The organism is Bifidobacterium moraviense, from assembly GCF_012932365.1.
GTDB classification, from domain to species: Bacteria; Actinomycetota; Actinomycetes; order Actinomycetales; family Bifidobacteriaceae; genus Bifidobacterium; species Bifidobacterium moraviense.
This window is the reverse complement of record NZ_JAAIIH010000011.1, coordinates 1-57671: the sequence shown is the minus strand read 5'-3', so window position 1 is coordinate 57671 and position 57671 is coordinate 1. Positions and strand designations below refer to the sequence as shown.

Below are 57671 nucleotides of genomic sequence, written 5' to 3'. Positions count from 1 at the left end.
CTGCTCGGCGCGCTCGCGCACCTCCTGCTCGCGCAGCACGGCCAGCGCCTCGTACTGGAACGTGCCGGACGTGGTGTCCGGCTGCGGCTTGTTCGCCGCGTTGGAGATCACCACGAGCAGCGCCATGAGCACCATGTTCGCGATGAGGCTGGAGCCGCCGGCCGCCATGTACGGCATGGTCAGGCCGGTCAGCGGGATCACCAGCGTGACGCCGCCCACCACGGTGAACACCTGGAACGCCATCGTGAACACCAGGCCGGACGCCAGCAGCTTGCCGAAGCCGTCCTTGATCTTCATGGCCGTCACCATGCCGGTGCCGATGATGATGAGGTAGAGCATCAGGATGGCGAGCACGCCCACCAGGCCCAGCTCCTCGCCCACGGAGGCGTAGATGAAGTCGGAGAAGCTCAGCGGCGTGATGTACGGGTGGCCCTGACCGAGTCCCGTGCCCGTGAGCCCGCCCGCGGCGAGGCCGAACACGCCCTTGACGATCTGCTCGGAGCCGCCCACCGCGTTGTACACGTCGGCGTCGAACGGATGCAGCCAGGCGTTGACGCGGTTGCCCACGTGGCTGAAGATCGAGGAGGCGAGCACCGCGCCCACCGCGAACGCCGCCACGCCGATCACGATCCAGCTGGGACGCCCGGTGGCCACGTACAGCATCGAGACGAACATCGCGAAGAACATGAGCGACGTGCCCAGATCGCGCTGCATCACCAGCACGCCCATGGACACCGCCCACACGATCATGATCGGCCCCAGATCCTTGATGCGCGGGAAACGGAAGCCGAACACCTTGCGCCCGCCCACGGCCAGCTGGTCGCGGTGGTCGAACAGGTACGCGGCGAAGAAGAACGCGAGGAACAGCTTGGCGAACTCGGCCGGCTGCATGGTGTACGAGCCGATCTTGATCCAGATGCGCGAGCCGCCCTCCTCGTGGCCCAGGCCGGGCAGCATGGGCGCGAGCAGCAGCACGAGGCCCGCCACCATGCTCACGTAGGAGAACCGCCGCAGGATGCGGTAGTCGCGCAGCGTGGCCACCAGCACGCAGCACAGCGCCAGCGCGGCCGCCAGCCAGAGCAGCTGGCGCGAGGCCACCGAGGTCTTCTGGTTCACGTCGATGCGCGCGATGATGAGCACGCCGATGCCGCTGAGCAGCACCACGCACGGGATGAGCGTCTGCGAGCCGTACGGCTGGAAGCGGGCGAGCAGCGCCCACAGCGCCATGAACAGCGCGCCCACCACGAGCAGACGCACCGTGAAGTCGGTGGGGACGGTGCCCAGCGTGCGCTCGAACATCTGGAAGAAGCCGAGCGCCACGATGGCGAAGGACAGCAGCAGCAACAGGAGCTGACGGATGCGGGTGCCGGTCATTGCGCGCCTCCCTGCGACGGCGACGCGGGCGACTGCGCGTTCGGCTGCGTCTGCGCGGCGGAGGACGCGCCGCCGGACGGGGTCGCGGAGTCGGCGGGTGCGGGCGTGCCGGACTCGGACGCCGACGCGGAATCGGATGCGGTGGGCGTGGGGCTCGCGGAGGCCTGCGCGTTCTCCGTGATCGCGCGGATCTCGTTGTCGATGTAGTTCGCGCGCTCGTGCGCGGCGTCCAGATCATCCACCACGATGCCCGCCTCGAGCCGGTCCTGCCAGCTCTGCGGCAGCGAGTCGAGGCTCACGTCGGTGCGCTCCACCTCGCGGCTCAGCTGCAGGCCGAAGATGTTCGTGGGCACGCCGCGGTAGATCGTCATGTAGCCGTCGGCCTCGCCCACGTAGTAGCGCGTGCGGATCCACGCGAACGTGCCGTAGACCGCGCCGCAGAGCATGGCCAGCGCCGCCAGCACCGCGATCAGCACCGCCACGCGCCCGCGCTTGCGGCGCCTGCGCGCGGTGCCCTCGTGGGCGCGCTGCTCGCGCACGATCGCCTTGGCCACGTCCGGGTCGTTCGGGTCCGCGCTCACGCGCCCGTCGCGCTTCTGCACCACCGGGATCTCGCCGGTGTCCGGCACCTGCAGCTCGCCGGTCTCCGCGCGCTCGGCGGAGGGCTGGGCCACGCGCTGGCCCTCGGACTTGCCGTCCGCGCCCTTGCTGGCCTGCTCGGCCGCGATGCGCTGCGACATGGTCTGCGTGAGCGCCGCCGCGCGCGAGGCGGGGGAGTCGTGGTCGTCCTTGAGCCGGGGCGCCGCCGCCACGGGCTCGTCCACGATGTCCGCGAGGGGCTCCAGCGTGGCGCTCGCCGCGCCGCCGATCAGCGGGGTCTGGTGCGGCAGGTCGAACGCGTCCGCGTCCAGCGCCAGCGTCGCGTCGCCCACCACGGCCGTCACGTTGTCCGTGCTGCCGGCCTTGAGCGCCATCTGCACGAGCTGCTGCGCGCAGGCGTTCTGGTCGGCCACGGAGGCCAGCGTCGTGGCGATCGTCGAGTCCGCGAGCACGCCGCACAGGCCGTCGGAGCACAGCAGCCAGCGGTCGGTCGGACGTGCCACGTGGACCGAGACGTCCGGGCGCGGGTCGATGTCGAAGTCGCCCAGCACGCGCATCACCACGTTGCGCTGCGGATGGTTCTTCGCCTCCGCGGGCGTGATGCGGCCCGTGTCGATGAGATGCTGCACGTAGCTGTGGTCCTTGGTCATGCGGATCAGGTGCCCGTCGCGCAGCAGGTACGCGCGCGAGTCGCCGATGTGCGCCAGCACCCAGTAGCCGGCCACCAGCGCCACCGCCGTGACCGTGGTGCCCATGCCGGACAGCTTGCGCTCGCGGCGCGCCTTGCCCACGATCGCGTCGTGCGCGGCCAGCACGGAGTTCTCCATCATCTCCGCCACGGTCTTCACCGCGGCCGGATCCTTGCTGCCGGACGTGGAGTCGTTGTGCTCGATGTGCGCGAGCGAGCGGATCGCGATGGTCGATGCCGTGTCGCCTCCCGCATGGCCTCCCATGCCGTCGCAGATGGCGAGCAGGTGCTCGCCGGCGAACGACGAGTCCTGATTGTTGCTACGGACGTACCCCACGTCGGAGACGGTGGTGGAGTAGAGGAACAGCGTTGCGGAATCGGGCATCGGCGGCTACCTCAATTCGAGGGTGGTGGCGCCGATGCGCACGGGGACGCGGGCGGGAAGGATGGTGGGCGCGGCGATGCGCTGACCGGCCACGACGGTGCCGTTCATGGAACCGAGGTCCTCGATGGCCCACTGGCCGGAGGTCGGGTCGGCGTAGACGCGCGCGTGGTGTCCGGAGACGAACTCGTCGTTGAGCACGACCGTGTTGGACGCGGCGCGGCCGATGGTGATGGCGTCCGACGTGAGCGGGACGGTGGCGCCGGCGAGCGGGCCGTCCACCACCACCAGCAGCGTGGGGGAGGAGGCGCGACGGGCCTGATTCTGCTGCGCCTGCAGCGGATGCGGCTGGGACTGGGCGTTCGGGCCCTGGTTCTGGGGCGTCTGACGGGACGACTGCGCGCCGGGCCCGGCGGACGGGTTCGGCTGCGGCGGCAGCGGCTGCTGCGTGTGCGGGCGCTGCGGTTCGGCCTGCGGCACGGGCGCGGAGGCGGCGCGCTTGGCGGCCTTCTCGCGCTTGCGGCGCGAGCGCGAGGGCTTGGGGCTGAACGAGGCGATGTCGCGGTGCAGGGAGCGCACGGCAAGCCATACGAACACCCACAGCAGTACGAGGAACCCGTACTTGAGGAGTGCGAATGTGAGTTCCGTCATGATGACGACCTATCCGTCGTGACGCCGGACGCGGCGCGGACTACTCCTGCTCCTGGGACGAGGCCCAGTAGCGGATGCGCGTGCGGCCGATGGTGATGGTGTTGCCGTCCAGCAGCGTGGCGGCGGGCACCTGATGGCCCTCGACGTACGTGCCGTTGGTGGAGCCGAGGTCGCGGGCGATGACGCCCTTGTCCGTGATGTCGATCTCCAGATGCTTGCGGGAGATGCCGGGGTCGTCGATGACGATGTCGCAGTTGGAGCCGCGGCCCAGCACGGTCTGGGAGGCGGTGAGCAGGTACTGGCGGCCGTTGATCTCCAGCACCGGGCAGTCCTTGGTCTCGCTCGGCGCGGTGACGGGCGCGGCGTTGCCCTGCACGGATTCGCTGGTGAGGTGGAAGTCGCCCTTGGCGAGGTCCAGATCCTCCTCGAAGATCACCACCACCGGGCCGATGAACGCGTAGTGCTGGCTTTCGGCGTACTTGGTGAGGTTGTCGGCCAGTTCGTTGGCCATCGCCTCGCTGCCCCACGATTCGATGCGGTCGAAGTCGGGCGTGCTCAGCTTGAACCGGTACTCGTTGGGGGCCACGGTGCGGTCGCGTCCCACGGGCATGGCCTGCGCGTCGATCTCGCGCTCCAATGCGCTGGACAGGTCCACCGGCTGCAGGTCCTTCGAGCCGAATTTGGAGAACACGCCGTTCACTGCGCCTTCGACCTTCTGCTCGAATCGATCGAGAAAGCTCATGGTACTCCCTTTCTTCATACTGTTTCCCATGGTACGCGGCTCATGGGCCTCGGGGCGTCGGTGATGTGAAACCCTTGCAAGTATTCGCTCGGGCGCGCGGGGTTTCGTGGGGCCGCGTGGGGTGTGCGTGGGGCGTTCGCCACGTTTTGCGGCGGCTGCGTGTGCGACGCTGGCGCGATCGGCGAACATTTGTGGCGAAATCGCGTGTCGGTGGGGAATCCGCCCTAATCCGTCTTCTCCGTCTCCGCTGCGCTCCGTGGTGGGCGGCGGGCGCGGACGCGCGGGGGCGTGCCGGTGGGCGCGGGCATATAGTGGGCGACGATCGGCGCGCGCGACGGATGCGTCATTGCGGGAGGTCGTGCGCGACGGATGTGAAACGAAGCAGACGATGCCGACGCCGGCGGACGAGATCGGCGGACGACGTCGCGCTGCCGAAGGAACGCGAGGAGCGAGGACGATATGACGAATGACGGCGACGACGTGACCGGAGCGACCGGCGCGCAGGGCGTGCCCGCGACGGGTGCTGTCGAGACGGACGAGGCGGCGGCGATCCGCGAGTTTCCGCGCAGGCGTGCGCGCACGCTGCGCTTCCAGAGCGGTGCGCCGCGATCGGCACGCACGATCGGCGACGGCACGCGGGCGTTGTTCCTGCGCTCCGATGGCCCGGAGGATCTGGTGACGAGCCTGTGGCTGAGCTGGTTCGACGCGTCCGGCGCGCACCGCGAGACCCTGCTTGCCGATCCGCGCGAGCTGCTGGCCGACGCCGACAACGAGCACGTGCCGGCCGAGGAGAAGGCGCGTCGCGAACGCGCACGCGAAGGCGGCGCGGGCATCGTGAGCTACAGCGTGGACGCGGCAGGCGACCGCGTGGTCTTCACGATCAACGGGCAGCTGTTCCTCACCGAGATCACGGCTGCCGAGTCGTCGGAGCCCACGCAGCCCACGGAACCCACGGCGCGCACGCGTCAGCTGTGCGTCAACGACTGGGGCATGGACGAGCTGGCGAACGGCGAGGCCGGCCCGGTGCTCAATCCGCGCATCAGCCCGGACGGCACGCACGTGCTGTACACCACCGGCGAGCATCTGGAGCTCGTGACCATCGCCGACTGGGACGAGGCGCCGGCCGTCATGCACACGGCCGCCGATGGCGCATCTGACGCCGAATCCGCCGACGACGCCGAAGTCACCGCCGTGGAGCGCGCAGTCGCCGTCAACGCGACCTGCCCCGACGCGCACGGCAGCATCGCCGGCGTATGCGACGCGAACGACGCCGCCGAGCGCGCGGGCGGCGAGGGCGCGCACGGCGATCGCACATGGAAGATCGGCCTCGCGGAATTCGTGGCCGGCGAGGAAATGGACCGCTACGACGGCTTCTGGTGGGCGCCCGACTCGCGCCACATCATCTACGAGACGTTCGATGCCAGCCCCGAACCGGTCTGGAACATCGTCGACCCGTCCGATCCGACCGCGCCCGCCCAGTCGCGCCGCTACGCGCAGGCGCTGACGCGCAACGCCGACGTGCGCCTGTACGTGGCCGAGCTGGACCTACGCGGCACCGGCGAGCTCAACGGCTTCGATGCGCGCGAGATCCGCTGGGATCGCAAGGCGTACGAGTACGTGGCGCGCGTGAACTGGCAGCAGGGCCGCGATCCGATCATCCTCGTGCAGGACCGCTGCCAGCGCAACGACCGCGTGCTCGCCGTCAGCGTCGACTTCGCAGCCGATCCTGCCGACGCGAACGCCGCCGGCGCCACGCGCATGCTGGAGGAGCATCACAACGACCAGTGGATCGACATCGTCGACGGCACGCCCGCGTTCACGCCGGACGGCCGCCTGATCTGCCCGCTCAACGACATGGACGCCGACACGAACCGCCTCACCGCGGACGGCGTGCCGTTCACGCCGGCCGGATGGAACGTGCGCACCGTGCTCGACGTCACCGATCACGACGTGCTCGCCGTGGTGCAGCGCACGCCCGAGGTCGCAGGCCCGCTGCCGCAGACCGACGACGATGCTCAGACCATCGCGTGGCAGCGCCCCGACGAGCATGACGCGCGCAGCTTCGACGTGGTGCGTCTGGGCTTCGACGGCAGCGTGACGCCCGCCTACACGGGCGAGCCCGGCGTGTGGTCCGCGTCGCGCGGCGCGAAGGGCGCGGTGCTCACCGGCATGACGATGGCGAGCCCGCGCACCACGATGCTGCACATCGCGCAGATCCCGGCCACCGACAACTCCGACGGCTCCGGCGCGACCCGCGAGGTGCGCGGCGAGATCGCCAGCACCGCCGCCGTGCCCGGATTCGCGCTCAACTCCGCGTTCGTGCGTCTGGGCGAGCGTCGCATGATCGCCGTGATCACGCGGCCGTCCGCCTCCAGCCCGTACGCGCATGCCGCCACGCTGCCCGTGCTGCTCAAGCCGTACGGCGGCCCCGGATTCCAGCAGGCCGTGGCCGCGCAGCGCAACCACTGGGAGTCGCAGTGGTGGGCCGATCAGGGCTTCATCGTCGTCACCGCGGACAATCGCGGCACCACCGGACGCGGCCCGAAGTGGGATCGCGAGATGTTCGGCCACATGAAGGACGTGTCCATCGACGATCAGGTGGACGCCGTGCACGCGCTGCCGGACGTCATGGCGCGCGAGCTGCCCGACGGTCCGCAGCCGGACATCGACAAGGTGTGCATGATCGGCTGGTCGTTCGGCGGCTTCCTCTCCGCGCTGGCCGTGCTCGACGCGCCCGACGTGGTCAAGGCCGCGTGCGCCGGCGCTCCGCCCACCGACTGGACGCTGTACGACACGCACTACACCGAGCGCTACCTCGGCCTCGACCCGGAGGTCTACCGCTTCAATGGCATCGTGCAGGATGCGCCCAAGCTCGCGCGCCCGCTGATGCTCATCCACGGGTTCGCCGACGACAACGTGACGATCGCGCACAGCCTGCGCCTGTCGCAGGCGCTCATGGCGGCGGGCCGCCCGCACACGTTCCTGCCGCTCGCGGGCATCACGCACATGACGAACGACGAGACCGTGGCGGAGAACCTGCTCACGCTGCAGCGCGACTTCCTGTACGACGCGCTCGGCCTGCGCTGAGCGTGCCGCGTGCCGCAACGTTGCGACGATCGACCATCGTGGTGGGGGCCGAGGTGTCCCAAGGTGGTCGATCGTCGCAACGTTGCGGGGGATGGCCGTGGGATGCGCGGGGAGTGCCGTCCCCGATGGTCGATCGTCGCAACGTTGTGATGGATGACCGTGGTGGAAGGCTTCGATGCGTCCTCAGGTGGTCGATCGTCGCAACGTTGCGATCCGCGGTCCCCGGTCCCGGCCCGGCCGCGGCCCGGTCCGCGCTGCCCCGCCCGCGCGCTAGGCTGAAGTCATGCAGATTCGGCTGATTGACGAGGACCGCTACGCGCAGGAGATGCGCGACACCGTGCTGCCTGCGCTCGCGCGCTGCCGCGACGAGGGCTGGTTCGATCCCGCCGCCGTGGAGGCCACCGAACGCCCCGAGGGTCTCGACCCCGCGCCCACGCCCGGCAAGCTGCACTACGTGTGCTACGACGCCGGCAAGTTCGACGCGATCCGCGAATCGGGCGCCACGGCCGCGTTCCGCGGGGCGATCGTCATCAGTCACGGCTTCACCGAGTTCGCCGCCAAGTACGCGGAGATGGTCTGGTACTTCCTGCTCGCCGGGTATTCGGTGTGCGTGCTGGAGCATCGCGGCCACGGGCATTCGGTGCGCGACGTGGACAACAAGTCGCTGGTGTGGATCGACGACTGGCGGCGGTACGTGGCCGATCTGGCCGCGTTCGCCGAGACCGTCGGCCAGCAGTACGCGGGCGGCATGCCCATCAACCTGTTCGCGCATTCGATGGGCGGCGGCATCGGCGCGGCCGTGCTGGAGCAGCATCCCACGCTGTTCGACAAGGCCGTGCTCACCGCGCCCATGATCGCCCCGGCCACCGGCATGCCCAACTGGGCCGCGCGCATCCTCTCCGAGGGTCTGTGCGCGCTGGGTCTCGGGCGGCACATCGTGTTCGGCCAGTCCGAGTTCACGCCGGAGATCAGCATGGCCGACCATCCGGGCGCGTCCGAGGCGCGCGTGCGCTGGTTCCAGCAGCTGCGCGTGGAGGACGAGCGCTGCCAGACGTACGCGGCCACGTTCGAGTGGGTGCGTCAGGCGCTGCGCCTCTCGCAGGCCGTGATCCAGCCCGCGGCGTGCGCGCAGGTGGAGACGCCGATCCTGCTGTTCCAGGCCGGGCACGACATGTGGGTGCTCAACGGTCCGCAGGACCACTTCGTGAACCTGGTGCGCAACGGTGGGGGAGAGGCGCAGATCGTGCGCGTGCCGAACTCGTTGCACGAGATCTTCTCGATGCCCAACGCCGTGCTGGGGCCGTACGTGCACCGCATCCTCGACTTCCTCGACGATCCGCTCACTGTGGCGCTGTAGGCGCCTCGCGGGAACGGCATCGCGCAACACCGTAAGTTCACCATGCGTTCACCCGGGGTACACATTGAGGTCTGGAGCGCCTCATCTCGGTATTCGACAATGAAGCTATGAGAAGCATAGGCAAGCGACTGACGAGGGCCGTGGCCGCGATCGCGGCGGGAGCGATGGCGCTCGGCGCGGCCGCCTGCTCGTTCGGCACCGACGACAATACCAACACCGCCAACCAGGACGCCAGCAAGGTGCAGACCTTCCAGCCCAACGGCAGGAAGGCCACCGCCACGCTCAACATCGCGTCTGGCTCGGAGAACCGCGAGGTGGCCGCCGCGGTGCAGAAGGCCGCCGACGAATCCGGCGTGGCCGTGACGCTCAACTACATGGGCTCGCTCGACGTGATGAGCGCGCTGGAGAACGGCGGCGAGAACTACGACGCCGTCTGGCCCGCCTCCTCGATGTGGATCTCCATGGGCGACGTGAAGCACCTCGTCAAGAACCAGACGAGCACGTCCACCACGCCCGTCGTGTTCGGCATCGCCAAGTCCAAGGCCGTGGAACTCGGCTGGGCCGACGCCTCCGGCAAGACCAGGGCCGTGGGCACCACCGACATCATCGACGCCGTCACCGCCGGCAAGCTCAGGTTCTCCATGACCTCCGCCACGCAGTCGAACTCCGGCGCCTCCGCCTACCTCGCGTTCGCCACCGCGCTCGCCGGCACGAACCAGCCGCTCACCGCCGCGAACCTCGACGACGACGCCCTGCGCGCCAAGCTCATCGCGCTCCTCAAGGGCGTGGACCGCAGCTCGGGCAGCTCCGACTGGCTCAAGGACATGGTGGTGGCCAACCCGGACCGCTTCGACGCGATGGTCAACTACGAGTCGCTGGTGATCCAGGCGGACAAGCAGCTCACGCAGAACGGGCACGACCCGCTGCTCGCCGTGTACCCCGCGGACGGCATCGCCGTGTCCGACTCGCCGCTCGGCTACGTGGACCGCGGACAGAAGCTCGACGCCGCGTTCGCCGACTTCGTCAAGGCGCTGCAGTCGGACGACGCCAAGCTCGAATTCGAGCGCGCGGGCCGTCGCACCGGGCTCGGCGGCACCCTCACCTACGCCTCCGACGCGCAGGTGCAGCAGGCGTTCAAGGCCGACTGGGGCATCACCACCGAGGCCAGCGCGCTCAGGACCATCCCGCTGCCCGCCGCGGACGTGATCCGCACGTCGCTGGACGTGTACCAGACCGCGCTGCGCAAGCCCAGCTACACCATCTGGGTGGTGGACTACTCCGGGTCGATGTCCGGCGACGGCAAGAACGGCGTGGTCGCCGGGCTCCAGGCCGCGCTCGACCCCGCGCAGGCCAGGCAGTCGCACATCGAGCCGAGCAGCAAGGACGTGAACGTGTTCATCCCGTTCGCCTCGCAGGCCTCGCAGCCGATCACCGCCAACGGCACGGACACCGCCGCGCTGCTCGCCGCCGCATCCGAGCGCGCCGCGGCCGGCGGCACCGACATCTACGACGGCCTCGACCGCGCGCTCGACAACCTCCCCGCCGACGTGACCGCCTACACCACCGCGATCGTGCTCATGACCGACGGCCAGTCCGTCACCAACCACCAGTCGCAGTTCGAGTCCACGTACCGCGAGCGCGGCAAGGACCTGCCGATCTTCTCGATCATGTTCGGCGAAGCCGACCCGGCCCAGCTGGACGCCATCGCGTCCCTGAGCAACGCCAAGGTGTTCGACGGGCGCACCGGCGGCCTCGCGTCCGTGTTCCGTCAGGTCAAGGGCTACAACTAAAGGCAATACGAGGCACGACTGGGGACTGCAACTGATGATCAGCGTGATATTGGGATTCGTGGCCGGACTGGCGCTGGGCGCGCTGGGCTTCTGGCTCGCCGGCGGCGGCGTGCCGGGCGCGGTGGTGGCCATGGTGGCCGCCGTGGGCGGATACATCGGCGTGAGCGCGCTGACCGCGCCGGAGCGCAGGCTCGGCACGGTGATCGCCTCCGCGCTGCCGAACGGGCAGAAGGCCGTGGCCGCGGTGGACGCCGCCAACGCGATGCTCATGCGCGTGCAGGCCTCCGCGCGGCGGCTGCGCGACGTGGGCGTGCGCCGCGAGGCCGACGACTTCATCGCCGCCACGCGCGACCTCGTCGCCTACGTCACCCAGAACCCCGGTGCCTACCCCACGCTGCAGCACTACGTGAACGTGTACGGCGACCAGACCGCGCGCCTGCTCGACTCGTACGCCGAGGTGGAGGCGTCCGGCGCGCGCGACCAGATCGCCGATGCGCGTCGCGAGACCGTGGAGGCGCTGCAGGTGCTCGAGCAGACCGCGGCCGGCGAGCTGAGCCGCGCCGTCAAGGCCAAGACGCTCGGCATCGCCGCCGACTCCGAGGCGATCCAGCGCCTGGCGCGCATGGACGGGTACGACGTGGCCGACGCGCCGGACGATCTGGCGGGGCCCTCGCCCTACGAGAAGCCGGTCGACCTGCCCGCGCCGCCGCCGGTCAGCGCGGCGAAGGCCTCGGGCGGGCCCGCGGCGAAGCCGGCCGAGACGCCGGCCGAGACGCCGGAGACGTTCCCCGCTCCCAGCCCCGAGGAAAGGGTGCAGCGATGAAGATCACCAAATCCAGGATCATCGGCCTCGTGGCGCTGATCGTCGTGGTGGGCGTGCTCGCCGGCACGATGATCTGGCGTCAGGCGCAGCCCAAGCCCGTCGAGACCACGCAGGTCAACGGCTACCTCGGCGGCGAGAAGATCGGCCTGTTCGACGACCCGCAGTTCGCCGCCGCCACCAAGGCCGCCGGGCTCGACGTGAACTACCGCAAGGCCGGCTCGCTCGACATGATGACCGCGGACATGACCGGCATGGACTACCTGTTCCCCTCCTCGCGCGCCGCCGTGGAATACGGCAAGGCCAAGGGCGTGAGTGCCGACGGCTCGGACATCGTCTTCAACTCGCCGATCGTGCTCTACACGCACAAGGCCGTGGTGGACGGGCTCGTCTCCGGCGGGCTCGTCACCAAGGACGGCGAGACCTACCACATGGACATGGCCAAGGCCGTGGACGCCATGACGGCCAACAAGACATGGGCCGACGTGGGATACGCGGCCGGCTACGGACAGTTCCGCATCGACTCCACCGACCCCGTCAAGTCGAACTCCGGCAACGAGTACGCGGCGCTCGTGGCCACCGTGCTCGGCGGCGGCAACCAGCCCGCCACCGTGGACACGATCACGCGCGACGCCGCCAAGATCCAGGCCATCTTCGCCAAATCCGGCTGGATGGAGACCAGCTCGGAGGACAGCTTCAACCAGTTCCTCACGCTCGGCGTGGGCTCCAAGCCCATGATGGTCGGCTACGAATCGCAGATCCTCGACCTCGCCGTCAACCAGCCCGCCGCCTACCAGCAGATCAAGGACGACGTGGTCATCGTGTACCCCACGCCCACCGTGTGGAGCACGCACACGCTCATCCCGCTCACGGACAACGGCCGCAGACTGCTCAGCGTGCTCAAGTCGCAGGACGTGCAGAAGCTCGCATGGGAGCGCCACGGCTTCCGCGCCGCCAACTTCGCCGGCACCGACTCCATCAGCCGCTTCGGCGTGCCCTCCGCCGCCGACCAGCTCACCGCCGTGAGCGAACTGCCCAACAACGACGCGATGCAGAAGCTCATCGCCGTGCTCGGCGGACAATCGTAAGATCGGACACGGGACAGATGGGACAGTAGGACAGTAAAGGACGAACCCACGCCAACAGCCGCCAACGCCGCCGCAATCCCACACACGCACACGCCACGTCGCCGCGCACGCCGCACGGCACGCGCCCCACGAAAGGAACCACACCATGGCACAGCAGATCACCCTCGCCGACCTCGCCGGCAACAGCGCCGTCAAGCCGGCCGCCCCCGCGCTCGCCGACCCGGACGCCGCATCGCTCGTCCCCACCGCCGCGCAGGCGCAGGCCGACGCCGCCCTCACCCCGGACCAGCAGATCGCCAAGCTGCCCCCGGAAGCGCAGGCGCAGGTGGCGCAGATGGCCGGCGCGATCGACTTCACCAAGCAGGGCATCGAATCGTCGTACGGCAAGGACGTGCAGCGCGCCACCAGCACCTTCGCGGACGAGATCCTGTCCGACACGCGCTCCAAGGACACCGGCGAGGCGGGCGAACTGCTCGCCACCATGCTCACCACCATCGACGAGGCCGAGCTCGGCGGATTCCGCAAGCTGCCGATCATCGGGCAGGTGGCCGTGTCGATCGACAAGCTGCGCCGCCGCTACCAGAAGGTGGACGCGCAGATCGACGAGATTGTCTCCAAGCTCGAGACCGCGCAGGCGCGCCTCGTGGCGGACATCGCCATGTACAACACGATGTACGACCAGAACGCGCAGCAGTACCGCGAACTCAAGATGACCGTGCTCGCCGGCAAGAAGGCGCTCGCCGACTTCAACGCCAACCAGCTGCCCGCGCTGGAGGCCGAGGCCGCCAAGTCCGGCGACCCGATGCAGGCGCAGGTGCTCAAGGACTTCAAGTCCAAGCTCGACCGTTTCGCCAAGCGCATTGACGACCTCGACCGCATCGGCGTGGTGACGCTGCAGACCGCGCCGCAGATCAAGATCATCCAGAACGCCGACCAGACCATCGTGGACAAGATCGACACCACCATCTCCACCACCATCCCCGTGTGGAAGAGCCAGATGGTCATCGCGCTCGGCCTGTCCAACCAGCGCAAGGCGCTCGACCTGCAGAACAAGGCCGACGACATCACCAACAAGCTGCTCACCAAGAACGCGGCCGCGCTGCACCAGGGCGCGGTGGACGCCGAGAAGGCCAACCAGCGTTCCGTGGTGGAGATCGAGACGCTGGAGAAGATCAACTCCGAGCTCATCTCCACGCTCAAGGAGACCGTGCAGATCCAGAAGGAAGGCAAGGCCAACCGCGCGGCCGCCGAGGTGAAGATGCGTCAGCTCGAGTCCGACCTCAAGCAGGCGCTCATCGACAACGCGCAGGCGCTGTAGCGCGGATTATTGCCCGTCTTTCTGGGCGGAGGCCGAGGTTGCTTCCCTTCCGTCATCCTGAGCGCAGGCCGTAGGCCGTAGTCGAAGGATCTTTGATCATCCGTGGTGTCAGGGATCCTTCGACTCCGCTACGCTTCGCTCAGGATGACGTGGTGGGTTTCTTTCGTGCTCCGCTCAGGATGACAACGTGGTGGTTGCTTTCGTGCTCCGCTCAGACGTGGTTTGCCCGCGGGTCCGTCCCCACCTGTCATTCTGGGCGCGGGCCACAGATTGCTTCCCCTCCGTCATCCTGAGCGGAGGCTGAGGTTGCTTCCCTTCCGTCATCCTGAGCGGAGGCCGTAGGCCGTAGTCGAAGGATCTTTGATCATCCGTGTTTGGTCCGCACTCGGATGTGTCAAGGATCCTTCGACTCCGCTGCGCTTCGCTCAGGATGACGGGGGTGGTTGCCTGCGCTTCGCTCAGGATGACGTGGTGGGGTTGCTTTCGTGCTCCGCTCAGACGTGGTGTTTGCCCGCGGGTCCGTCCCCACCTGTCATTCTGGGCGCGGGCCACAGATTGCTTCCCCTCCGTCATCCTGAGCGGAGGCCGTAGGCCGTAGTCGAAGGATCTTTGGCCATCCGTGGTGTCAGGGATCCTTCGACTCCGCTCAGACGGGTGGCGCACCCGCCCGTCGGCGTCGCCGCCCTACTGCGCTGGCTGCTCCAGCCGCGGAATCAGATCGCCGTATCCTTCCTCGGCCATGCGGCTGAGCGGCACGAACCGCAGCGCCGCCGAATTCATGCAGTAGCGCAGGCCGCCGCGGTTTGCCGGGCCATCGGCGAACACGTGGCCCAGATGGATCTGCGTATCGGCCGTGCGCACCTCGATGCGCGGACGGCCCGGCACGCGATCATCCTCATGCTCGGTGAGCAGATCGTCGCGGATCGGCTTCGAGAACGCTGGCCAGCCGCAGCCGGAATCGAACTTGTCGGTGGACAGGAACAGCGGCTCGCCGCTCACCACATCCACGTACACGCCCGGCTCGAACGTGCGGTCGTACGCGTTGGTGAACGGGCGCTCGGTGGCGGCGCGCTGCGTCACCGCGAACTGTTCCAGCGTCAGATCCCAGATGCGCTCGACGTAGCGCTGACGACGCTTCACGTTCGCGATCGCGGCGAGCGGAATATGGCAGTAGCCGCCGGGATTCTTGACCAGATAGTCCTGATGATGCTCCTCAGCCGGGTAGAAGTTGCGCAGCGGCTCGACCAGCACGGCCGGGCGGCGCGGATCGCGGTCGATGAGCTGCTCCAGCGCGGCCACGTACACATCCTGCTGCGCGTTGCCGGTGGCGTGCGCGGCGACGCTGCGTGCGGCCAGACCGGCGGGGGAGTCGGGTGCGGCGGCATCGGCGCCGGAAGCGTCGGTTGTGCCGATCCTTGGCATGTCGGCATCGGTCGTTGCGCCGTCTGCATCGCCCTGCGCGGCATCGTCCACATTGTCATCGGCCACGTAGAACATGCCCGTGCGATACTGGCGGCCGTGATCCGGGCCCTGCGCGTCCACGCTGAACGGATCGATCACCTCAAGGAACAGCAGCACCAGCGTGCGCAGTGACACGCGTGCCGGATCGAACTCGACGCGCACGGTCTCCGCCGCATCGGTCGAGCCGGAGCACACCTGCTCGTACGTCGGGTTCGGGACCGTCGACTGCGCGTAGCCCACGGTCGTGCCGGTCACGCCGTCCACGGCCTGAAAATACCGTTCGAGGCCCCAGAAGCAGCCGCCCGCGAAGTAGGCCACGTTCGGTGCGGCGGGTGCGGGTGCGGCGGACGTCGTCTTGCTCTTTGCCGTGCCCCTCTCGATGCTCTCCTCGGTGGATGGGCCGGTGGACAGACCGGTCGCGTTGCCGGCATCGTCGTTCCGCATATCGTGCACATGCTCGTTCGTCATGCCCTCAGTATGGCATCGATGCGCGCGGGAGACGGTCGCGATTCCGCGGTCGGTCGCCGGTCCCGCACGCCGGCACATGCCGCTCCGCCCACAATTGGCATGAATATTGCGAGAATTGGCAGAACGTCACGGCACCGGGACGAAAATCGCCGCTGGGAATGCGGATCCGCCAATTCTCGCAATATCGGTGCCAATTGTGGGCAAGATGGTACGTATCCGGGACGGTGCGTATCCGGGACGGCACGTAGCGTATGCGACCTTCCTGCCGTGCATCTTCTTTTGCGGTTTCCGCGTCTCCCGTCACAGCTCCTGCATCCTCATCGCAGCTCCCGTTCCCTTCGTCACAGCTTCTGTGCCCCTTCGGCACGGATCCCGCGTGTGCGGATCCCGTATGGCGCAGGTGATGCGCTGCACGGCCGTCATCGCGCAACTCCCGCATGCACGGATCCCGTACCCGTCCCGTCGTCGTACCCCATCAGTCTGCCCGCTCCGCGCACCCGTAGCTCCCCGCCCGCCCCGTGTCCAGCGCTTGTACCCTGCGCCCCGCGCGCACCTTGCGCTCACCCTGCGCCCCGTATTCTGCTGCGCCCTGCGCCCGCCCGCACCGCACGCCCTTCGGTGTGACAATGGAACCATCGCGGAACGTCCCGCGGCCGCCCGTCGGAAGGAACCCACATGGCCAAGCACACCACCCGCCCCGCCGACCTCGCCAGAAACGCCGCCAAGGACGCGCTCGCCGTCACCGGGGACGCCGCCGCGACCAGTGCGCGCAAGCTCGCCGCGCTCACCGACGTCGGCCCATTCGGCGGATTCAAGAAGTTCATCTCGCGCGGATCCATGATCGACATGGCCGTCGGCGTGGTCATGGGCTCGGCGGTCACCGGCGTCGTCAACGCGATCGTGGCGGACCTCATCAACCCGCTCATCGCCGCGCTCGGAGGCAAGGCGGACATGTCCGGCATCCTCAACATCGCCCTGCCCAACGACGCGGTCATCTCGTTCGGCGCCATCCTCAACGCCGTGCTCAACTTCCTGCTCGTGGGCGTGGCCGTGTACTTCTGCGTGATCCTGCCGATCAACAAGCTGCGCGACATGACCACCGCCGTGCTCGAGCGCGACGCCGCGGATGCCGCAGCCGACGCGGCCGACGCCGAGGCCAGGAAGGAGGCCGACGCGAAGGCGCGCGAGTCGCAGGTCGATGCCGCCGCGGCCAAGGCCGCCGCCGAAGCGGCCGACGTGAACGCGCGCACGCTCGCCGTGCTGGAGGAGATCCGCGACGAGCTCAAGCGCGCCAACGCCGGGCGTTCGTAGGTTGCGTGTAGGTCGCGCGCAGGTCGCGCCCCAGCTGTCCCGTCGCTCGTCCGCTCGTCCGCCGTGGCTCTTTCGCGCCCTATCCTCGCATATCCCGCGTATCTTCGCGTATCCCCGCGCTTCTCTGCGCATTCCGCACCGATTTCACTCACAGCAAAACCGCGGAATGAACCCCGGGCGGGAATGTTGGGGGAAGTGACAAGGATCGATGGAGCCCCGGCAAGGGTTCCGGGAACGACGACGATAGGTCGGCGGCCGCGAGGCTGCCGGTCAAGCCCAATCGTTCTAGCTCCTCCCAAGGAGTATTGATTATGGCAATGTTTCCGGCTCTGATGAATGACACGATGTTCTCCGATCTGTTCGACGATCCGTTCTTCGCCGGCTGGCGCAACACGGCGAACGGCGCCGCGGACGCCATGATGGCCAACAACATGATGACCACCGATGTTCGCGAGACCTCCAACGGCTACGACGTGGACATCGACATGCCCGGCTTCAAGAAGGAAGACATTAACCTCGAGCTGCAGAACGGCTATCTGACCGTCTCCGCGCATCGCGACAGCGAGCATGACGACAAGGACGACGACGGCAAGTGGCTGCGTCGCGAACGTTACGCCGGCTCCTGCTCTCGCAGCTTCTACGTTGGCGAGGACGTGAAGGAATCCGACATCCACGCCAGCTACAAGAACGGCACGCTGTGCCTGCAGGTTCCGAAGATGCAGGAGCAGCCGCAGGTCGAGGCCAAGCACCAGATCGCCATCGAGGGCTGACGCCTTCCGCGGCGAGTCCTGCGGCCTGTCCGGCGCCTTTCGCGCCGGGCTGGTCCGTTCGCTCGTCCGGGCCGGCCGATGCCGGGCTGCATCTGAACATGCGGATCATGTGAATCCGCGGTCGGCGGGTGCGTCGGTCGCCGGATTCGCGTTGACGTTCGGGCGTCGGGACGGTTCCGCTTCCCGGAATCGCCGCCGACGCCGTTGCCGTTTCGGCCGGCATCACCGGTCGGCCAAAACGGTTCCTTGTGCGTGATCGCCGGCCTTGCGCGGGCCTTCCGCCATGTCCCGTGGCGGTTAGCGCGGTCCCTGTACTCCGTGCATGTTCGCGACCTTGATGCCGTGGGCGTGCCCGTGATGGGATCTGCGGGCGGCGAATCGTGCATCGCACTCTTTTCGCACTCTGCGCCGTGCGTGCTGCCGCAGTTGCCTCAGCTCCGCTGACTGGGGCCGTTGCTCGCGTGCCCGCGCGGCTGATCATTTGTATGTATATGGCTACTTGCGGTTGCGGTTGTTCCATCCGCCGCCCGTCCTACGCGTTCAACGCCGACTGAGTGACGGGCGACATGGAGACAATGCCACTAGCCAATCACTGAATACCGGTCGGCACTGCGTTGCGCAGCGCCGACCGGCATTCTGCGTTTTGGCGTGGTCGCTGTCTCAAGTCACTGGAGTCACTGGCTCAGTCAGTCGTTGCGGGACCGCCTCGGGTGTCGCTCTGGGCGCCGTCGTGAACGATCGGGCGTCGGCCTGTGGCATCGGCTTGTGGCGCTGGGCCGTGGCGCCGGACGCCAGTGCGCTGGCGCTGCCGGCGGCGCCTGCTCGTCTTGTGCGCCGGATCGCACCACCGTTGAAGGCGATGGCTGCCGCCGCGGCCGGTTCGTCGAGTGCGGAGCTGCTCTGTTCGACCGGAATGACGGATCGCGCCGGCGATGCCGTCGGTCAATGCGCCGAACTGCTCGGTATCTGCAGAGTCAGGGGTACTTTTCGCCATCCGCGGGCAGATATCTGCAGAGTCAGGGTGCCCGAAGGCCGACGCCGGCCGAGTCCCGGATATCGGCGCCGTTGCGATTCCGCCGTTTTCGTGCGACCCGGCAGTGTCCGTTGCGGCGGATGCCGCCGTCAGGGCACCCTGACTCTGCAGATACCTGCCTGCAAACCACCAAAAGTGCCCCTGACTCTGCAGATACCCCCTGCGGAACCTTCCCCAAGGCCCGCCCGGAGGCCCAGCGGCGCATCACGCGCCAGTCACGCGCCCGTCACGTGCCAGCGTGCGCGTCCTGTCGGAGCTCCGGACGCCTCCGGACGTTCCGGCCTCTCCACGCGTCTAGCCCCGCGACCACACTTGACTCGATACGCGAGTCCGGCATGGCCGGCGCGCAACGTCACGGGCGCGTCTGGCCCGTGACATGACGGCTCGACCGACGCGACGGAAGGAAACACCGATATGGCACATGCGCAGCGGCATCGACGGCCGACGGGGGAGCCCGAGTCCGGGCGCGGCACTGCCGTTCCCTCCAGTCCCGTCGTTCCCTCCAGTCCCGCCGTGCGCGCCACCGCGATCGGTCTGCTGGCCATCCTGCTGTGGAGCCTCATGACCGGCCTCGTGCGCGTGGTCGCCGACGCGTTCGGCGCCACGCTCGGTTCCGCGCTGATCTACACCTTCGGCGTGGTGCTGCTGATGATCTTCCGCCGGCCCGCCCCGCTGCGCGAGTATCCGCGCCGATACCTGCTCGTCGGCGGCGCGCTGTTCGTGTTCTACGAGTCGGCGATCTCCCTGTCGATCGGCCTCGCCTCGTCCGAGGAGGGCTCCGTGGAAGTGAGCTTGGTGAACTATCTGTGGCCCACGATGATGGTGCTGCTCGCCGCCGCGTTCGCCGCTCCCGCCGAGGGGTCCTCGCGCGGGCAGGGACCGTCCCGCGGGCGCGCGGTGCTGCGCGTGCTGCCGGGCGCCGTCGTCGCCACGGTGGGCGTGGCGCTCGCGGTCGGCGGCAACAGTGGCCTTGACTGGGGGCTCGCCGCACGGCATATCGGTGACAATCCGCTGCCGTACGCGCTGGCGTTCTGCGGCGCGTTCGCGTGGTCGGTCTACGCTGTGTTCACTCCGGCGATGGCGCGCGGCAAGGACGGCACGTCGGTGTTCTTCCCGCTGGTGGCGGTGGCGTTGTGGATCATTCACTTCGCGTCCGGTCAGGGCTGGCCGGCAGCCGTGCCTCCGTTCCACGCCTGGCTGGCCGTGCTGGCCGCTGCCGCGGTGATCGCCGGCGGATACGCGTGCTGGGGCTACGGCATCCTCCACGGCAACATGTCCACGCTGGCGCTCGCCTCCTACGCCACGCCGTTGCTGTCCACCGCCGCCAGCGCGGTGCTGCTCGGCCTCTCCCTGACCCTGCCGTTCTGGTGCGGCGCTCTGCTGGTGGCGCTGGGCTCGATGCTCAACTGGTGGCTCAAGTCGCGTGCGCGTGCGCGATAGAGTGGCGGCGTGACTCGGAGCAAGGTGCGGGCGGCCGGCGTGACGGACAAGCCGCGGAATCGGCAGGAGCGCTATGAGCGCGGCACGCGCTCGTACGTCATGTCGCACATTCGCGGCAAGGACACGTCGATCGAGGTGCTGGTGCGTAGCTACCTGTTCCGCCGCGGTCTGCGCTTCCGCAAGAACGACCGCCACTACCCGGGCCACCCCGACGTGGTGCTGCCGAAGTATCACGCCATGGTGTTTGTCAACGGCTGTTTCTGGCACATGCACGACGGCTGCCCGCGCTGCGTCATGCCGAAGTCGAACGTGGAGTTCTGGCGCGCGAAGCTGCTGCGCAACCGGGCGCGCGACGCGGCGCAGCACGCCGAGCTGGAGGCCGCGGGGTGGCGCGTGATCACCGTGTGGGAGTGCGAGCTGGCGAAGACGTTGCGCGAGGATCGGCTGGCGCGGCTCTACGCGCAGATCGTGGAGACCGCCGCGGACGGCAACGGCGAATAGCGTGAGGATAGCAAAAGACCGGAGCCTTCCGGTTCCGGTCTTGGTGGTGCCCCCGCAGGGATTCGAACCCTGGACACGCTGATTAAGAGTCAGCTGCTCTAACCAACTGAGCTACAGGGGCAGGTCAGAGCTCGTCGTGCGTTTCCGCGCAACGACAGACCAATATACATGACTTTTCGTCAGACGCAAATCGCGCGTCGTGCCTCGCCGCAGATGTCCCACAATCGGCGTAGCTCCGGCGTTGTTCTGGCGTGGTGCCTCCGCTCGATGCGGGCCTGTCTCTCGCCGCAACGTTGCGATGAACGGCCGCCGCAGGTGCTGCCGACGGCCTCGAACATGGTCTTTCTCCGTAACGTTGCGGTCCTCGGAGACACGCTACGTAGATGTTTTTCCAGGTCGGTTGGTCGCCCGGAAAAACATCTACGCGGGTATCTGGAATGATCTTCAGCTAGGGAATCCGGCTGAGGCTATCACGGCACGCGCCAGTGCAGTGACTTGCCGCTGTTGCTCGGTCGGCAGCTGTACTGCTTGCCGGTCTTGCTGTATCCGATCGCGCCTTCGGGCGAGCACCAGCCACCAGGGTTGATGCCGTACTGCACGTTGGGCTGAGGCTGGGGATTGGGTGTCGGATTCGGATTGGGCGCCGGTTCGGGATTCGGGGTGGGGTCCGGCTCCGGTGCAGGTGCCGGTGTGGAGGGCGCTCCGACGCCTGCCGGTACGGTCTGGGTCGGGCAGGCGGCGAGCACCTGACTCATCGCGTCGCGCTCGGCATAGGTCACGGTGAGCTTGTACTTGCTTTTGATGCCGATCTGTCGGGCCACGTAGTCGCACTGGTAGGACCTGTTGGAAGGCAGCCATCTATCGGCCGAATAGTCCCGCTTGTCCTGATTGGACTGATCATCCACCGCGAGCAGCACGTATGGATCGTTTGCGTATGCGACGCGTTGATCATAGGTCCAGCCGTTCGCGCCGGACTTCCACGCGTTGGACAGGGCTACCACATGGTCGATCTGCACGCCGCCGTCGTTGTCGCTGTCCGTGCCGCGCGCGAAGTTGATGACCGTGCCGGTGTACGGGTCGTTGAGCGTGCCGGTGGCGACGCGGCAATTGTCCAGTTTGGTGATGTTCTCCAGATCGCGGGTGAGAATGTCGTCGCGTGTGCGGCATCCGTTGCCGTCCGTGTCCACCCATGATTCGCCGAACTGGTCGCGTTCGTAGTCGGGCGCAAGATAATCGGAAACGGTGAGCTGGTTCAGGGCGTCTTTGGCGAGGGGAGTGGGCTCGACTCCGGTAACGGCCTGATACTCAGTGGCATTGGTGGTCCACAAATGCTCGTTTAGTTTGGGGTTATAGACGCGGTAGACTGCTACGTTGTCGTTGGCGCTCACATACCAAGCGACGCCTTCATAGGTCCATTCGCCGGATGCGAGGGTATTTTTCTCGTCAACATTCAATGTATAGAAGTGCTCGTATGTGCGCGGGTTGTTTAAGCGGTACACCGGGCTGCCAGACTTGTTGGCACGGAAGGCGACGCCCTCTTCGATCCATCCTGAACTGACGAGCTGTTTGATTTCTTGCGGATCCTGAGCATAATGATGCTTTTTCGAAGACTGGTTATAGAAGCGGTAAACATTTTGCTCGCCCGATGCTGGAGCCATCCATGCCACGCCCTCTGGGCGCCAGTTGTAGCTTGCGGCGTTCGCCGTTGTTGCGGAGACGGCGGCAACGCCGACGCCTGCAACCAATGTCATGGTTGCAATCGCGGAACTCAGGAATTTTCGGATCTTCATCGATCGCCCCTTTCTGGGAATCTTCAGAAAGAAATTATAGAAGATACTGGAATTATAGGTTAAATCGGGTTATAAGCCAGAATGTGTGTCTGTTTTGGCTTGTCGGGCCTTGGGATGATTGGCGTTCCGCTGGTTTGAATGTGGTTGCCGGGTCTTTCGAGGTCGGCCGGAATGTGTGTCCGCAACAGGCCGCGAGGCCTTGAGGCACAAGGCCTTTCGGGCGTTTGAATGTCTCCTGTTTGACTGGTCGTATGAGGACACCCAGATGCGCGGCGTGCGGCGGCGGAATGAAGAAGAACGGCACCACCTCAGCGGGACGCACCCGGTGGCGGTGCAGGAACACGCAATGCGGTTCCTCGACGTCACGCGCCTACGACGTGAAGGCCCATGATCTGCGGTGCGGCCTGGACTGGCTGTTCTCGAAGCAATCCCAATCGGAGCATGCGCTGCCGGCGCGCACGCTGCGCCGCCGGTGCGAATTGATGTGGAGCCTGTGGCCTCCCGTGCCCGTGGTGGACGAGGTGCATCATGTGGTGCATGTGGACGGCATCCACCTGCACCGCGACGCGGTGGTCCTGATCGCGGTGGCCGGCGGGCACGTGGTCGGCTGGCACATCGCCCGAAGCGAACGGTCGGCGGCCTGGCGGTGCCTGATGGCTCGCATCGCGCCGCCGGACGTGCTCGTATGCGACGGCGGTGGAGGTGTTCTCAAGGCCGCGAAGGCCATGTGGCCGGACACGAGGATCCAGCGCTGCCTGTTCCACGTGCAGGCCAACATCACGGAGCTGACCGGCATGAGGCCCAGGCTCGAGGCCGGCAGACGACTGCGCCGGATCGCCGTGGCGCTGGCGCGCGTCAAAACCAAGGATGACACCGCGGCATGGCTCGTCTCCTACAACCAGTGGGAACAGGACTTCGCCGGGTTCCTCGACGAGAAGAGCGAGTACGCGGACGGCAGCGTGAACGACATGCACCGGCGGCTCGTCAAGGCACGCCGCATGATCCGCAGGCGTATCAAAGAGAACCAATTGTTCACGTTCCTCGACGAGGAGCTCGAGGCCGGCGGTCCGGTGCCGTCGACGAACAACCTCGTCGAATCATGGAACGGGCGGCTGCGCGACATGCTGCGCCGTCACCGCGGGCTGCGGCTGGTCAGGCGGCTGAAGGCGATCTGCTGGTGGTGCCACCAGCACACGGAACACCCCGAGACGGACGCGTGGCTCGCGGCCAACGCGATCACCGACCGGCAACTCGAGGACCTCTACAGGCAGGCCTGGGAGCGAAGCCCGCAGGGCCGGTACGAGACGTTCGGCATCCCCATGCGGTACGGCACCGGCATCGACTGGAACGACTTCCACACACGAGTCCAATGGCAGTCAAACGACTAGACCCCAGACACACATTTTGGCCTATAACCCCGTGGGGGAGGTATAAAAAAGCCGGAATCCTTTGGAAATCAAGGGTTCCGGCGATGGCGGAGGATACGAGATTCGAACTCGTGAGGCTGTTACACCAACACGCTTTCCAAGCGTGCGCCATAGACCACTAGGCGAATCCTCCATGCGCTAACCGTGCAAGCTGCACGCTCAGGCAACCGCTTTAGAATAACACGCATCGCATGGATCGCGAAACACGGCGTGTCGCTGTGAACATGGTATATCGGGTGCGGCTTCCATGGCGCGTGTGGGTGAGAGCCGGCCTTCGGCTTTGGCGTGGAGCGTCGTTCGGACGCGATCCAAGGAGACGGATGCGCCTGATGCGGCGTTGCGGGGCCTTGCGACGCGCAAGACGAGGCATGGACGCGGCCGTCGGCATCATTGAGGTGCAAGATAGAGAGTTTTGGTGTTGAAACGCCCATATCTTGCACGTTGGAGGGGTGCAGAGGACCCACTCAGAAGAAGGGACCCGACTTCTGAGTGTCCGGTCGGAGTTGAGACGGCGCATGAGCGGAATGACTTGTGCTGAGAACCGCAGAATATGGCCGTTTCGGTAAATGCGGAACCTGGGCGGAAGCTCGTTGTGCCGGGAAGAGACACTCAGAAGAAGGGTCCCTTCTTCTGAGTGTCCTCAACAGTCGGCTCAATCACGGGGATGAGCGGCACTGAAGTGAGTGGAACTTATGTGGGCAAGCGGGGCACCGAGCGATTGCGCGTTGGCGGTCGGCAGCTGTCGGCAGCCGTCGGTAGCGGTCGGCAGCTGTCGGCAGCCGTCGGTAGCGGTCGGCAGCCGTCGGTAGCGGTCGGCAGCGCCCGACCGCCAGCCATCGAGTCAGTGCTGGTTCTGTTCCTGCCGTGGCGCGGGGTCGTGGAATTGCGGGGTCGTGGAATTGCGGAGCTGCGGAATTATGCGACTCGTGGAGGCGCAGGGCCACGGAACCGAGGAATTGCCGAGTCACAGCGTCGCGGAGCTACAGAGTTTCAAAACCCGGGAGCCACCAAAACCACCGTCGGGCGTCTCCACGGCGCAAAGGAGTCGCGGTTCAGTCCGCCGCAGCACGGGCATCGGTCTCACGCCCGTCCCGAATCAGCGGAATCGCCGCGATCAGCGCCGCCCCGAACGCCAGCGTCCACGTGTAGCGCGTCTGATGCCCCGGCAGCAGCATCAGCGAGCAGATCGTGATCACCCACGGCGTCATATACGCCCAGTTGCGCGTGCGCCGCAGCACGGAGCACAGCGCCGCCGCGAACAGCGGTACCCACACGGTATACAGGTTCTCGCGCATGAGCAGCGAGACGCCGGGCGCGTTCTCCAGGAACGTGTACGCCGCGCGTCCGATGCGCTGCGGCGCGGACACGGACGCGTCGGTCCACGTGCTCGCGTATTCGGGCATGATCATGTTGCTGCCCATCTCCTCCCAGCCCCATCGCACGTACCAGCCTTCGTCGTACACCGGACCCATCACGAACGGGTCGCGCAGCCACGGCGTCGCGGAGAGCGCGGTGACGGGGTCGCGCAGTGCGAGCTTCGCCCAGACGAGCAGGAATGCGCCCAGGTCGCGCGTGGTGGCGTCGCGGTTGAAGCAGCGGTCCTTGATGAGGTCCGCGCTGCCGATCTCCCTGCCGTCCCACGGATTCCACGTGAGGTATGCGTCCAGCTCGTCGGCGGGGCAGGTGATGACGCGGCCGATGGTCTCGCGGTCCGCGGCGCTCAGCGCGTCGCCGTGCGCCACCATGTACGCGGACGTCTGCTGCAGCGGGATGGCGATCATCTCCTGCTTGCCCGCGGGGGCGACGTGCAGCGCGGGCGCGGCGAGCGAGCCGATGATCATGCCGACGACGAGCGGCGTCACGGCCAGCGCCAGCGACGTGAACCGGCGACGTGCCAGCGCGACGGCGAACACCACGAACGTGACGGCGATGATCTCCACCGAGATCTTGCGCATCTCCCCGCACAGCACGGCCAGCGTCACGATGCCGATCAGCAGCCACGGCCCGAGCCGCCGTCCCGCGCGCACGCGCCGCACGTATTCCATGACGAGCACCATGAGCACGATGAAGAACGGCATCACCGTGGAGTCCTTCACCACGGACATCATGAGGCGCCCGTAGATCGGCGTGAGCGCCATGAACGCCAGCGCGGCCGTGCAGAATCGCGTGGGCAGGCGCAGCACGCCGCCCAGATAGTTGATCGCCAGTCCCAGCGCGAGCGCGCACAGGGCGGTCTGCAGGAACGCGAGCAGCCACAGGCCCCACGCCTCCGAACCGATCCACAGCCCGAACCGGTCGAACGCGCCGTAGATCAGCGAGTCGAGCCACGGGTGCTGGTTGCTCAGCGCGTAGCCGGGCAGCATCTCGTGCGTGGACGGGTCCCACGCCTGACCGGTGCGCATCCACACCAGCTGCGCGACGGTGTCGGCGGCGATGTTCGCAGGCCACAGCAGCACGATCCACGGCGTCCAGCAGACGAGGATGACCGCGCCGAGCGTGAACGTGTGCGTGGGGGAGAAAGTGGTGACGGCGCGAGCGAGCGTGCGCGTGAGGCGTGCGGCGACGTAGCGGAGCTGCGCGGCGATGCGAGGGCGCGGACGGGATTCGACCGATGCGGTGTGCGCGTCGGATGCGGTGTCTTCCGCGATGCCGTGCGATGCGTCGGCGTGCGATGCGTCGGCATGTGGCTCCTCCGCCGGACGCTCATGCCGCGTGATCGCCCGCACCGCACCGTGCAGCGCCAGCGCGCTCAACGCGGCGAGCAGCGCCGCGAACCCCACGTATCGCACGGCATAGTACAGCCAATACCACACGGTCCAGTATTCCGACGCGACCGCGGGCGGCGTGCCCACGGCGTCGAGCTGGCTCACGAGATGCGTGGTGCTGTGCGGCGGCACGGTGAGCGTGATCGCGAGGATGAGCCCGAGCACGACGGACCAGACGCGTTCGCGCGCCGCGGTGGGGGATTGCGCGGACGATGCCGCGCGGTTGCGCGCGATGACCGCGAATCCGCAGTATTCCAAGGCCGCCACGGCAAGGAACAGCAGCATGCCCGCCACCGGCCCGTAGGCGCTCAGGTACGGCCAGACGCCGCCGATGAGATGGTCCAGATCGGTGAACGCCGTCTCGTCCGCATAGGAGGCCGTCAGCGCGAAGCAGGAAGGGGCGGCGGCAAGCAGTGCACAGGCGAGGACGCTCGCACGCGGACGCGCCGCGTGCGGATGCGCGCCAGACTGCGCCGCCGCTGCGTCCCTCGACGGTTCGGGCTGTTCGTCCATGGCGATCCTCGTTCTCCACGCGGCCCGCAACGTCGCCGCGCGTGGCCGCCACCTTGCGTTGCTTCCCGCAGTCTACCGGCACGGCGGTATCGGAGTCCCTTGGGGAAGCGAACGATGCGCCGGGAACGCAACGGCGACGCGCCGCCCGGGCTCAGTCCTCGATGCGCTGCTTCTCGCGCGTGGCCAGATCCGGGTCGGAGGTAGTGTAGGCGAGCTGCGTCTTGTTGATCAGCGCGAAATTGTCCTCGCCGGCCTTGTCGCGGATGGAGAAGACGCAGGAGTTCTCCTGATTGGTGAAGCCCACGGTCTTGTCGTGATCGTGGTCGCCATCCGGCATCTCCACGATCGCGGCGACGATACGGAAGTCGCCGTTGTTGAACAGGTCGGTGGGCAGATGGAAGTGCACCTGCTGCCGTCCGCCGCGCGAGAGGACGAAGCTGTCGCCGTACGGTACGCCGCCGCGCTTGGTATCGTGCAGCGCCAGCGAGACGTAGATCGGCTTGTCGCCGGTGTATTCGTAGTCGACCACGAAGTCCAGCCCCTGCTTGATGCGGCAGACCGGGTCGCCCACCGGGCGCGCGGTGAGCACGGGTACCAGGTCGCTCAGGCCGATGGCGTGCTCCGGCTTCTTCTCCGTGGGCTTCGCGTCGCCGTCCTTCGTACCTTTGCCTCTCTTCGCGCTCTTGCCGTCCTTCGCCGCCGCGTCGCCGTCGGATGCCGCGTCGTCCACGGTGTCCGGGTTGATACCCTCGGCGCGCAGGTTTTCCAGCGTGTAGCGGTCGGCCACGTCGTTCTTGTTGCCGGAGGCGATGATCTCGCCGTCCTTGATGAGGATGGCGTTGGTGCAGTACTTCTTCACCGCGTCCATGGAGTGCGTCACCAGGATGACGGTCTTGGTGGGGTCGGACTTGATGCGGCTGAAGAAGTCGTCGCACTTGCGCTGGAACGCCTCGTCGCCCACGGCCAGCACCTCGTCGAGCACCAGGATGTCGCCCTGCGCCTTGATGGCCACGGAGAACGCGAGGCGCACCTGCATGCCGGAGGAGTAGTTCTTGAGCTTCTGGTCCATGAAGTCCTCGAGCTCGGCGAACCTGACGATGTCGTCGTACATCGCGTCGATCTCGTCGCGCGTGAAGCCCAGCAGCGCGCCGTTGAGGTACACGTTCTGGCGGCCGGTGAGTTCCGGGTTGAAGCCCACACCCAGCTCGATGAACGGCACGAGCTTGCCCTTCACGGTCACGGAGCCCTTCTCCGGCTTGTAGATCTGCGAGATGATCTTGAGCAGGGTGGACTTGCCGGAGCCGTTGCGTCCCACGATGCCGAAGAAGTCGCCCTGACGCACCTCGAAGCTGATGTCGCGCAGCACGCGCTGCTCGGTGTAGCCCTTGATGCCCTTGGTCCAGTTGATGAACGCCATCTTCAGGCCGGTGGCCTGCTCGGTGGGCAGCCGGAAGTACTTGGCGACGTGGTCCACCTTGAGCACCACGGGACGCTCGTCCGGCGTGTTCGCGTCGCTGCGCTTGGCGGGGACTGCGGTTTGGGGCATCGGAACACCTCCGTGGGTCGGGATTCGGGCCGTGGCTTTCGGCTCCACTGACGGAACCATCTTACTCGGCCGCCGCGATGCGCCCGGAATCGGTCTGTGCGCGTGGGCTCTTTGTGGGTTCTCCGCGGGCTTTTCGTGGATTCGCCGTAGGTTTTCGCGCGCCGCGGAGCATGGTTTTGAAGGGATTGTCGCCGTTGGCTGAAAGCGGTGCGGTTTTGGTGGGGTCATGGGTTAAGTTCGGAAACTGGAAACGAGTGGAATCCGTCTACTGTGGCATCCGTCCGTCTGGGTCTGTCCGAGCCCGTCCGGCGGATCGGGGAAGAGGAAGAACATGAAACGTGGTCTTGGCGCGCTGGCGGCTCTGGTGGCCTCGGCGCTGGCGTTGAGTCTGGGATGCTCGGGCGCGTACGCGCTCAGCGACACGGTGGTGCGCACGGCGTCGTCGAACGTGTCGTCCGATGCGGCGGCTTCCGGCGCGGCGGTGGACGTGTCGCAGGCGTCGGAGACGGTGCGACAGGCGACGGCGAACGCCGCGTCGGGCGCGCAGACGCAGGAGCTGCCGGACACGGTGGCGGAGTCGATCCCGGACGACGCGACGATCGTCTCTCCGGATCTGGCCGTCACGCCGAGCGGCGAGGTCAAGGACGTGGAGTCCGGCGAGACCGTGACCGATCCGGCCATCGTGGGCACCGAGGACACGCCTCCGGACCCGCTGGCCAAGACCGATGGCAAGTCGTACATCCCCGTGAAGGTGGAGGACGCCAAGGCGCAGGGCAGGACGCGCACGGCGAACGCCGCGAACACGGCTTCCTACACGGGCGTCCCCACGGCCGCCTCCGCGCTGTACATGGAGGGCGACTCCACGGTGCAGACCGCGGCCGCCGGCAACGCGCAGGGCGCCTACTGGGGCACGTACAACAACACGCCCGCCTTCTTCCAGAGCAACGGCGTCGCCTTCGTGCAGGACGCCAAGTGGGTGGTGGACGTCTCCAACTGGAACGGCACCATCGACTGGGACAGGGCCAAGGCGGCCGGCGTGCAGGGCGCGATCATCCGCATCGGCTACGGCTGGGGCAACCCGATCGACAAGCAGGCGCAGCGCAACATCAGCGAATGCAAGCGTCTGGGCATCCCGTTCGGCGTGTATCTGTATTCCTACGCGTATGACGCCAACTTCGCCGCCGGCGAGGGCGAGAGCACGGTGAACCTGCTGCGTCAGGCGGGCGTCTCCCCGTCCGATCTGGGCTATTCCATCTACTACGACCTCGAGCAGTGGAGCTGGGCCGGCCACACCCCGCCCACCGATCCGGCCGTGTACGAGCAGATCGCGCGCGCCTGGAACCAGAAGCTGTGGGACGCCGGCTACCGCAACACCGCGTTCTACTCCTACACCAGCTACCTCAACGGTCCGCTGAACAACGCGTACGTGCACGGCGGCGTGGACTGGGTGGCCCAGTACGCCGGCCGCATCACCTACACCGACTTCCCGAACAGCTACCGCGGCTGGCAGTACACCTCCAGTGGCTACGTGGACGGCATCGGCACCGTGGACCTCAACGCGTTCGGCACCAGGCCGGATGGCAGCGGCGTCGAGACCTTCGAACTGAAGGGCGCCATCGGCTCGTACCGGTGGTACAACGACTGGCTCGGCAACGCCACCTCGAACGAGGTTCAGGTGCAGGGTGGTGTGAAGCAGTCGTTCCAGAACGGTTCGGTGTTCTGGAACGCGACCACGGGCGACACGTATGCGGTCAAGGGCGGCATCCGCGACGAGTACGAGTCGCTGAACGGCGCGAACGGTCCGCTCGGTCTGCCCACGTCCGAGGAGGGCGCGCTGAACGGCGGCGCGTCGCAGTCGTTCCAGGGCGGTCAGATCCATTGGTCGCTGGCGACGGGCGTGTCCCGGTTCACGCGTGGCGCGATCCAGTCGTACTGGGCTTCGACGGGTTGGGAGAACGGCTGGCTGGGCTATCCGATCACCGATGAGGAAGAGGTGCAGGGTGGTGTGAAGCAGTCGTTCCAGAACGGTTCGGTGTTCTGGAACGCGACCACGGGCGACACGTATGCGGTCAAGGGCGGCATCCGCGACGAGTACGAGTCGCTGAACGGCGCGAACGGTCCGCTCGGTCTGCCCACGTCCGAGGAGGGCGCGCTGAACGGCGGCGCGTCGCAGTCGTTCCAGGGCGGTCAGATCCATTGGTCGCTGGCGACGGGCGTGTCCCGGTTCACGCGTGGCGCGATCCAGTCGTACTGGGCTTCGACGGGTTGGGAGAACGGCTGGCTGGGCTATCCGATCACCGATGAGGAAGAGGTGCAGGGTGGTGTGAAGCAGTCGTTCCAGAACGGTTCGGTGTTCTGGAACTCCACGACCGGCGAGATCACCACGTCCCGCAACTGATCGGCGCGCACGGGTGCAAAGACGATAAGACGCTGATGGGGGAACCGCACTTGGCGGTTCCCCCATCAGCGTCTTTTGCGAAAGAAAAGTTGCGTGCCGCGCTCAGCGCTCGTGGCGCAGCAGGAACGCGAATTCGTTCTTGTCCACGAGGTACTGCTTGCGGTCCTTCTTGGCCAGCACGTCCAGGATGATGCCCGCCACGATGAGCAGCAGCCCCACCATGATGAGCAGCACGGAGACGATGAGCGTGGGGAAGCGCAGCACCAGACCGGTGTTCCAGAAGTCGATCATCACGGAGATCAAGAACCCGATGCCCACCAGGCCCACGATGCCGCCCACGATGCTGAAGAACGGCAGCGGCTTGTATTCGCGGATCAGGCGGAAGATGGTGCTCATCACCCTGATGCCGTCGCCCACGGTGTTGAGCTTGCTCACCGAGCCGGCCGGACGGTCGCGGTACTGGATGGGCATCTCGTACAGGCGCACGTTCTTGTCCAGGCTGTGGATGGTCATCTCGGTCTCCACCTCGAAGCCGCGGGAGAGCACCGGGTACGTCTTCACGTACGTGAACGAGAACGCGCGGTAGCCGGTCATGATGTCGCGCACGTTCGCGTTGAACAGGTGGTTGATGGACCCGCGCACCAGCCGGTTGCCGAAGTTGTGGAACGGGCGCTTGTTCTCCTGGAAGTACGTGGAGCTCAGGCGGTCGCCGATCACCATGTCGTACCCCTCGAGCACCTTGGCCACCATGGCGGGCGCCGCGTCGGCGGGGTAGGTGTCGTCGCCGTCGGCCATCACGTACACGTCGGCGTCGATCTCCTCGAACATCGCGCGGATCACGTTGCCCTTGCCCTGACGCGGCTCCTTGCGCACGATCGCGCCCTCCGCCGTGGCGATCTCGGCGGTGCGGTCGGTGGAGTTGTTGTCGTACACGTAGATGTCCGCGCTCGGCAGCGCCGCGCGGAAGTCCCGCACCACCTTGCCGATGGTGATCTCCTCGTTGTAGCAGGGGAGCAGCACGGCGATGGTGGGGTTGTGGGTCTCTTCTTGCATACGGCCCATCATAACCGGCAACGTGGCCGGCGAGAACGGGGGACGGACGTCCCGTCAGTCCAGCATGCCCACGGTGAAGCTCACCGGTTTGGTCGCGCCGTTGGAGACCGGCACCATCACCGCGTCGGAGTCCTGCGCGATGGCGGGGCGCGCGTATCCCGGCGCGCTGCCCAGATACACGATGGCCTGCGTGCCCCAGTCGAAGGCGTACATGCCGGCGTTGTCCGCCTGGGAACCGGCGCCCCACACGATCCACCGGTCGTTCATCGAGGCGAGCACGCTCGGGCTCTTGACATGCAGCCACGCCACGGGGGCAGCGAAGTCGTCCTTCCACAGGCCGATGTAGGAGCCGTCGGCGTTGCTGCCGTCGGAGAAGCTCACCGCACGGTACTGCGCGCTCGCCCACACGCCGCTGATGCCCCACGCCGTGTTGGCCGCACCGTTCCCGTCGCCGGCGGGCTTCACGGTGAGCACGGTCGCGTCGCCGGAGGCGTCGTGCCGCTTGAGCGTGGCGTATCCGCGGAATCCCTTGGTACTGGCGGACGCGGCATCGGAGGCGTAGATCACGCCCTGCGTGGTGGCGGCGGGGAAGTTGCCGGCGCCGATGCGCTGCGCGGGCGCGGAGCCGTCGAGCGCGTAGGCGAGCACGGTCTCGTGCCACTGGCCGCCGTCGTTCACGTTGGAGGCGAAGTAGGCGGTCGAGTCGTTGAACGTGGGCAGCACCTCGCCGTACACCGTGGGCGTGGCGTCCGTGTTGTTGAGCTCCTGTGCGGTGCCCAGCGTCGTGACGTTCCCGGATGCCGCGTCCCACGTCTGCAGGCGCCAGTTGTCCACGCCCAGCTGCGCGGCCTCGTTGATGGTGGAGGATCGCCATACCACGCGCTTTGCGCTGCCGGTGCCGTCCTGCGGCTCGTAGTACGGGTTCGTGGACGGCTTGGACTCCAGCGGCGTGGCGCCGTTGCGTCCGATGGTCGCGCCCACGTACGCCACGGTGCTGTTCGGGTCGTCGGTGGCGGAGCCGAACGCCGTGTCGCCGTCGATGGGGAAGGATCCGATCGTCGCGTAGTCGCCGCCGAACGTCCATGAGCGCTGCAACGAGGCGGCCGTGGTGCCCTCCGTCACTTCCAGCAGCGGGGCGTCGGCAGGCACGCCGTCGATGGCGAACGGCAGCGGCGAGGCGGCTGCCGCGGACGACGAGGAGACCGATGCGCCCGCCGACGGCGCCGCGGACGCGGCGTCCGGAGCCACGGTGCTCACGCTGGCCGTGGCTCCGGCGGTCGAGTCCGTGCCGCCGTCGCGCCTCGTCATGGCGCGGACCGCCGTCGCCGCCAGCGCGGTGACCACGATGACCGCGGCCACCACCGCGATGAAGGCGGTACGCCCGTGAAGACGGGCCCGCTGCCCTCCCTGCCGACCTTGTTGCCTCTGCTGATCCTTCGTCATGTCCCTGATTCCGTAGAGTTCACCGTCCGATCGCCATCGGCCGGCGCACGGCTCATCGAGCCGTGTAGATGCCCAGACTGTCGTGCGGCGCGAACTGGTGCTGCAGATGCTGGCTGGTGAAGTCCCACAGGCTCGGGTACCAGAAGTACTCGGACGCGCCGGCCCAGATGGACGTGCCGGGGTCCGCGAACTGCACCGAGTCGTTGTACATGTCGTAGGAGTTGACCACCATGCCGTGCCCGAATGTGCCGTTGTTGTGGCCGTTGAAGTGCGGGCCGCCGCGGCGCTCCTGCTCGTCCACCACCGAGGCGTAACCGGTCTCGAACGAGTGCAGCACCGAGTCGCGCACGGTCTCGTAGCTCGGGGTGCGGATGGCGGAGTAGACGTTGGCGCCCAGCCACGAGTTCATGCCCTGCGCGAACTTGGCCTCGCTGAAGCTGGTGTACATGTAGGTGTCCGTGTTCATGCGGTGCGCCAGATCGTACACGTTGAGCGGAGCGCCGTCCGCCGCGTGCCACGCGCCCAGATCCTCGAGCACCATCATGCCGGCCGCGGGCAGGCAGAAGTAGTTGTTCGGCTGCGCGAAGAACGGCACGCCATGCGTGTACGTTCCGGCCGGGATGGCGCCCCACCAGTACGATCCGTGCTGGAAGTCCTGGCGCGTCACGCCGCGGTCATTGTACTCGTCGGAGATCGGGTAGCCGCGGTCGCCCCACTCGTAGCCCTGCGAGGCGTAGCGGCGGAAGAACCCGTCGTGCACGGCATGCGCGTCCGCGCTCTCCTGCCATTAGATGGTGCCGTTCTCGAAGGATTGCCAGATGCCGCCGTCGCGCGTCGGCGTCTCCTCGCTGGTGGGGTAGCCCAGCGGGCCGCGCTCGAAGCCGTTGTTGCGGTAGGCCCTGAACGAGCCGTCGTGCACGAAGTGCGCTCCGGCGTTGGCCTTCCAGTACATGGTGCCGTGCTGGAAGATCTGGTACACGCCTCCGTTGACGCTGGGCGTCGCGTCTCCCAGCGGATAGCCGGCGATGCCGGCCTGCCAGGAAAGGTCACGCCAGCGGTCCTGAATCGCGCCGCTCGTGATCCACGCTCCGATGCCCGGTGCCCAATGGATCTGGCCGTGCTCGAAGACCTGGGATGCGCCGCCGTCGTTCAGTCCGGTGTACTCGTCGCTGGTGGGGTATCCCAGCTGACCGTCGACCATGCCGGATTCGTAGTACTTGGTGAGGATGCCGCCATGCACCACATGCGACTGGCCGTCCTTGGAGTACAGCGCGCCGTTCCGGAACGCCTGCCAGCTGCCTCCAGCCGCCTCGACCGCGTTGCCGGTGGGCTGCCCGAGCGAGCCGTCGGGGCCGCCCAGCGCGGTGTAGGCCTTGAGGAGATCCCCGGGTACCGGGTAGTCGTAATGCGTCGCGGAATCGTCGGTGGCGTCACCGGCGCCGGCGGCGGAGTCTTCCGGGGAAGCAGTCGCGCCTGTGGATTCGGCGTCTGCGGATCCGCTGTCTGCGGGGCCTTCGCTCGCGCGCTCATTGTCGGCATCATCGGCGGCGCTCGCGGTCGGGGAAGCCGGCGAAGAAACCTCGGCGTCGTCGCCGGAAGCGTTCGTGGCTTCGGGGCTTGCCTCCGTTGCGCTCTCCGAGACGATGCCGCCCGATGGCGTGTTCGCGGTCCCGTTGCCGGCATCGGCGGCCAAGGCGGACGGCAGGGAGACAGCCGCGCACATTGCGGCCGCGATCAGGCCTGCTGAGACGACGGTGCACCTTCGCAGCGCTCGCGATGAAATGGCAGTAATACTGAACATATGGCATCAGCCACCCTTCTCACTCTCACGGTCAAGCGTAGTACGCTCATGTGACGCGGCGCAACGGCATGATATGGTTCTGATACGTTGATGCGGCCGTGATTCCGCCGCTTACGAGCGGACCCTGCGATGTGCTTGCGGCTCTCGAGTCGTCCGGCGCAGCAGCGCCGTGATCCGGGCCGCGAAGGAAAGGTTCTTGAGAGTGCTGGGAAAGATGGTCGACGGTTCGGACAAGGGCGGGACGCGCGCCGCGAAGGCTGCGGAATCCCGCGTCCTCTCATGGCAGTATGTGGTTCCCGTGCTGTTGGGCGTGCTGTTCGGCCTGTGCACGTACGCCAGCTACAACCAGGGGCAGGTCGATCTGCTCAGTGCGAAGCTGTTCGTGCTGATCGTGATGTTCTCCGTGATGTTCGTGGCGGCCTTCGCCGGAGTGTGGATGGTGATCGGCGATCACCGGAGCCGTGACCATCGGGGTCATCACAAGCATGATGTGGCCGACGAGGCGGATGACAACGCGATTCCTGCGAACGCTGCGGCGATACGTCCGGGACTGACCGGCCGCATTCGGCGCCTGTACGGGCTGGACTGGTCGCTGCGCGGCACCGGGATCGCGGCCGCGACTATCATGGTCTGCTGGCTGCCGTACCTCGTGCTGTCCTATCCGGGCATCTACTGGTGGGATACGACGCTGCAGATGACGCAGGCGTTGTCCGACCCGCTGGAGCTGTGGGACCAGCATCCGTTCGTTGACTCCCTGCTGTTCGGGATGTTCGAGCATCTGGGCATCCTGCTGTGGAACAACGCTCTGGGGGGCCTGTTCGTGCTGATCGTGCTCCAGTCGATCGCCGCCGCGGCCGCGCTGGGCTCCGCGGTGACGTACATGGATCGGTACGGGGTGGGCTGGGGATGGCGTTTCGCGACTCTGGTGCTGTTCGCGCTGTGCCCGGCGTTCCCCCGCATGTTCGGCACGCTGGCCAAGGACACGATCTTCGCGCCGCTGTTCGTCGTGTTCGTCATCATGTTCGGCGAGCTGATGCGCACCGGCGGACGCCGGCTGATGAGCGTCGGCTTCGTCATCCCGTTCTGGCTGGTCTGCGTGGCGATGGGCGTCTCCAAGAAGACGGGCGCGCTGATCGTGCTCGGCGCCATGTGCCTGCTGGTGTTCTCCAGGCTGAAGGTGCCGTGCAAGGCGGCCTGCGTGGTGTTGGGCGTCAGCGTGATACTGGTGTCCAACACCGTGATTCCGCAGGTGGGAGCGCGGTACATCACCATCGAGCCGGGGCGGGAGCAGGAGTCGTTGGCGCTGCTGCTCCAGCAGGTGGCCAAGGCGGAGATCACGGATCCGGACTCGTTCTCGGAGTCGGAACGGGAGTTCCTGCGGTCGTTCTACGCCACGGACGTCGATGGTCTGGCGTCCGCCTACCTGTATACCGCCGCGGATCCGATCAAGGATCCGGTCCAGATCACTCCGGAAACGAAGAGCGCCTTCCTCCGGATCTGGATGAAGCATGCGGTCATCAATCCGCAGGCATACGTCAGCGCCGCGGCGGGGCTCAACGCCGGCTGGTTCTCGTTCCCCACGGCGGACGGTCTGGCGAATACCGGCGGCGCGGACATCGACATTCCCTCCGATTCGCAGCACCATTATGACGACGTGACCACGGTGCCGGGATGGGACAAGTTCGCCAAGGGCAGCGCTTTCCTTGCCTACATGGACGCGGTCGAGCATCTGACCCCGGTGCTGAACGTCCTGCTCACCAAGGCGCTGTGGGGCGGCATCCTGCCGTTCCTGTGCCTGTTCCTCGCGGTGAGCCGCAGAAGGGGCGAACGATGGCAGGCGCTTGTGTGGCTCGGACCGATGCTGCTGACCATGGCGTCGCTGTACGTCGGTCCCACGTCGCTGTATCAGGAGGCGACGCGCTACGTGTTCCCGCTCATGTGCACGATGCCGCTGTTCGTCGTCATGGCGATGCGCGCGCGATCGGAGAGTGGCGCCGGCGGGATTGCGCCGCCGAAGCGCTGATCCGACGCGGGTCATACGCGTCGGCGGGTGTCGTCGTTCGCTATCATGGACACCGGCAGCGTCGCTGAACATATAAGGAGAAGACGGGAACGATGATCAGAGCTAGTCATGCGGCACGGCCGCGTTCGGAGAACGTTCCCGCACCCGTGCCGATGAACGGCAGCCGACTGATCTTCGCCGACGTGCTCAACATCGTCTCCTGCATCGCGGTGGTGGCGCTGCACATCTCGGTCGACGTGTTCAACCCGCGTCCCACGCAGGATTGGATCAATTCCGCGACGATGCAGGCGTTCAACATCTTCGCGATCCCGATCTTCTTCATGATCAGCGGCATGAACCTGCTGGCGTACCGGCAGAAGTACGATACGTGGACGTTCTTCAGGAAGCGGGTCTGGCGAACCGGCAAGGCGCTGCTGGCCGGCAGCATCGTCTGCTACCTGATCTACAGCTCGTTCCCGCAGTCGTTCTACGCCGCGGACCGGTTCACCACACGCAGCGTCATCGACTTCGCCAAGCGCTTCCTGACGAACGACATCAACGACACGTACTGGTTCTTCTACGACATCATCTACCTGTACATGCTGACCCCCATCCTGTCCTGGCTCGCCGAGAAGAAGGAGACGCTGGAATACGTCATCGTCGTCTGCTTCGTGGTGTCGGTGCTGTTCCCCTTCGCCAGCTGGCTCGGGCTGTCGCCCAAGGCCTACTCCACGCTGTTCGCCTGGCATCTGTTCACCACGCCGGTGCTGTTCTTCGTGGGCGGCTACTACATCCATCGTTTCGGCGTGTTCGACCGTGTCCCGGCTTGGGTCTCCGCATTGGTCTTTCTCGGCATGGGCGCCACCATGGCCTTCGTCAGCGTATGGTCCAATCACTACGGCAACTTGGGGCCGGACAGGCCGTACAACAGCTACGTCATCAGCGCTGGCTCGCTGTTCGCGGTCATCCAGGCGTTCTCGCTGTTCCTGTTCCTGCGCGCGCTGGAGCCGTTGCTCCGCAGATTGCCGAACGTGGCGAAGCGCTGCATCAAGGCGCTTTCGGGGCTGTCTCTGGGTGTGTACCTGTACCATGTGCTGGTGATCAACTGGACCGGCATGGATCTGCGCATGCAGTATCCGTCGATGATCGTGCGGTTGTTTGTCGTATACGGGATCACCTGCCTCATCGTCGCCGCGTACCGGCTGGTGTTCGGCGCGCTGAAGATGGCACTGGGCGTCATCAGGCGTGAAATCGGGAATCATGCGTAAGAGCAATGGGAGAATATGATCGGTAAACATGCGCATATGACGCTTCGTATGGTCGATGCGTGTCGTTCCTTGGCGATGGCGGTTGCCGTCACGGCGTTTCTGGCGCTGTATCGGGTGCTGCCGCAGACTTTCGATGATAGTGGTTTGTTCTCGCTCCGGGCGTTCGCCGCTGCGTCCGTCGGTCTACTTTCCACCGTCAAAGGCGCAACGGTCACCCTTGTGATCGCTGTTGCGGTCTTCTCGGCCGTTCTGATCTGCCTGACGTACCCCAAGCGCAGCGGCGCATTCGTCTATCGGTACCGCTTCTGGATCGCGGCGTTGGTGGTTGCCGTCGGTACGTGCTGCTCGTTTTCCGGGTCCTCGATAGGTGCTTGGGGACAGAGTCTGCCGGGCGACTACACGCCGGGAATCGTCATGGGAACGCCGCGTGGATCCCGTACCGATGAGTGGGCGCTGTACACCCCCATGGCGATCGCGCAGTTCCTGGATCCGCAGGGTCGTTTCCCGTATTTCGGCGAGGTCTTCCGCGGTGTGCCCACCGACATGTTCGTCGTGTACGGTCAGCCCGTCTGGGACATCGCCATGGTCTTCCGTCCTTTCCAGTGGGGGTATCTGCTGTTTGGGCTGGATCACGGTTTGGCGTTCTTCTGGTGCGCTCGACTTGTGGCACTGTTCATGGCCACGTTCGAGTTCGGCATGATGCTGACGAACGGCGGCAAGCGGCTCTCGGTCGCGTTGGCCGCGCTGGTCGCTTGGGCCCCGGTCGTCCAGTGGTGGTTTGCGATCAACGCCTTCGTGGAGATGATCGTGTTCTCGGAGGTCGTCATTCTGTGCTTCCGCGCGATGTTCCTGACCGATTCTCTTCGTCGGAAGATCCTGTTGGCGGTGCCGCTGGTGCTCTGCTCCGGCGGATTCGCGCTGACGTTGTATCCCGCTTGGGAGATCCCCATGGCGTGGCTCACGGTCGCTCTGTTGACTGGCGTGCTGATTCGGGACCGTCGGATGCTGGCGTTCCGTGCGCGGAAGGACGTCCCCGTGTTGGTGTGTGCCGGCATCGTGCTTTGCGCAGGGTTGCTGCATGTCGTGTTTACTTCGAGGGATGCGATCAGCGCGATGATGAACACCGCCTACCCGGGCAAACGCATCGGGACTGGCGGAGATGTGACGCTGGATGTCTTCAGATATCCGATCAGCCTGTTCCTGCCTTACATGGGTAATGGCGCCCAGCTCAGCACCACGCTGCAGGAAGTGGGGACGAGCTTCTTCGATTTCTTCCCGCTTGGCCTGCTGATGGCCGCATGGCTGTTGTTCGGACGCCGCGTACGTGATGAGCTGCTCATTGCGCTCACGTTGATCACGGTGTTGCTCGGCGTGTATTGCTTTGTCGGATTCCCTTCGTGGCTGGCCAAGGCGACGCTGATGAGCTATTCAAGCGGAGGCCGGACGATAGTCGTGTTCGCATTGGCGAACCTGTTGCTGCTGTTCCGTGCTCTTACGCTGTGGTCCGCGCCGGGCGATGGCAGGGAACGTGCATGGAGGGTCGTCGTCGCCGTTGCGCTGGCCGTTGGCGTGGCGTTGTGCGTGCGGCATGTCGAGCCGCGATATCTGGGTTGGCTGAAGACGCTGCTGATCGTGATGGTGCTGGCTGCGGCGATGATCGTGATGCTGCTGCGCCGGGATCGTCTGATCGTGGCGGCATGCGTCTGCATAGCCGTGGTCTGCGGCGTTGCGGTGAATCCCGTCCAACGTGGCACCGCCGTGGCGACGGACAACCCCGTCGTGGCGCAGGTGCGCAGGATCGTGGAACAGGATCCCTCCGCCCGGTGGTTCTCCGCCGTGGGCTGGCAGTCGAACGTCACCACATTGGCTGGAGCGAAGACCATCAATGCCACCAACACGTATCCGAATCCGGATCTGTGGGCGGTGCTGGATCCGGACGGCTCAGACAATGAGGTATGGAACCGCTATGCCCATCTCCACGCTACGGTGACGTCTGAGGATTCCTCGTTCCAACTGCTGAATCCGGATATGATCCAGCTGAACGTCGATGTTGCGGACCTCATGAAGCTGGACGTCGGATACGTGCTGACCAACGACGACGGCAGTGCGTCCGCGCTGGAGAGCAGCGGAAAGTACGCGATAATCGACAATGTTGAGGGATACAGGATATACAAGGTTCAATAGTTGTCGCTCAATGACTGGGCCGGGCTCATCATTCCGATGAGTCCGGCCCAGTCGTGTTGTCTGCGGCGTCTATCGCGCCGCCGCTACTTCCGTCCGCGCACCGCGCGTCCCACGGCCTTGAGCGCCTCGCGCCTGCGGGAGCCGATCGGGGCGATCGGGTCGATCACCTTGCGCAGCGGGCTGGTTTCGCCCACGGCGCGGTCGTGCCTCGGCCGGGCCTGCGCGGCCACTTCGGCAGCCACCTGGCGGGCGGTCTCCTCGGCGCGCTGCGCGGCTGCCTGCGCCACGCGCTGCATGAGCATCTCGTAGAACGGCGTCTCGCGCGCGTAGCTCCAGTACACGTCCGCGAAGTCGCAGTCGGGCTTGGTCCACGGCTTCTCGAAGCCCGCGTAGTGGATGATCTGCGGATCGCGGCGCGACTCCATGTAGGCGTCGTATGCGGCGTTGGGCGCGTAGCTGAACACGTTGGCCACGCGGTTCGCGCAGTCGTGCATCACGTTCCAGTTCCACGGCAGGTAGGTCACGCGGCCCTCGCAGTGCACGTTGAGCACGTCCTGGTCGTTGTAGATGTAGCTCGGCTCGGAGGCGTACTCCAGCCACTGCTTCACGGTGTACGCGCGGCGCATGGCGGCGGTGTTGAGCACCAGCACGCCGGCCTGGAAGTAGCCGTACGGGCGCTTCATGCCGAGCGTCTCGCGCGTGTACTTCATGCGGATGCCGTCGTTCATGTTGAGGTTGCCCAGGTAGTCCACGTCGTGCACGGCGGCCAGCAGGTTGTCGCCGAGCTCGGTGTCGAACAGCTGTGCGATGTCGCCGCGGATCACGATGTCGGAGTCGAGGTACAGCACCTTGCCGTAGAACGGCAGCGCCTTCTGGATGAGGAAGCGGTAGTAGGTCTCGATGCTGATGTGCGCGTTGCTGGTGGTGAGGTTGTATCCGGCGATCTCGCGCTTCACGTCCGCGAAGCGCAGCGTCATGTTGTCGAAGCGCTCGGCGAAGAACCGGCGCATGGTCTCCTGGCGCTCCCACGCGATGTCCTTCTGCAGCACGGTCACGTCGTAGTAGCGGTCTGGCGAGGCGTTCCGCATGGCCGAGTAGATGGTGGTGGTGAGCTGCGCCACGTAGTTGTTGTCCGCGGCGAACACCACGGGCACGATCGGCCTGCCGTCCACCACGGCCGGGCTGAGCGGCTCCAGCACGGGCGCCGGGTCCGGGTTGGTGAAGTGCACGCACTGCAGTTCCTTGGTCTTCAGCTCCGGCGTGGTGCGCTTGAGGTGCATGAGCCAGATGTTGAACAGACGCTCGGAGAGGTGACCGGGCGTGCGCAGCGCCTCCTTGCTGTACGAGGCCATGTCTGTGGTGCGCTCGAACTCCTCGAGGATCGGGAACATCCACTCGCAGTAGGCGAAGAACAGCTCCTTGCGCATGATGTACATGTTGCAGAAGCAGGACGTGTTGCCGTCCAGGAACGCGTCCGCGTCCTCCTTGTAGTCCGGGTGCATGGCGCACAGGATGTCGTACACGTGGCGCAGGTCCCTGAGGTGCAGCTTGGGTGCGGCGGCGTACAGCTTCTTCGGGGTGCCGTGGTTGTCGATCACCTCGCGCAGGTCCTTGATGCCGGTGGTGATGACGTCCCAGCCTTCGATGGCCTTCGTCATCGTCGCGTCGTCCAGGCCGTACTCCTTGGCCGCGGCGGCGTCGATGTAGTCGTCCATCACCTCGCCGTACGGGTTCTCCTCGTGCTCGGTGGCGGAGAAGTCGAAGTAGCGGCGGTAGTGGCAGAAGCCGTAGTAGTCGGCGTCCACGTTCTTCCACGCCCAGTACTGCGTGGTCAGCTCGCAGTACATGGGGTTCTTGACGGAGATGTTCTCCCCGTCGTCGTCGTGGAACGCGGTCCTGAACCGGGAGTTCGGGTCCTTGAGGCCGCCGCCCACCTGCACCGGCTGCAGGATCCTGCTCCTGGGCATGTCCACGGGCTTGTGCGTGGTCACGAAGATGCGGATCCGCTGCGCGTTCCAGTCGGCGATGGTGCGGTCGGACTCGAACTCGCTCAGGTGCAGTTCGGCGTCGTGCTTCATCCTGGCGTAGCGCTCGTCGGTGGTGAAGTCGTCGTAGGCGGGGTACAGGCCGGCGATCAGCGTGCGGTAGCGTTCGATCGCCTCGTCGTCCTTCGCTGGCACGGTGCCGTCCTCGCGGTAGTGCTGCAGCGCGTCGTAGGCGGCATCGCGCAGGAAGCGGTACAGTTCCGTGGCCACCAGCGTGTCGTTCCACGAGTCGCGCACGATGCCCAGCGCCTCGGCCTTGTGTGCCGCGTCGATGTGGTCCTGCCACTCGTTCATGGTGTTCGCGATGAGCTTGGCGCACAGCTCCTTGCGCGCGGTGTGCGCCGCCTCGGTGTTGCAGTGGTCGTGCACGTAGCGGTCCACCAGCTCCAGCGCCTTGGCGTCCTGATCGCTGATGTCCTTGAACGTCCTGAGCGTCAGCGTGTCGCCCAGCGTGACGCCGCGTCCCAGATGATAGACGTACCACTGTGCGTCGGCCAGCGCGCGGTAGCTGCTGGCATGCGCGGCGACGGCGAAGTAGATGTAGGCGTCGTCCGGACGGGTCAGGCGTTCGTGCGCCAGATCGGCCACGGCGGCGCGCAGCATGTCGCCGCGGTACAGCTTGTGGTGCACGTTCCAGTCGTAGCCGTCGTCGGAGAACACGGTGGTGAGGATGTCGTCGCCGGAGAGTTCGCGAGGCTTGGGGTTCATGTACTCGGTCATGCCCTGCGCGGCGCCTGCGGCGAGGTCGTTGGCGGCGTCTACCTTCACGCCGAAGTGCAGGATGTCCACCGGCTTGCGCGTCATCTCGTCCATGAGCTTGGCGCAGGCGTCCGGTTCGAGTTCGTCGTCCTGATCCATGAACGTCACGTAGTCGCCGGTGGTCTGCAGCGCGCCGGTGACGCGGGCCACCAGCGTGCCCTGATTGGTCGGCTGGTCGATGAGCCGGATGCGGGAGTCCTGCGCGGCCAGTTCGGCCACGGCGTCATGGGTGTTGTCCGGGCTGCAGTCGTTGACCACCACGATCTCGATGTCCTCGAAGGTCTGCTGCCGCAGCTTGTTCAGGCACGCAGCGAGATAGTCGGCTTTGTTGTACGCGGGAATGACGATGGAGATCGCAGGCATGAACACCGTACCTCTGTGAAGTGGGACGTAATGGGCTGCTAACAGTCTAGTGGGTGACCGGTCAACTCTCCAATCTCGCACGATGCTCGCCCGATTCGGCTTCGCGTGCGACGTCGTTGGGTCGGTCGCATACACTAGGGCTTCGATACCGCGGCTACGACACGTGGCTGAACGACAACATGATGCGGAAGGTCAGGACAGGCAAGTGAGCGAATCGTGCTACGCGATCGAAGGCATGTGCCGCGGCGACGGCAAGATCTACTACAAGCTGCGCATCGACGCCGCGCGTGCGGGACTGAACGCGAACGATGCCGACGCGCTGTGCGCCGCGGCAGTCACGTCCGCGGGCGTGACCATTCCGTGCGCGGTGTACCGCATCGGCTTCCCCGGCGAGGACGCCGCGGCGGCGCGTGCGGCGGGCGACGATGCGGCCGGCGCTGCGACTGACGGCACCGCTTCCGCGCTCACCTGCGTGGTCGCCGTGCCCATGCTCGACGGCACGAACCTCGCCGTCACGCTCACCGCGCCCGCCGGCGCGTCGGACGCGAATGCCCGGCCGGTCACGGTCGCCGCGTTCCCCGTCAAACCGCTGCACTCCAAGATCACCTCGCGCCTCACGTACCGCCGGCACCCCGAGATCGCCGCGCAGATCCGCGGCATCGACCAGCGCCGCCTCTCCGGCGCACCTTATATATATGTCACCGGTATCTTCCCTTCGGACGATCCCGGCAGCGTGGTCATCCGCCTCCACGCCACGTTCCCGTACCGTGAGGACGCCACGTACGCGGTGCAGGTGGTGGACGCCTCCGGGCACGAGGTGGACGCGCATCCGCTCGTGCTGGAGCACGGCACCAGCAGGCACCGCGCCGACGCACGCGTGCGCCTGCGCGAGCTCTCGTACTCCCTGCGCGTCCCCGCCGGCATGAAGGCGCTGTGCGTGAGCGTGCGCGAGGAAGGCGCCGAGCATGATGCCGCGCCCGCCGCGAACTTCACCTGTCTCACCCCGCCCATGTTCGACGGCTTCCTTGGCGGCGCGCATGGCCTGCTGCAGCACGCCGCGCAGGACCCCGCCTACCCGCAGTGGCTGGAGAAGCACCGCGCCACGGCGAACGACGTGCGCCGCCAGCGTGACTTGGTCGCCTCGTGGGAGCACCCGCCGCTGATCGGCCTTGTGTGCGTGGTGCGCAACGACGCCGAGCGCGACCTGACGCGCGGACTGCTGCGCTCGCTGGTCGCGCAGTCGTACGGCAGGTACGAGCTGGCGCTGGTCACGCCCGCGGACGACGATCCGGCGCTGCGCGCGCTGGTGGGGGAGACGTTCGGCGCGGACGACGATCGCGTGCGCGTACTGAACGCGGACGGCGACGGCATCGCGGACTGGACGAATGCCGGCGTGTGCGCCGTGCAGGGCGACTACATCGGTTTCCTCACGCCGGACATGGTGCTGGAGCCGGACATGCTGTACCGCTACGCCGCGGCCGTGCTGCCCGGCGATGACGGCGATGCGGAGCCCGCGGACCTGCTCTACTGCGACGAGGACCGTCTGGTGGACGGTCGCTACGCGGACCCGCTGCTCAAGCCCGGTCTCAACCCGGATCTGCTGTACGCCGGGAACTATGTGGGTTCCGTGCTCATGGTGAGCCGCGGCGCGCTGGAGCGCATGGCGCTGCCGGATGCCGCCGTGGCGGACGCCTACACGTACGATCTGGCGCTGCAGGGCGCGGAGGGCGGCGCCGTGCGGCACGTGCCGTACGTGCTGGTGCATCGCCGCAGCGGTCGCGGCGGTGGCCAAGGCGCGCTGGAGGCGGGCCGCGTGGCGCTGGAGCGTCATTGGGCGCGCATGAAGGTGGACGCCACGGTGTCCGTGGACGAGTCGGCGGCCGGGGACGCGTCGGTCACGGCGCGCTACCGCACTGCGTACGCCCACGCGGAGGGCAAGGCGCCCAAGGTGAGCGTCGTCATCCCTACCAAGGACAACGTGCCGCTGCTCAGGACCTGCCTGGACGCCGTGTTCGCCAACACCGACTACCCGGATTTCGACGTGACCGTGGTGGAGAACAACAGCACGGAGCCGGAGACGTTCCGCTACTACGAGGAGCTGGAGGCGGACGACCGTCCCGTGCGCGTGGTGCGCTGGCCCGGCAAGGGCTTCAACTACTCGGCCATCTGCAACTACGGCGCCGCGCAGTGCGACGGCGAGCTGCTGCTGTTCCTCAACAACGACACCGAGGTGATCGAGCGCGGCTGGATGGCTTCCATGGCCGGGCTCTTCGCGCGTCCCGAGGTGGGCGTGGTGGGCGCGAAGCTGCTGTACCGCGACGGTCTGGTGCAGCACGGCGGCGTGTGGGTGGTGTCCGACGGGTGCGAGTACATCAACCAGAACTTCAACCGCGATGCCGCCGGGTACATGGGTACGCTGCGCTTCGCGTACGATGCCGCGGCCGTGACCGGCGCCTGCCAGATGATCCGCCGCTCGGTGTTCGAACGGATCGGCGGGTTCGACGAGGAGCTGGCCGTGGCGTTCAACGACGTGGACCTGTGCCTGCGCGCGGAGGACGAGGGCGTGCTCGCCGTGTTCGACCCGGACGCGCTGCTGTACCACAACGAGTACGGCACCCGCGGACGCGACGGCATGAACCCCAAGGGACGTGCGCGCATCATGGGCGAGGAGTCCCGCTTCCGTGCGCGCTGGGTGAACTTCCCGGAGGGTGAATTCATCGGCGCGAACCTGGTGCAGCGCGACGGACACTTCAAGCTGCAGTGGTGAGCGGCACGGCCTCGCTCCAGAACTGAGAATGCCCGGTAGCTGGCTGGCCAGCTACCGGGCATTCTCAGCACCGATGTCCCGATTATTGTGAAGAGTATGTTTGGCTACCGCCCTCCATGCTCAGCGCTGACTATACCCTAATGCGGGTACAAAGGGAAATCCGCGGTGGAATCGGTATGGGCGTTTCCTATATCCCGCTATCGGATGTAACACGCTGGAAACATACGGTCCGGTCGCCGGAAAACGGCGGGGGGGGGGCGTCTCCGCGGCCGTGGGCCCCGAGGCGGGCCGTATTTGGCGGCCGGCGCAGGCTTCGGCGTGTTTCCGCGATTCGCTACGCCACAGGCTCAAAACGACGTGATCATAAGCGCCGAACCTGAGAGAAACCTTGAAACCAACTCGGATGCGTGTCGCAAAGAGCTCCCGAAGTTGACAAATCTCCATGGGTAGGGGTAGAAAAGTTCATAGTCGGGATGGGGAGAGTCCCCAATGAAGACCCGATGTCCCTAGAAGAAAGGTTCCTGACATGACAGGAAACAACAAGGTGTGGCGCGCGTCGCTGGCCGGCCTGGCGTCGGTGGCCATGCTCGCCACGATGGGCGTGGTGGCCGGCACGGCCAACGCCGCGACGACCCCGGATGTTGCTGATCCGAAGGTCACGTTCGTTTACAACGGCAAGACTTATGGCACTCAGGAAGTCACTTACGGCGATTCCCTCGTGGACGCGCTCGCGGGCATTGTCAAGACGCCTAGCGATGCTGATATTGTCGCTTCTGGTTCTGCCGCCCCGTCCGGTAAGTTCATCGGTTACTACGGAGAGGACGGACAGCCGTTCGATTTCACCGCTCCGCTGACCGCTAACACCAAGGTCGTGGCGAAGTACGCCGACGACGTCGACGTGGTCGCGGTCACCTTCGAGGGCGACTACGGCTTCTACCCGCTGGGTGACGCCACCGGCTACGTGCTGAAGGGCTCCACCCTTGACGCCCGTCAGGCCCCGACCGACAAGGCCGACGGCCAGCTGACCACCGCCTGGTCCGTGGAGGGCGCCGGCGTGGACACCACGAAGATCGCCGACGGCACCGTCGACGCGCTCGACAAGATCGCCGTGACCCGTCCGAAGGATGGCGCCGCGACCGTCACGGTCAAGGCCAAGGAGTTTGCCTCCGATGTCAAGACCCTGCGCTTCAACGGCAAGTCCGGCACCGGTCTCGCTAGCACCTCTTACGCGCTGAACGCGTACGCCGATGGTGCCAATGACGACGACCTGCTGGTCGACACCACCGCCAACTCCTACGCCGCGCCGACGATCATCACGCCGACTGCGGACCCCACGGACTCGACCAAGGATAAGGTCACGTTCGGCGCTTGGATCAACGAGCCGGGCACCAAGCACTCCACCAAGGTCGGCGAGGACATCGCCAACGTCAAGGACGGCGACACCTTCGAGATCGATGAGGCCTCCGTCGTCAAGTACGTCGTGGTGAAGTTCGATTCCAAGGGCGGCACCTCCGTCGCCGGTGAGCGCGTCCTGATGGATCAGGGCAACGGCACCTACGGCTTCGCCAAGGAGCCGACCGCCCCGACCAAGGACGGCTACGTGTTCAAGGGCTGGGCGAACCCGAGCGGCAAGATCATCGACTGGACCGCGTCGAGCGATGCGGACAACAGCCCGCGAGTCAACTACACGAAGTCGGCGATCACTCTCACCGCCCAGTGGCAGGCCACGACCTCCGAGCTGAAGGTCACGTTCAGGGATGCCGACTACGACGGCAAGAACGCCGACGTGGCCGTGAAGGTCAACGGCAACGACTTCCTGTCCGAGGACCAGGCCCCGTCCTGGACCCGTGACGGCTACGTGCTCAAGGGCTGGACCTACAACGGCAACGACTTCGACTTCGACGCTCAGGTCGCTTCCGACGTGAACAGCGGTAACGACTTCGTGCTCACCCCTGTGTGGATCAAGGTTGAAGCCGACATCGTGCCCGCCGCTCTGAAGTACGTGCCCGCTGAGTCCAACAAGTACACCACCGGCCTGAACGTTGACGGTTACAAGGCGCTGTTCACCGCCGACTCCTGGAAGACCTACTCCGCCGCGTACACCAACGTGCGTAAGGAGTACGATCAGGCCGTATTCGCCTCTCAGGATGGTAAGGCCTCTGCCGAGACCGCTGCGAAGCTCGTCTCCGAGCTGAAGGACGCTTGGGAGAAGCTCGTCTTCGAGCACAACGGTGGCCAGGACGTCACCCTCGACGGCACGGCTGTGCACCGTCTGTTCAGCCCCACCCAGGGCGAGCACTTCTACTCCGCCGACCCGGCCGAGATCCTTATGCTCACCCAGAAGCTGACGACCGATGGCGGCTGGAACGACGAAGGCGTGCTCTTCTACACTGCTAAGAAGGGCGACCAGTACGCTGACGCGCTTGCTTCCTTCACTGAAGATACTAAGGCTCTGAAGGATGTCGTCACCCCGATCCTGACGGACTACGTCCGCTTCTTCAACCCGTCCACCGGCGACCACGTGTGGACCGTCGAGGGCGGCGATGAGTACAACGCGCTCAAGCCGCAGGATTCCTGGAATGAGGAGGGCGCCGCGTTCTACGCGCCGACCTTCACCGGCACCACCAAGGTCAACCGCCTCTACAACGGCGAGCTGAACCGTCACCTGCTGTCCGTGTCCGCCTCCGAGCAGGCCACGCTGCAGGGCACCGGCTGGACCGTCGAGGGTCTCGCGGTCAAGGGCATCTGATCCACGTCCGCATAGTCGGACAGCGATATAGACGCTAAAGCCTGAAGGGGTTCTTCCGGATAATTCCGGAAGAACCCCTTTGCGTTGTACCGAAGCGCCGACGACTCCGGCATGCGCTCACGGCATCCGGCGTGACCGGTACTCTGGAAAACATTCCAGACAGTCGGCGAACGGGGCAAGGAGAGCACGAGATGGCGTTTGCGTTGGAAGGCATGTGCAGGGGCAACGGCAGAGGGTACGTCAGGCTGTCCGCGCCGGGCGTCCGGGCGGAGGACCTGTACGCCAGAGCGGTCGCCGCCAACGGCGCCGAGATCGCGTGCGCGGTGTACCCGTTCGGCTTCCCCGCGGAGGATCCGGCCGCGGTGCGGCTTGACGGCGACGCGCATGCCGGGGACGGGACCGGCGTCGTGTCGTTCGTGGTAGCGGTGCCGTTGCTGGACGGCACCGATCTGGACGTGCGCCTGTACGGTCGGGGAACCCCGTCCAATGAGCCGCTGTTCTCGTTCCCGTTCAGTCCCCTGCGTTCCAAGGTGCGGTCGCGTCTGACGTACCGCTTCCACCCCGAGGAGGCCGCACGAATGCGCGACATCGACGAGCGCCGGCGGCATGAGGGGCTGCGCGTGTTCGTGCCGGGCATGTACCCGATCGGCGGCGGCGAGGTCTCGTGCCGTTTCGTGGTGCGCGACGAGTTCATCCCGAGCGCCGTGTACGACATCGCCGTGTACGACGGGGCCGCGAACCGGATCGGCGTCGAGCCGATCGTCATCGAGGACGCCGAGACCGCCTCGCACGACGATCCTCTCCTGCGGGACCGGGAACGTCTCTATTCGATCCGTCTGCCCGAGAGTGCCCGGACGGTGTGCATCAGCGTGACCCGTCGCGGGATCGACGGAGCCGTGGGGAACTTCGCGTGCCTCCTGCCGCCCGCCTACGAGGGGTACGTCAACGGCGCGCGGGACTACACGCGTAACGTGCATGCGGACGGCGCGTATCCCCAGTGGCTGGAGAAGCACCGCGCCTCGTACGGCGATCTGGAGGCGCAGCGCGTCGTGATCGCCGGTTGGAAACACAGGCCGCGCTTCAGCGTCGTCATGACCGCAGACGGCTCGCCGCACGCGGAGGACGCGGTGCGTTCGGTGCTCGCGCAGTCCTACCCGGACTTCGAGCTCGTCGTCGTGACTCCGGAAGACGGCGAGGCTCCCGCCGTGGTGCGCGACGATCCGCGCGTCCGCAGCGTGAAGGCCGACGGGAATGACGCGGCGGACCTCATCACCGCCGGCGTATGCGTGGCCGAGGGCGACTACGTGGCGTTTCTGGGGTGCGGCGACGTGCTGGAGCCGGATGCCCTGTACCGGTTCGCTGCCGAGCTGGCTGACCATCCCGATGCGGACCTGCTGTACTGCGACGAGGACGTGCTGGATGCCGGCACGTACCGGGATCCGCTGTTCAAGCCCGGTTTCAACCGGGATCTGATGTATTCGTACGACTACATGGGACGCATGACGGTGGTGAGCCGCCATGCGCTGGATCATATCGATCTGCCGGGTGGCGAGATCACGCCCGCGTACGGGTACGACCTGCGGCTGCGTGCCATGGAGGTCGCGCGCGAGGTGCGCGGTGTGCCCTTCATGCTCTGCCACCGCCGTGCCGGGACCGGTACCACGGACGAGGCCGCGCGCGGCGAGGCCGGGCGTCGCGCGCTTGCCGCGCACTTCGAGAGGACCGGCGTGAGGGCTGACGTGCGGGAGACCGGCGCATGCCGGTACCGGACCACGTACGCGTTTGACCATGAGCCGAAGGTCAGCATCGTGATCCCCACCAAGGACCACGCGGACGTGCTCGCCAACTGCGTGCGGTCCGTGCTGGAGAGGACCGAATACGCGAACTACGACGTCACGTTGGTGGAGAACAACAGCACGGAGCCGGAGACGTTCGCCTACTACGAGCGGATCCGGAAGGAATCGGACCGTGTCCGCGTGGTCACGTGGAAGGGGCGCGGGTTCAACTACTCCGCGATCTGCAACTACGGTGCCGCGCACACCGATGGGGAGATCGTCCTGTTCCTCAACAACGACACCGAGGTGGTGGCTCCCGGCTGGCTGGGGTCGATGGTGAACTTCATGGCGCGGGGCGACGTAGGCATGGTCGGCGCGAAGCTCGTGTGCCATGACGGCATCGTGCAGCATGGCGGCATCTGGGTGGGCGACAACCTGTGCGGGTACCTGGGCTACGATCTCGCGGTCGACGATCCCGGCTACATGGACACCATGCGTCTGCCGTGGGACGTGGCGGCGGTGACCGGCGCGTGCCAGATGGTGCGTCGCGCCGTGTTCGACGAGGTGGGTGGATTCGACGAGAAGCTCGCCGTGGTGCTCAATGATGTGGACCTCGCCCTCAAAGTGGGGCAGGCGGGTTATCTGGTGGTCTACGAGCCGGACGCCGTGCTGTACCACAACGAGTTCACCAGTCGCGGACGTGACGAGAGGGATCCCGCGAAACGGCGTCGTTCCGCGGGCGAGTACGAGCGGTTCCGCATGCGCTGGAACGCGACCGTCGAGAAGGGGCGGTTCATCAACGCGAACCTGAACCAGCACGACGGCAACTTCAAGCTTACGTGGTGAGAACGGCATGTTAGCGGCCGAAAGAAGCTGACCGCAGCCGTCCGGACCAGAGTCCGGAAACGCGGAAAGGGGTCTCCCGGATGATTCCGGGAGACCCCTTGGGCTCTATTCGGATCAGATATCCGTTATGCGGATTCTAGATCAGATGCCCTTGAAGGCGTAGCCGTTACCCTCGAGCTTCCAGCCGTTCTGGACCAGACCGGCCTGCTCGGACGCGGAGCTGGAGAACAGGTGGCGGTTGGTGCCCTCGTTGTAGTAGCGGGACACCTCCTGGGTGCCGTTGAAGGACGGGACGTAGAACGCCGTGCCCTCGCGGTTCCACTCGGCGTTGGCCTTGAGGTTCGTGTCCTCCTCGCCGCCGGCGACGGTGTACACGTGGTCACCGGTGCCCGGGTTGAAGAAGCGCACGTACTCGGTCACGATCGCCTCGATGCCGGCCGGAGCGTCAGCGTACGCGTCGGAGGTGCCGTAGAACATCACGCCGTTGTCCTGCCAGCCGCTGTTGGTGTACTGGGTGGAGGTCAGCTTGCCGATCTCGTTGGCGTCGTTGGAGTAGAAGTGCCTGTTCAGAGCGCCGTTGTAGAGACGGTGCACGCCCTGCAGCTTGCCCTGGGCGTCGTACTCGGCGCCGCCGTTGTGCTTGAACTGCAGCTTCTGGAGCGCGGCGTTCAGATCGTTGATGATCGCGGCGGAGGCTTCCTCGGTGGCGGTGGTGTTCGGGTTGTTGTACACGTCGGTCGCGTACTTCTCCACGGCAGCCTTGTACGCGGTCTCGTACGCGGCGAAAGTATCGTCGGTGAAGTCAGAACCGTCGTTGGCAGTGCCGGTCGCGGCCTCGCCAAGCGCGTTCTGGTAGAAGTCAGCCTGGGACTTCGGAACGATGTAGTTCAGGGCGGCCTTGGCCTTGTCGGCGGTGGCGCGCTCCCAGTTGGCGGTCAGCGTGAAGTCGCCCTTGGCGTCGGTCAGCCACTCGGTGAAGTCGTACTCCTCGCCGGTGTCCTGGGTGCCGTTGTTGTTCCTGTCGACGAACCAGCCGTCCAGCGTGTAGCCGGCGCGGGTCCAAGCCGGGGCCTGGGACTTCTCGAGCGTGCCCGGAACGGTCACCTCGACCTTGACGTCCTTCTGGGAGCCGTTGTAGTTCTTGTCGCGGAAGGTGACCACGAGCTTGGTGTCACGGTTGGTGAACACCGGGTAGAACGTGACGTTGGAGGTCAGCGGCAGGCTCTGGAACAGCGGCCAGGTGCCGTCGCTCTCGGCCTGGATCAGCTTGTCGCCGAACGGGGCGGCGGCGTCCACGGCCTTCCAGCCGGCGAACTTGAAGCCGTCCTTCGTCGGGTTGTCCTCGGGCACGGTCACGAAGTAGGAGCCCTTGTCGTTCTTGGTGGCATCCGTGGTCTTCCACACGGCGCCGTCCTGGTCGGCAAGGAACGTGGCCACGTAGCCCTTGGTCACGCCGGCGTCGCCCTTGGTGGGGACGAGCGTGGTATCGGAGGCCACGGTCAGCTTGTTGCCGACGACCGCGTTGTTGTGGGAGGTATCAGTCCAAGACGTCACGGTCTGGTTGGCCTCGCCGGTCTGCGGGAAGGTGAACCAATCCGGAACGGTGTACTCGGTGTTGTAGGCGACATCCGCGATGAGCGTGGTGTCCTTGGTGCCATCGGCCTTGGCGCCCTTCACATAGCCGTACTGAGCCTTGGTGAGACCGTTCAGAGTCACCGCGTAAGCCTCTTCGGTCTGCGGAGTCTGGAAGGTGACGGTCAGCTGGGAGACGGTCACGTTGGAGCCGGTCACCGTGGCCAGATCGGCCGCGGCCTTGGTCTGCTTGTTGGTGTCCACGGAGGTGGTGTACACGTAGTCGGTCACCAGCTTGCGGTTCGGCGCATCGACCGGGAGCAGCGTGGCGGGGATGTTCTGGTCCTTGGCCACGTAGAACTTCGCGGTACCGGCGGGCAGCTTCACTTCGGATGCCGCGGCGGTGAAGTCGAGCAGCGCGAGGTTGCTCTTGTTGGAGCCGTCGGTGTAGCCGGAGGTCAGCCACAGCGGCTTGACGGTGACCTTACCGGTCACCGGGGCGGTCCAGTCCACCGGGGTGGTGCCGTCGACGGTCCAGCCGCCGAAGTACTTGCCGTCCTTCGTGCTGTTTGCGTCGATGCCGGCCGGAGTGACGCCGTAACCGCCAACCAGATCGGCCAGAGACTCGCCCTTGTAACCGTCAAGAGTCGCATCAGCAAGCGTGGAGCCCTCGAACGTGACCAGATCGGTCACCTGCTGCGCCGTATCCTCGGCAGCGCTGGCGGCGCTCACGCCCATCGTGGCGAGCATGGCCACCGACGCCAGGCCGGCCAGCGACGCGCGCCACACCTTGTTGTTTCCTGTCATGTCAGGAACCTTTCTTCTAGGGACAGGAGACAGTCCCTGTGGCAGGAAGCGACTGGATGCAAGGAAAGAGGCCGGCGGGAACCGGCGCGGTCGACCGATGGGACGAAGGACGTTCCCTATTCGGTCATCACGGGCGTCGTGGCCGAGCCATAGTTCCGCCGGAGGGCGTATCCGGTCACGCGACGCGATCGGAGATACGACGCGGCAGAAAGACGCGGGATCCATCCCTGTCCTCCCATGGGTTCCCGTCTCCGGTGAGATTCCCGCCGCTTCTGCCATTTTCTGCTACTTTTCTGCCACTGGTGGTAGAAAAGTAGCAGAAAATGGCAGAAGGCAGTCGAGAGAGGGCAGGACATGGACCGCGAGGGACAGCATCTCGAGTTCAAGCTCGATTGGAACGACAACGCGAAGAAGACCGCGGTCGCGTTCGCGAACTCCGGCGGCGGCACGATCCTGATCGGCGTGGACGACGACGGCCACACCATCGGTGTAAAGGACCCGGACTCGGTGATGCTGCGCGCGATGCAGGCCATCGACGGCGGCATCAGACCGGATCTGGCCCGTTTCGCGGACATCCACGCCGACGTGCGCGACGGGAGGACCGTCGTGGCGGTGGACGTGAAGCCCGGCACGGAACGCCCGTACTATCTGAGCGACAAGGGGCCGCGGCCGGCCGGCGTGTACGTCCGGCTCGGGGCGGGCTCGATCCCCGCCACGGAGGCCGCGATCCTGGCGATGATCCGCGGCTCCGCGCGCCTGTCGTTCGAGGAGTCGCCGTCCGTGGAGCAGGACCTCACGTTCGGCGCGGCCGGGGAAGCGTTCCGGGAGGCGGGCGTGGCGTTCGGCCCCGCGGCCATGAGGACGCTGAAGATGACCGTCGCGGACGGCGCGTACACGAATCTGGGCTGGCTGCTGTCGGACCAGTGCACGGCGCAGATCAAGACGGCGGTGTTCGAGGGGACGGACAAGCGCACGTTCAACGCGCGCGCGGAGTTCTCGGGCTCCCTGCTCGCCCAGTTCCGGGCCGTGGCCGAATGGGTGGGCCGGTACAACTCCACGCGCTCCACGTTCGACGCGTCGCTGCGGCGGGTGGACGAGCGCGACTACGCGCCGGCGGTGGTGCGCGAGGCGCTGCTGAACATGGTCGTGCACCGTGACTACTCGTTCGCCGGGCCGGCGCTGGTCAGCGTGTTCGACGACCGGATGGAGTTCGTGAACTTCGGCGGTCTGCCCGCCGGCATGACCGAGCGGGACATGATGCTCGGCACGTCCCTGCAGCGCAACCCGAACCTCGCCGCCGTGCTGTACCGGCTCGGCTGGGTGGAGGCATACGGCACCGGCGTGCCCCGGATCATCGACGACTACAGGGGCGAGAGCGAGCAGCCCCGGTTCGAGATCAGCGACAACGCGTTCCGTCTCGTCCTGCCCTCGCACAATCCCACGGCCCGGCCCGGCGGAGAGGACGCGGGGAAAGCCGCCGGCATCGGAAACATGTCCGAGCCGGAACCCGCAACGGTTCCCGGTTCGAACCGGGATGCCGCGGTTGCGCTCGTCTCCAGACCGGGCGGCGCCACGCGCGCGGACGTGGAGCGGGCCACGGGGCTGACGCGATCCGGCGCCGGCAGACTGCTCAGGGAACTGGTCGCGAGCGGAGCCGCCGTGAAACGGGGCGAGGGGCGCGGCACGAGATACGTCGCGGGGGAAACGCGCTGACCATCTCCCCGTTTGGCCCATGAGACCGACGGCCATCCGCGGGCGCAGCCGCGGCAAGCGACATGCGGGCCTGTCCCGTTCTTCTTTCGCCATTCGTCTTGTTGTCTCCTGTCCCTAGAAGAAAGGTTCCTGACATGACAGGAAACAACAAGGTGTGGCGCGCGTCGCTGGCCGGCCTGGCGTCGGTGGCCATGCTCGCCACGATGGGCGTGAGCGCCGCGAACGCCGCTGCGCAGGCCGCGGACTTCACGGTCACGTTCAAGGATGGCAATACGACCGTCAAGACGACTAATGCTGGCTACAGGGGCGAGTCCCTGGCTGACCTGAACGAGGGCTACGGCGTCGCGGTCACGAACACTGAGAAGACCGTCGACGGCGTCACCTACTACTTCGGTGGTTGGACCATTGATGGCACCACCCCGGTCGACTGGAACGCGGCAGTTAACGCCTCCCCGTCTACCAATAACGTCGACGTCAAGGCGCTGTGGCTGACCTCCGGCTACACCAATGACGCCAGCAAGAGCAACCTCGCGGAGCTCGACTTCTCTCAGGCCGGACTGACGGGCAAGGTCCAGTTCCCCGCCGGTACCGAGAAGTTCTACGTGGCCAAGGATCAGAACATCCCCGCCACGCTGCTCCCGGTCGACATCGCCGACCGCAGCCTGATCACCGACTACGTATACACCACCTCCGCGGACCCCAACGAGCAGACCAAGGCCGCGGCCGATCTGGCCACCGTGACCGGTTCCAACGTGACCGTCTCCCAGCTGACCGTCACCTTCGCCGCTCCGAAGACCAAGGATGCCTATCAGGTGCTCGTGGACGGCTCCGACAAAGCCCAGTACGGCTTTGTGAAGGGCGCCAAGGCCGACGGTACCGTGAACGACAAGCTCGGCGTGGATGTTGAGCCCGGCGCCGCGTTCACCGTTCCGGATTGGTTCACCATTCCGCAGACCGGTGAGGCCAACCAGACCGTGACGTCCTGGAAGCTCAAGGCCAACAATGCGGTCGTCGGCACCAAGGTGGACGCCGTGAACGCTGATCTGACGCTCACGCCCGCCTCCGATGGTGTGACCAAGGGCTTCGTGACCACGTTCCTGGGTGCCGATGGCTCCGTGTGGAAGACCACGGACGCGGCCAAGAACGACAAGGGCTCCTACTTCGTGGTCGCCCCCGAGGGCAACCCCACGAAGGACGGCTTCAA

The 57671-nt window shown here is 66.5% G+C and carries 34 protein-coding genes and 2 tRNA genes (1 of these 36 running past the window's edge); 20 read left to right on the top strand and 16 right to left on the bottom strand.

Annotated elements, in window-relative coordinates:
• The 4 genes in view from G1C96_RS07320 to G1C96_RS07305 are tightly spaced (at most 40 nt apart) and all read right to left on the bottom strand, a layout consistent with a single transcriptional unit that may run on beyond the window.
• Positions 1 to 1374 carry the 5' portion of an FtsW/RodA/SpoVE family cell cycle protein gene (locus G1C96_RS07320; RefSeq protein WP_169275936.1) on the bottom strand. It extends 414 nt beyond the left edge of the window, so only the first 1374 of its 1788 coding nucleotides appear in the window; the start codon lies at positions 1372 to 1374; its stop codon lies off the left edge, out of view.
• Positions 1371 to 3047, bottom strand: coding sequence for a PP2C family protein-serine/threonine phosphatase (locus G1C96_RS07315; RefSeq protein WP_169275935.1), 1677 nt, complete (start codon positions 3045 to 3047; stop codon positions 1371 to 1373). The genes G1C96_RS07320 and G1C96_RS07315 overlap by 4 nt, the downstream gene beginning before the upstream one ends.
• Positions 3048 to 3053: 6 nt before the next feature.
• A complete protein-coding gene (locus tag G1C96_RS07310; RefSeq protein WP_169275934.1) occupies positions 3054 to 3695 on the bottom strand; it encodes an FHA domain-containing protein FhaB/FipA in 642 nt (213 codons plus the stop codon).
• Between the two features lie 40 nt (positions 3696 to 3735).
• Positions 3736 to 4437, bottom strand: coding sequence for an FhaA domain-containing protein (locus G1C96_RS07305; protein WP_169275933.1), 702 nt, complete (start codon positions 4435 to 4437; stop codon positions 3736 to 3738).
• Positions 4438 to 4896: 459 nt separating this feature from the next.
• Between G1C96_RS07305 and G1C96_RS07300 the strand changes: the two genes are divergently transcribed.
• From G1C96_RS07300 to G1C96_RS07275, 6 genes are all read left to right on the top strand, one after another.
• On the top strand, positions 4897 to 7524 hold the full coding sequence (locus G1C96_RS07300; protein ID WP_169275932.1) for a prolyl oligopeptidase family serine peptidase: 2628 nt from the start codon (positions 4897 to 4899) through the stop codon (positions 7522 to 7524).
• A 283-nt stretch (positions 7525 to 7807) separates the two neighbouring features.
• Positions 7808 to 8881: an alpha/beta fold hydrolase gene (locus tag G1C96_RS07295; protein WP_169275931.1), complete on the top strand. Its 1074-nt coding sequence runs from the start codon at positions 7808 to 7810 to the stop codon at positions 8879 to 8881.
• 107 nt (positions 8882 to 8988) lie between these two features.
• Positions 8989 to 10671, top strand: coding sequence for a VWA domain-containing protein (locus tag G1C96_RS07290; protein ID WP_169275930.1), 1683 nt, complete (start codon positions 8989 to 8991; stop codon positions 10669 to 10671).
• A 34-nt stretch (positions 10672 to 10705) separates the two neighbouring features.
• The gene (locus G1C96_RS07285) at positions 10706 to 11494 is read left to right on the top strand and encodes a 5-bromo-4-chloroindolyl phosphate hydrolysis family protein (protein WP_169275929.1); all 789 of its coding nucleotides are present in this window, start codon (positions 10706 to 10708) and stop codon (positions 11492 to 11494) included.
• Complete coding sequence (locus G1C96_RS07280) at positions 11491 to 12579, top strand: substrate-binding domain-containing protein (RefSeq protein ID WP_169275928.1); 1089 nt, start codon at positions 11491 to 11493, stop codon at positions 12577 to 12579. Before G1C96_RS07285 ends, G1C96_RS07280 begins: the two co-directional genes overlap by 4 nt.
• Before the next feature lie 145 nt (positions 12580 to 12724).
• On the top strand, positions 12725 to 13897 hold the full coding sequence (locus tag G1C96_RS07275) for a toxic anion resistance protein (protein ID WP_240945151.1): 1173 nt from the start codon (positions 12725 to 12727) through the stop codon (positions 13895 to 13897).
• A 684-nt stretch (positions 13898 to 14581) separates the two neighbouring features.
• Here G1C96_RS07275 and msrB read toward each other — a convergent pair.
• Complete coding sequence (msrB, locus tag G1C96_RS10275) at positions 14582 to 15739, bottom strand: peptide-methionine (R)-S-oxide reductase MsrB (RefSeq protein WP_335341938.1); 1158 nt, start codon at positions 15737 to 15739, stop codon at positions 14582 to 14584.
• A gap of 762 nt (positions 15740 to 16501) precedes the next feature.
• On the opposite strand from msrB, the gene mscL reads away from it, so the two are divergent.
• From mscL to G1C96_RS07245, 4 genes are all read left to right on the top strand, one after another.
• The gene (gene mscL / locus G1C96_RS07260; protein WP_169275927.1) at positions 16502 to 17137 is read left to right on the top strand and encodes a large conductance mechanosensitive channel protein MscL; all 636 of its coding nucleotides are present in this window, start codon (positions 16502 to 16504) and stop codon (positions 17135 to 17137) included.
• Positions 17138 to 17448: 311 nt separating this feature from the next.
• Positions 17449 to 17907 carry an Hsp20/alpha crystallin family protein gene (locus G1C96_RS07255; RefSeq protein ID WP_169275926.1) on the top strand — a complete coding sequence of 153 codons (459 nt, stop codon included), beginning with the start codon at positions 17449 to 17451 and terminating at the stop codon, positions 17905 to 17907.
• Positions 17908 to 19354: 1447 nt separating this feature from the next.
• Complete coding sequence (gene yddG / locus G1C96_RS07250) at positions 19355 to 20380, top strand: aromatic amino acid DMT transporter YddG (protein WP_169275925.1); 1026 nt, start codon at positions 19355 to 19357, stop codon at positions 20378 to 20380.
• A 9-nt stretch (positions 20381 to 20389) separates the two neighbouring features.
• Positions 20390 to 20881: a very short patch repair endonuclease gene (locus G1C96_RS07245; RefSeq protein WP_335341936.1), complete on the top strand. Its 492-nt coding sequence runs from the start codon at positions 20390 to 20392 to the stop codon at positions 20879 to 20881.
• A gap of 44 nt (positions 20882 to 20925) precedes the next feature.
• Here the strand turns inward: G1C96_RS07245 and G1C96_RS07240 are convergent.
• Together G1C96_RS07240 and G1C96_RS10375 are read right to left on the bottom strand one after the other, a co-directional pair.
• A tRNA-Lys gene (locus tag G1C96_RS07240) sits at positions 20926 to 21002 on the bottom strand.
• 349 nt (positions 21003 to 21351) lie between these two features.
• Positions 21352 to 22671 carry a GmrSD restriction endonuclease domain-containing protein gene (locus tag G1C96_RS10375; RefSeq protein WP_277347687.1) on the bottom strand — a complete coding sequence of 440 codons (1320 nt, stop codon included), beginning with the start codon at positions 22669 to 22671 and terminating at the stop codon, positions 21352 to 21354.
• 251 nt (positions 22672 to 22922) lie between these two features.
• On the opposite strand from G1C96_RS10375, the gene G1C96_RS07230 reads away from it, so the two are divergent.
• Positions 22923 to 24059: an IS1249 family transposase gene (locus G1C96_RS07230; RefSeq protein WP_169275924.1), complete on the top strand. Its 1137-nt coding sequence runs from the start codon at positions 22923 to 22925 to the stop codon at positions 24057 to 24059.
• 84 nt (positions 24060 to 24143) lie between these two features.
• Here the strand turns inward: G1C96_RS07230 and G1C96_RS07225 are convergent.
• From G1C96_RS07225 to G1C96_RS07215, 3 genes are all read right to left on the bottom strand, one after another.
• A tRNA-Ser gene (locus G1C96_RS07225) sits at positions 24144 to 24231 on the bottom strand.
• A gap of 919 nt (positions 24232 to 25150) precedes the next feature.
• A complete protein-coding gene (locus G1C96_RS07220) occupies positions 25151 to 27376 on the bottom strand; it encodes a DUF6020 family protein (protein WP_169275923.1) in 2226 nt (741 codons plus the stop codon).
• A gap of 151 nt (positions 27377 to 27527) precedes the next feature.
• The gene (locus G1C96_RS07215) at positions 27528 to 28922 is read right to left on the bottom strand and encodes an ABC transporter ATP-binding protein (RefSeq protein WP_169275922.1); all 1395 of its coding nucleotides are present in this window, start codon (positions 28920 to 28922) and stop codon (positions 27528 to 27530) included.
• A gap of 331 nt (positions 28923 to 29253) precedes the next feature.
• On the opposite strand from G1C96_RS07215, the gene G1C96_RS07210 reads away from it, so the two are divergent.
• Positions 29254 to 31320, top strand: coding sequence for a GH25 family lysozyme (locus tag G1C96_RS07210; RefSeq protein ID WP_169275921.1), 2067 nt, complete (start codon positions 29254 to 29256; stop codon positions 31318 to 31320).
• Between the two features lie 102 nt (positions 31321 to 31422).
• Here the strand turns inward: G1C96_RS07210 and G1C96_RS07205 are convergent, their stop codons facing one another.
• From G1C96_RS07205 to G1C96_RS07190, 4 genes are read right to left on the bottom strand one after another with little or no spacing between them, the layout of a single operon-like run.
• Positions 31423 to 32373 (bottom strand): glycosyltransferase family 2 protein, encoded by a 951-nt coding sequence (locus G1C96_RS07205; protein ID WP_169275920.1) that lies wholly within the window; start codon positions 32371 to 32373, stop codon positions 31423 to 31425.
• Positions 32374 to 32427: 54 nt separating this feature from the next.
• Entirely contained in the window at positions 32428 to 33816 is a 1389-nt protein-coding gene (locus tag G1C96_RS07200) for a hypothetical protein (RefSeq protein WP_169275919.1), read from the bottom strand.
• Positions 33817 to 33868: 52 nt separating this feature from the next.
• A complete protein-coding gene (locus G1C96_RS07195; RefSeq protein WP_169275918.1) occupies positions 33869 to 34576 on the bottom strand; it encodes a C39 family peptidase in 708 nt (235 codons plus the stop codon).
• A 27-nt stretch (positions 34577 to 34603) separates the two neighbouring features.
• Complete coding sequence (locus G1C96_RS07190; RefSeq protein ID WP_169275917.1) at positions 34604 to 35539, bottom strand: hypothetical protein; 936 nt, start codon at positions 35537 to 35539, stop codon at positions 34604 to 34606.
• A 280-nt stretch (positions 35540 to 35819) separates the two neighbouring features.
• On the opposite strand from G1C96_RS07190, the gene G1C96_RS07185 reads away from it, so the two are divergent.
• The 3 genes from G1C96_RS07185 to G1C96_RS07175 all read left to right on the top strand — a co-directional run bounded on the left by G1C96_RS07185 (position 35820) and on the right by G1C96_RS07175 (position 41071).
• A complete protein-coding gene (locus G1C96_RS07185; RefSeq protein WP_335341937.1) occupies positions 35820 to 37640 on the top strand; it encodes a DUF6020 family protein in 1821 nt (606 codons plus the stop codon).
• A 92-nt stretch (positions 37641 to 37732) separates the two neighbouring features.
• Complete coding sequence (locus tag G1C96_RS07180) at positions 37733 to 38887, top strand: acyltransferase (RefSeq protein WP_169275915.1); 1155 nt, start codon at positions 37733 to 37735, stop codon at positions 38885 to 38887.
• A 15-nt stretch (positions 38888 to 38902) separates the two neighbouring features.
• Complete coding sequence (locus tag G1C96_RS07175) at positions 38903 to 41071, top strand: DUF7657 domain-containing protein (RefSeq protein ID WP_169275914.1); 2169 nt, start codon at positions 38903 to 38905, stop codon at positions 41069 to 41071.
• An 83-nt stretch (positions 41072 to 41154) separates the two neighbouring features.
• Here G1C96_RS07175 and G1C96_RS07170 read toward each other — a convergent pair whose 3' ends face one another.
• Positions 41155 to 44238 carry a DUF4422 domain-containing protein gene (locus tag G1C96_RS07170; RefSeq protein ID WP_169275913.1) on the bottom strand — a complete coding sequence of 1028 codons (3084 nt, stop codon included), beginning with the start codon at positions 44236 to 44238 and terminating at the stop codon, positions 41155 to 41157.
• Between the two features lie 205 nt (positions 44239 to 44443).
• Between G1C96_RS07170 and G1C96_RS07165 the strand changes: the two genes are divergently transcribed.
• The 3 genes from G1C96_RS07165 (at position 44444) to G1C96_RS07155 (ending at position 52375) form a co-directional block, all read left to right on the top strand.
• Positions 44444 to 47005 carry a glycosyltransferase family 2 protein gene (locus G1C96_RS07165; RefSeq protein WP_169275912.1) on the top strand — a complete coding sequence of 854 codons (2562 nt, stop codon included), beginning with the start codon at positions 44444 to 44446 and terminating at the stop codon, positions 47003 to 47005.
• Positions 47006 to 47531: 526 nt separating this feature from the next.
• A complete protein-coding gene (locus tag G1C96_RS07160) occupies positions 47532 to 49754 on the top strand; it encodes an InlB B-repeat-containing protein (protein ID WP_169275911.1) in 2223 nt (740 codons plus the stop codon).
• Between the two features lie 191 nt (positions 49755 to 49945).
• The gene (locus G1C96_RS07155) at positions 49946 to 52375 is read left to right on the top strand and encodes a glycosyltransferase family 2 protein (protein WP_169275910.1); all 2430 of its coding nucleotides are present in this window, start codon (positions 49946 to 49948) and stop codon (positions 52373 to 52375) included.
• 141 nt (positions 52376 to 52516) lie between these two features.
• On the opposite strand, the gene G1C96_RS07150 is transcribed toward G1C96_RS07155, so the two are convergent.
• The gene (locus G1C96_RS07150) at positions 52517 to 54754 is read right to left on the bottom strand and encodes a hypothetical protein (RefSeq protein WP_169275909.1); all 2238 of its coding nucleotides are present in this window, start codon (positions 54752 to 54754) and stop codon (positions 52517 to 52519) included.
• Between the two features lie 354 nt (positions 54755 to 55108).
• Between G1C96_RS07150 and G1C96_RS07145 the strand changes: the two genes are divergently transcribed.
• Positions 55109 to 56467, top strand: coding sequence for an RNA-binding domain-containing protein (locus G1C96_RS07145; RefSeq protein ID WP_169275908.1), 1359 nt, complete (start codon positions 55109 to 55111; stop codon positions 56465 to 56467).
• 134 nt (positions 56468 to 56601) lie between these two features.
• On the top strand, positions 56602 to 57671 hold a 1070-nt coding region (locus tag G1C96_RS07140), incomplete at its 3' end, for a hypothetical protein (protein ID WP_169275907.1).

Coding starts and splice junctions, on each gene's coding strand:
- G1C96_RS07155 (WP_169275910.1), top strand. CDS start 49,946: ATGGCGTTTGCGTTGGAAGGCATGTGCAGGGGCAACGGCAGAGGGTAC.
- G1C96_RS07255 (WP_169275926.1), top strand. CDS start 17,449: ATGGCAATGTTTCCGGCTCTGATGAATGACACGATGTTCTCCGATCTG.
- G1C96_RS07145 (WP_169275908.1), top strand. CDS start 55,109: ATGGACCGCGAGGGACAGCATCTCGAGTTCAAGCTCGATTGGAACGAC.
- G1C96_RS10375 (WP_277347687.1), bottom strand. CDS start 22,671: ATGAAGATCCGAAAATTCCTGAGTTCCGCGATTGCAACCATGACATTG.
- G1C96_RS07230 (WP_169275924.1), top strand. CDS start 22,923: ATGAGGACACCCAGATGCGCGGCGTGCGGCGGCGGAATGAAGAAGAAC.
- G1C96_RS07305 (WP_169275933.1), bottom strand. CDS start 4,437: ATGAGCTTTCTCGATCGATTCGAGCAGAAGGTCGAAGGCGCAGTGAAC.
- G1C96_RS07275 (WP_240945151.1), top strand. CDS start 12,725: ATGGCACAGCAGATCACCCTCGCCGACCTCGCCGGCAACAGCGCCGTC.
- G1C96_RS07180 (WP_169275915.1), top strand. CDS start 37,733: ATGATCAGAGCTAGTCATGCGGCACGGCCGCGTTCGGAGAACGTTCCC.
- G1C96_RS07315 (WP_169275935.1), bottom strand. CDS start 3,047: ATGCCCGATTCCGCAACGCTGTTCCTCTACTCCACCACCGTCTCCGAC.
- G1C96_RS07190 (WP_169275917.1), bottom strand. CDS start 35,539: ATGTGCGCGGCTGTCTCCCTGCCGTCCGCCTTGGCCGCCGATGCCGGC.
- G1C96_RS07205 (WP_169275920.1), bottom strand. CDS start 32,373: ATGCAAGAAGAGACCCACAACCCCACCATCGCCGTGCTGCTCCCCTGC.
- G1C96_RS07200 (WP_169275919.1), bottom strand. CDS start 33,816: ATGACGAAGGATCAGCAGAGGCAACAAGGTCGGCAGGGAGGGCAGCGG.
- G1C96_RS07160 (WP_169275911.1), top strand. CDS start 47,532: ATGACAGGAAACAACAAGGTGTGGCGCGCGTCGCTGGCCGGCCTGGCG.
- G1C96_RS07310 (WP_169275934.1), bottom strand. CDS start 3,695: ATGACGGAACTCACATTCGCACTCCTCAAGTACGGGTTCCTCGTACTG.
- yddG (WP_169275925.1), top strand. CDS start 19,355: ATGGCACATGCGCAGCGGCATCGACGGCCGACGGGGGAGCCCGAGTCC.
- G1C96_RS07300 (WP_169275932.1), top strand. CDS start 4,897: ATGACGAATGACGGCGACGACGTGACCGGAGCGACCGGCGCGCAGGGC.
- G1C96_RS07295 (WP_169275931.1), top strand. CDS start 7,808: ATGCAGATTCGGCTGATTGACGAGGACCGCTACGCGCAGGAGATGCGC.
- mscL (WP_169275927.1), top strand. CDS start 16,502: ATGGCCAAGCACACCACCCGCCCCGCCGACCTCGCCAGAAACGCCGCC.
- G1C96_RS07220 (WP_169275923.1), bottom strand. CDS start 27,376: ATGGACGAACAGCCCGAACCGTCGAGGGACGCAGCGGCGGCGCAGTCT.
- G1C96_RS07150 (WP_169275909.1), bottom strand. CDS start 54,754: ATGACAGGAAACAACAAGGTGTGGCGCGCGTCGCTGGCCGGCCTGGCG.
- G1C96_RS07175 (WP_169275914.1), top strand. CDS start 38,903: ATGATCGGTAAACATGCGCATATGACGCTTCGTATGGTCGATGCGTGT.
- G1C96_RS07170 (WP_169275913.1), bottom strand. CDS start 44,238: ATGCCTGCGATCTCCATCGTCATTCCCGCGTACAACAAAGCCGACTAT.
- G1C96_RS07280 (WP_169275928.1), top strand. CDS start 11,491: ATGAAGATCACCAAATCCAGGATCATCGGCCTCGTGGCGCTGATCGTC.
- G1C96_RS07215 (WP_169275922.1), bottom strand. CDS start 28,922: ATGCCCCAAACCGCAGTCCCCGCCAAGCGCAGCGACGCGAACACGCCG.
- G1C96_RS07285 (WP_169275929.1), top strand. CDS start 10,706: ATGATCAGCGTGATATTGGGATTCGTGGCCGGACTGGCGCTGGGCGCG.
- G1C96_RS07210 (WP_169275921.1), top strand. CDS start 29,254: ATGAAACGTGGTCTTGGCGCGCTGGCGGCTCTGGTGGCCTCGGCGCTG.
- G1C96_RS07290 (WP_169275930.1), top strand. CDS start 8,989: ATGAGAAGCATAGGCAAGCGACTGACGAGGGCCGTGGCCGCGATCGCG.